48 protein-coding genes and 2 tRNA genes (1 of these 50 running past the window's edge) are annotated in these 57671 nt (G+C 66.2%); 13 read left to right on the forward strand and 37 right to left on the reverse strand.

All coding sequences use genetic code 11. From position 1 onward, the window contains the following. The first annotated feature begins 60 nt into the window (after positions 1–60). Entirely contained in the window at positions 61–1074 is a 1014-nt protein-coding gene (locus J8I34_RS16695) for an IS110 family RNA-guided transposase (protein ID WP_209806503.1), read from the forward strand. A gap of 657 nt (positions 1075–1731) precedes the next feature. On the opposite strand, the gene J8I34_RS16700 is transcribed toward J8I34_RS16695, so the two are convergent. From J8I34_RS16700 to J8I34_RS16720, 5 genes are all read right to left on the reverse strand, one after another. Continuing rightward, positions 1732–2412, reverse strand: coding sequence for a C40 family peptidase (locus tag J8I34_RS16700; RefSeq protein ID WP_209806480.1), 681 nt, complete (start codon positions 2410–2412; stop codon positions 1732–1734). A 398-nt stretch (positions 2413–2810) separates the two neighbouring features. Next, positions 2811–4478: an ABC transporter ATP-binding protein gene (locus J8I34_RS16705; protein ID WP_029046406.1), complete on the reverse strand. Its 1668-nt coding sequence runs from the start codon at positions 4476–4478 to the stop codon at positions 2811–2813. Continuing rightward, positions 4475–5611 carry an ABC transporter permease gene (locus J8I34_RS16710; protein ID WP_209775793.1) on the reverse strand — a complete coding sequence of 379 codons (1137 nt, stop codon included), beginning with the start codon at positions 5609–5611 and terminating at the stop codon, positions 4475–4477. The genes J8I34_RS16705 and J8I34_RS16710 overlap by 4 nt, the downstream gene beginning before the upstream one ends. Further along, complete coding sequence (locus J8I34_RS16715; RefSeq protein ID WP_029046404.1) at positions 5608–6657, reverse strand: microcin C ABC transporter permease YejB; 1050 nt, start codon at positions 6655–6657, stop codon at positions 5608–5610. The genes J8I34_RS16710 and J8I34_RS16715 overlap by 4 nt, the downstream gene beginning before the upstream one ends. 41 nt (positions 6658–6698) lie before the next feature. Beyond that, positions 6699–8588: an extracellular solute-binding protein gene (locus J8I34_RS16720; RefSeq protein WP_209775794.1), complete on the reverse strand. Its 1890-nt coding sequence runs from the start codon at positions 8586–8588 to the stop codon at positions 6699–6701. Positions 8589–8799: 211 nt separating this feature from the next. Here J8I34_RS16720 and fabI point away from each other — a divergent pair, with 211 nt between their 5' ends. Continuing rightward, positions 8800–9585, forward strand: coding sequence for an enoyl-ACP reductase FabI (gene fabI, locus J8I34_RS16725; protein WP_029046402.1), 786 nt, complete (start codon positions 8800–8802; stop codon positions 9583–9585). Between the two features lie 98 nt (positions 9586–9683). Here the strand turns inward: fabI and J8I34_RS16730 are convergent, their stop codons facing one another. After that, entirely contained in the window at positions 9684–10325 is a 642-nt protein-coding gene (locus tag J8I34_RS16730) for a TetR/AcrR family transcriptional regulator (protein WP_051320405.1), read from the reverse strand. Between the two features lie 245 nt (positions 10326–10570). Between J8I34_RS16730 and J8I34_RS16735 the strand changes: the two genes are divergently transcribed. Genes J8I34_RS16735 through J8I34_RS16755 form a run of 5 tightly spaced genes read left to right on the forward strand, consistent with a single transcriptional unit; the run spans position 10571 to position 17246 of the window. Beyond that, on the forward strand, positions 10571–10741 hold the full coding sequence (locus J8I34_RS16735) for a hypothetical protein (RefSeq protein WP_156914338.1): 171 nt from the start codon (positions 10571–10573) through the stop codon (positions 10739–10741). After that, complete coding sequence (locus tag J8I34_RS16740) at positions 10741–12249, forward strand: efflux transporter outer membrane subunit (RefSeq protein WP_209806481.1); 1509 nt, start codon at positions 10741–10743, stop codon at positions 12247–12249. Before J8I34_RS16735 ends, J8I34_RS16740 begins: the two co-directional genes overlap by 1 nt. Then, a complete protein-coding gene (locus J8I34_RS16745) occupies positions 12246–13316 on the forward strand; it encodes an HlyD family secretion protein (RefSeq protein WP_209806482.1) in 1071 nt (356 codons plus the stop codon). The genes J8I34_RS16740 and J8I34_RS16745 overlap by 4 nt, the downstream gene beginning before the upstream one ends. Positions 13317–13318: 2 nt before the next feature. Next, positions 13319–16102, forward strand: a complete 2784-nt coding sequence (rbbA, locus tag J8I34_RS16750; RefSeq protein ID WP_209806483.1) for a ribosome-associated ATPase/putative transporter RbbA — start codon at positions 13319–13321, stop codon at positions 16100–16102. A gap of 1 nt (position 16103) precedes the next feature. Beyond that, on the forward strand, positions 16104–17246 hold the full coding sequence (locus J8I34_RS16755) for an ABC transporter permease (protein WP_029046398.1): 1143 nt from the start codon (positions 16104–16106) through the stop codon (positions 17244–17246). A 15-nt stretch (positions 17247–17261) separates the two neighbouring features. Here the strand turns inward: J8I34_RS16755 and J8I34_RS16760 are convergent, their stop codons facing one another. From J8I34_RS16760 to J8I34_RS16775, 4 genes are all read right to left on the reverse strand, one after another. Next, positions 17262–18512, reverse strand: a complete 1251-nt coding sequence (locus tag J8I34_RS16760; protein ID WP_209806484.1) for an MFS transporter — start codon at positions 18510–18512, stop codon at positions 17262–17264. Between the two features lie 192 nt (positions 18513–18704). Further along, positions 18705–19172, reverse strand: a complete 468-nt coding sequence (locus J8I34_RS16765; RefSeq protein ID WP_209806485.1) for a nucleoside deaminase — start codon at positions 19170–19172, stop codon at positions 18705–18707. A 472-nt stretch (positions 19173–19644) separates the two neighbouring features. Further along, a tRNA-Arg gene (locus J8I34_RS16770) sits at positions 19645–19721 on the reverse strand. Positions 19722–19772: 51 nt separating this feature from the next. Then, positions 19773–20957, reverse strand: a complete 1185-nt coding sequence (locus J8I34_RS16775) for a GGDEF domain-containing protein (RefSeq protein ID WP_209806504.1) — start codon at positions 20955–20957, stop codon at positions 19773–19775. Positions 20958–21360: 403 nt separating this feature from the next. On the opposite strand from J8I34_RS16775, the gene J8I34_RS16780 reads away from it, so the two are divergent. Further along, a tRNA-Pro gene (locus tag J8I34_RS16780) sits at positions 21361–21437 on the forward strand. A 94-nt stretch (positions 21438–21531) separates the two neighbouring features. Here the strand turns inward: J8I34_RS16780 and J8I34_RS16785 are convergent. Both J8I34_RS16785 and J8I34_RS16790 read right to left on the reverse strand, forming a co-directional pair. Further along, the gene (locus J8I34_RS16785; protein WP_029046395.1) at positions 21532–22290 is read right to left on the reverse strand and encodes an exonuclease domain-containing protein; all 759 of its coding nucleotides are present in this window, start codon (positions 22288–22290) and stop codon (positions 21532–21534) included. Between the two features lie 163 nt (positions 22291–22453). After that, positions 22454–22975: a hypothetical protein gene (locus J8I34_RS16790; protein ID WP_209806486.1), complete on the reverse strand. Its 522-nt coding sequence runs from the start codon at positions 22973–22975 to the stop codon at positions 22454–22456. Positions 22976–23624: 649 nt separating this feature from the next. Between J8I34_RS16790 and infA the strand changes: the two genes are divergently transcribed. The 3 genes from infA to J8I34_RS16805 all read left to right on the forward strand — a co-directional run bounded on the left by infA (position 23625) and on the right by J8I34_RS16805 (position 25827). Continuing rightward, a complete protein-coding gene (infA, locus tag J8I34_RS16795) occupies positions 23625–23846 on the forward strand; it encodes a translation initiation factor IF-1 (RefSeq protein ID WP_008641674.1) in 222 nt (73 codons plus the stop codon). A gap of 239 nt (positions 23847–24085) precedes the next feature. Next, on the forward strand, positions 24086–24562 hold the full coding sequence (locus J8I34_RS16800; RefSeq protein WP_029046393.1) for a SixA phosphatase family protein: 477 nt from the start codon (positions 24086–24088) through the stop codon (positions 24560–24562). 425 nt (positions 24563–24987) lie between these two features. Then, complete coding sequence (locus J8I34_RS16805) at positions 24988–25827, forward strand: GNAT family N-acetyltransferase (RefSeq protein WP_029046392.1); 840 nt, start codon at positions 24988–24990, stop codon at positions 25825–25827. A 63-nt stretch (positions 25828–25890) separates the two neighbouring features. Here J8I34_RS16805 and ppx read toward each other — a convergent pair whose 3' ends face one another. Then, the gene (gene ppx / locus J8I34_RS16810; RefSeq protein WP_029046391.1) at positions 25891–27423 is read right to left on the reverse strand and encodes an exopolyphosphatase; all 1533 of its coding nucleotides are present in this window, start codon (positions 27421–27423) and stop codon (positions 25891–25893) included. A 149-nt stretch (positions 27424–27572) separates the two neighbouring features. On the opposite strand from ppx, the gene ppk1 reads away from it, so the two are divergent. Then, positions 27573–29699, forward strand: a complete 2127-nt coding sequence (ppk1, locus tag J8I34_RS16815; RefSeq protein WP_209775803.1) for a polyphosphate kinase 1 — start codon at positions 27573–27575, stop codon at positions 29697–29699. 73 nt (positions 29700–29772) lie between these two features. On the opposite strand, the gene phoR is transcribed toward ppk1, so the two are convergent. The 11 genes from phoR to J8I34_RS16870 form a co-directional block, all read right to left on the reverse strand. Next, positions 29773–31137, reverse strand: a complete 1365-nt coding sequence (phoR, locus tag J8I34_RS16820; protein WP_209806487.1) for a phosphate regulon sensor histidine kinase PhoR — start codon at positions 31135–31137, stop codon at positions 29773–29775. 135 nt (positions 31138–31272) lie between these two features. Further along, the gene (gene phoB / locus J8I34_RS16825; RefSeq protein ID WP_029046388.1) at positions 31273–31980 is read right to left on the reverse strand and encodes a phosphate regulon transcriptional regulator PhoB; all 708 of its coding nucleotides are present in this window, start codon (positions 31978–31980) and stop codon (positions 31273–31275) included. Positions 31981–32007: 27 nt separating this feature from the next. Beyond that, on the reverse strand, positions 32008–32712 hold the full coding sequence (phoU, locus tag J8I34_RS16830; protein ID WP_029046387.1) for a phosphate signaling complex protein PhoU: 705 nt from the start codon (positions 32710–32712) through the stop codon (positions 32008–32010). 55 nt (positions 32713–32767) lie between these two features. Then, on the reverse strand, positions 32768–33556 hold the full coding sequence (pstB, locus tag J8I34_RS16835) for a phosphate ABC transporter ATP-binding protein PstB (RefSeq protein ID WP_029046386.1): 789 nt from the start codon (positions 33554–33556) through the stop codon (positions 32768–32770). 66 nt (positions 33557–33622) lie between these two features. Continuing rightward, complete coding sequence (gene pstA, locus J8I34_RS16840; protein ID WP_209775822.1) at positions 33623–34528, reverse strand: phosphate ABC transporter permease PstA; 906 nt, start codon at positions 34526–34528, stop codon at positions 33623–33625. Between the two features lie 5 nt (positions 34529–34533). Next, entirely contained in the window at positions 34534–35502 is a 969-nt protein-coding gene (pstC, locus tag J8I34_RS16845; RefSeq protein ID WP_029046384.1) for a phosphate ABC transporter permease PstC, read from the reverse strand. A gap of 118 nt (positions 35503–35620) precedes the next feature. Next, on the reverse strand, positions 35621–36652 hold the full coding sequence (gene pstS, locus J8I34_RS16850; RefSeq protein WP_029046383.1) for a phosphate ABC transporter substrate-binding protein PstS: 1032 nt from the start codon (positions 36650–36652) through the stop codon (positions 35621–35623). A gap of 232 nt (positions 36653–36884) precedes the next feature. Beyond that, positions 36885–38228, reverse strand: coding sequence for a phosphoglucosamine mutase (gene glmM / locus J8I34_RS16855; protein WP_029046382.1), 1344 nt, complete (start codon positions 38226–38228; stop codon positions 36885–36887). Between the two features lie 77 nt (positions 38229–38305). Next, positions 38306–39181: a dihydropteroate synthase gene (folP, locus tag J8I34_RS16860; protein ID WP_209806488.1), complete on the reverse strand. Its 876-nt coding sequence runs from the start codon at positions 39179–39181 to the stop codon at positions 38306–38308. A 134-nt stretch (positions 39182–39315) separates the two neighbouring features. Next, on the reverse strand, positions 39316–41199 hold the full coding sequence (gene ftsH / locus J8I34_RS16865; RefSeq protein ID WP_029046380.1) for an ATP-dependent zinc metalloprotease FtsH: 1884 nt from the start codon (positions 41197–41199) through the stop codon (positions 39316–39318). Between the two features lie 149 nt (positions 41200–41348). After that, the gene (locus J8I34_RS16870; protein ID WP_029046379.1) at positions 41349–42014 is read right to left on the reverse strand and encodes an RlmE family RNA methyltransferase; all 666 of its coding nucleotides are present in this window, start codon (positions 42012–42014) and stop codon (positions 41349–41351) included. Positions 42015–42212: 198 nt separating this feature from the next. Between J8I34_RS16870 and J8I34_RS16875 the strand changes: the two genes are divergently transcribed. Next, positions 42213–42716 carry a YhbY family RNA-binding protein gene (locus tag J8I34_RS16875; protein WP_209806489.1) on the forward strand — a complete coding sequence of 168 codons (504 nt, stop codon included), beginning with the start codon at positions 42213–42215 and terminating at the stop codon, positions 42714–42716. A gap of 44 nt (positions 42717–42760) precedes the next feature. On the opposite strand, the gene J8I34_RS16880 is transcribed toward J8I34_RS16875, so the two are convergent. The 13 genes from J8I34_RS16880 to J8I34_RS16940 form a co-directional block, all read right to left on the reverse strand. Beyond that, positions 42761–43264: a DUF4149 domain-containing protein gene (locus J8I34_RS16880; protein ID WP_029046377.1), complete on the reverse strand. Its 504-nt coding sequence runs from the start codon at positions 43262–43264 to the stop codon at positions 42761–42763. A gap of 6 nt (positions 43265–43270) precedes the next feature. Beyond that, positions 43271–43747, reverse strand: coding sequence for a transcription elongation factor GreA (gene greA / locus J8I34_RS16885; RefSeq protein ID WP_209775806.1), 477 nt, complete (start codon positions 43745–43747; stop codon positions 43271–43273). 262 nt (positions 43748–44009) lie between these two features. Continuing rightward, positions 44010–47258 (reverse strand): carbamoyl-phosphate synthase large subunit, encoded by a 3249-nt coding sequence (gene carB, locus J8I34_RS16890; RefSeq protein WP_209775807.1) that lies wholly within the window; start codon positions 47256–47258, stop codon positions 44010–44012. A gap of 110 nt (positions 47259–47368) precedes the next feature. Then, entirely contained in the window at positions 47369–48058 is a 690-nt protein-coding gene (leuE, locus tag J8I34_RS16895) for a leucine efflux protein LeuE (RefSeq protein WP_029046374.1), read from the reverse strand. A gap of 47 nt (positions 48059–48105) precedes the next feature. Further along, complete coding sequence (gene carA, locus J8I34_RS16900; protein WP_029046373.1) at positions 48106–49242, reverse strand: glutamine-hydrolyzing carbamoyl-phosphate synthase small subunit; 1137 nt, start codon at positions 49240–49242, stop codon at positions 48106–48108. 346 nt (positions 49243–49588) lie between these two features. After that, complete coding sequence (locus J8I34_RS16905; protein ID WP_029046372.1) at positions 49589–49999, reverse strand: RidA family protein; 411 nt, start codon at positions 49997–49999, stop codon at positions 49589–49591. A 68-nt stretch (positions 50000–50067) separates the two neighbouring features. After that, positions 50068–50493, reverse strand: coding sequence for an acyl-CoA thioesterase (locus J8I34_RS16910; protein WP_029046371.1), 426 nt, complete (start codon positions 50491–50493; stop codon positions 50068–50070). Then, positions 50493–52175 carry an AMP-binding protein gene (locus J8I34_RS16915; RefSeq protein ID WP_029046370.1) on the reverse strand — a complete coding sequence of 561 codons (1683 nt, stop codon included), beginning with the start codon at positions 52173–52175 and terminating at the stop codon, positions 50493–50495. Before J8I34_RS16915 ends, J8I34_RS16910 begins: the two co-directional genes overlap by 1 nt. A 50-nt stretch (positions 52176–52225) precedes the next feature. Further along, positions 52226–53395: an acyl-CoA dehydrogenase family protein gene (locus J8I34_RS16920; RefSeq protein ID WP_209806490.1), complete on the reverse strand. Its 1170-nt coding sequence runs from the start codon at positions 53393–53395 to the stop codon at positions 52226–52228. Positions 53396–53409: 14 nt separating this feature from the next. Further along, positions 53410–54261, reverse strand: coding sequence for an enoyl-CoA hydratase family protein (locus tag J8I34_RS16925; RefSeq protein WP_029046368.1), 852 nt, complete (start codon positions 54259–54261; stop codon positions 53410–53412). Positions 54262–54286: 25 nt separating this feature from the next. Next, positions 54287–55099: an SDR family NAD(P)-dependent oxidoreductase gene (locus J8I34_RS16930; protein ID WP_209806491.1), complete on the reverse strand. Its 813-nt coding sequence runs from the start codon at positions 55097–55099 to the stop codon at positions 54287–54289. After that, positions 55096–57450 carry a bifunctional salicylyl-CoA 5-hydroxylase/oxidoreductase gene (locus tag J8I34_RS16935; protein ID WP_209806492.1) on the reverse strand — a complete coding sequence of 785 codons (2355 nt, stop codon included), beginning with the start codon at positions 57448–57450 and terminating at the stop codon, positions 55096–55098. The genes J8I34_RS16930 and J8I34_RS16935 overlap by 4 nt, the downstream gene beginning before the upstream one ends. A 168-nt stretch (positions 57451–57618) precedes the next feature. Continuing rightward, positions 57619–57671: the 3' end of a propionate--CoA ligase gene (locus J8I34_RS16940; protein ID WP_371748087.1), read on the reverse strand. Its footprint extends 1873 nt past the window's final position; 53 of the gene's 1926 nt are visible here — the last part of the coding sequence; its start codon lies off the right edge, out of view; the stop codon is at positions 57619–57621.

Raw genomic sequence — 57671 nt, forward strand, 5'->3', positions numbered from 1 at the left:
CCGGATGCGGGGTGACTCGCACGTCCGGTTCTTAGGGGGCGGTGGCGCAGCAATGCGCTACTGCTACCCGACCAGGTTCATGGCATCAACGGACATGGCAAGACCGTATTGAAGAAGCAGCTCAAGCGAGACCAAGTGCTTACCTTCTTCGCCAATTTGCCTGCGTGCCTGATTGGGATGGAAGCCTGTGGCGGCGCCCACCACTGGGCGCGCAAGCTGCAGGCACTTGGTCACACTGTCAGGCTGATGGCGCCACAGTTCGTCAAGCCCTACGTCAAGACCAACAAGAACGACGCGGCCGATGCCGAGGCGATCTGCGAAGCGGTCGCGCGGCCCAACATGCGCTTCGTGCCTCTTAAGAACGTCGAGCAGCAGGCCGTGCTGGCGATGCATCGGGTGCGCCAGGGCTTCGTCGGTGCACGCACCGCCCAGGCCAACCAAATCCGCGGACTCTTGGCCGAGTTCGGTCTCGTCGTGCCGCAGGGCCTGACCCACGTTTTCGGCCGTGTGCGCGAACTTATCGAAGACGCCAGCAATGAGCTGCCTGGCAGTTTTCGGCTGGTGATCGAGCGCCTGCTCGATCACCTCAAAGAACTTGATATCCAAGTCGCCGAGCTCGAGGCCCAGATCAAGGCATCGCATCGCAACAGCGAAGCAAGTCGCAAGCTCGAGAAGATTCCTGGCATCGGCCCGATTACCGCGAGCGCGCTCGTGGCTACGGTCGGGGACGCTAAGAACTTTAAGAACGGCCGGCAACTCGCGGCCTGGATGGGCCTCGTACCCGCCCAGTCGTCCAGCGGCGGCAAGACGACCTTACTCGGCATCAGCAAGCGTGGCGACACCTATCTGAGAACCTTGCTCATCCACGGGGCACGATCCGCCGTCAGGGCGTTTCAGAGCAAGCCGGATCAGCGCAGTAATCCATGGCTGCACAAGCTCCTGGGAAGACGGAACCTCAACATCGCTGCCGTCGCTCTGGCGAACAAGAACGCACGAATCGTCTGGGCACTGCTTGCATGCGACCGGGAGTACGAATCAGGCTTCTCGCCAGCCACGGCCGGCACAGCCGCGTAGCGACGGCAGACAAATAACGCATTCAACCAATCCGACCCTGGAGAACTCCCCCCAAAGATTGCTCAGGCAGATACGCAGATTGATGGCAGGATAGGTCAGACCGTGGCCGGCACAACCCGCAGGAAGTCAGGGCACCTCGAGTGCGCTCTGCTGATAGAGGAGCCGGCCAGCGGATTCCATCAGGGACCAGCGAGCATGTGCCCGACTAAGTCCGGATACATGGCTGCAATCCCCTTCTCACCGTCGACGACGCGCGAAGCTTGGCAAACCGGGGGCGTCCATACATGACTTCTCGCTCCGGCTCGACGCCGTTGCCCTTTCAGGCATGAGGCGAGATCTCCCCAGGTAAGAACGCACTCCTTCGCTGCGCAGCCGCCGGATTTACGCCGCCTCCCCTTGATCACGAGAACTTCGCGGCTTTTTGCCCGCTCGTCCTGGTCGGCACCGCCTTCTATCCGGTTCGTGTCCCTCGGCTCGCAGCTTCGCTTCACGCTTCCTCCCCACGATCGGTCGCCCTTTCGCAGTTGCGCTTCGCTTCGTTCGCTGTGATCAACTTACGGTGGGACTTGCACCCACAAGAGTGCGCCCATGCTGGGCGCACAAAACAGAAAGGACTGCCGCGGCAGTCCTTTCTCATGGGTAGCGTCGCCGTGAAGCTCAGCCGCCGTACATGGTGGCGCGTACGGCCTTGGGGTCGTAGCGCTTGAGCGTCTCGACCATGTCGCCGAGGGTTTCGCTGCGGCTATTGCCATCGTCCTCGATACGGCGCGCGCCGTTGTAGCGCGTGACCCAGTACGCGGCGCGCATGTCGTCGACACGGATCTTGCTGCCCGTGGACGGGGCATGCACGAACTTGTTGTCGCCGATATAGATGCCAACGTGCGAGAAGGTCTGGCGCATGGTGTTGAAGAACACCAGGTCGCCCGGACGCAGGTCGCTTGTCGCCACGTTGGTGCCGACACGGCTGATTTCGACAGAGCGGCGCGGCAGCATGAAGCCGAAGGTGTCATGGAACACGTAGCGAACGAAGCCGCTGCAGTCCAGGCCGGATTCGGGGCTGTTGCCGCCGAAGCGGTAACGCACGCCGATCAGGCCCAGCGCGTTCATGACCAGGTCGCCAGCCTTGCTGGCAACGTTGCTGGTGGAATTCACCACCGACGACAGCAAGCCACGCTTGCCTTCCGCATGCGAGTCCGCGGCCGGGGCCGTGGCATCGATACGGGCGTCGGTGTCCTTGAACACCGTGTCCGCCAGCACTCCATTCGACACAGTCGCACCGCAGGCAATGGCAATTCCGACGGCGGCGCGCGCCAGGGAATGAAGTACCGATCGCTGCATTGGTTCTCCCGTTGATCGTTTCCAAAGCAAGCCCCGGCACAAGGTCCGGGGCTGCTGGGTATCTGCGTACGGCGTGTGCACCACGCCGGCACTACGGGGAGGACATAACGCAACATCCGCGCCAGGCAGAAAGGACGCTTTTGCGTCACGCTCCGCCCGGCAATGGCACCGTCAACGTGCAGTGCACGATTCAATGCGCCGGAGACACCACCCCCAAAAGTAGTACTCGCGGGATGGTAAAGGGTTGTCATTCACATGTCAAAGTTCGTTACAAATTCGCCGGATTTGACTTGTGAATCAACGATATAGGCCGAATTTTGCATCCTGTTTATCGGATTGCGCATATCAAAACGCCGCCAGTCCGGCGGCGTGAAAAGCGATGCTGCCAGGCGCGCCGGTCAGGCCGCGCCAACCTGCGCCGCGGCCATCAGCTTGCGGGTATATGGATGCTGCGGCGCACCGAGCACCGCCTCGGTTTCCCCGGTTTCGACCACCTCCCCTGCCTTCATCACGATCACCCGGTGGGCCATGGCGCGGATCACCGCCAGATCGTGGCTGATAAAGAGGTAACTGAGGTTGTACTTGTGCTGCAGCTGGGACAGCAGCGCCAGCACCTGCTGCTGGATCGAGACGTCCAGTGCCGAGGTCGGCTCGTCCAGCACCAGCACCTGGGGCTTGAGGATCAGTACCCGCGCAATCGCGATGCGCTGGCGCTGCCCGCCGGAGAACTCGTGCGGATAGCGCCCCAGCGCGGTGCGGTCGAGCCCGACTTCACGCAGGGCGTCGATCACGCGCTCGCGCGTGGCCTCGCGCGACAAGCCAGGCTGGTGCAGCGCCAACCCCTCGCCGACGATCTGCTCGATGGTCATGCGCGGCGACAGCGAACCGAACGGGTCCTGGAACACCACCTGCATGCGCGAGCGCAGCTGGCAGCGATCCTTGCGCGTGGCGTCGTCAAAGCTGCGCCCAAGGAAATGGATAGTGCCGGCGCCCTTGCGTTGCAGCGCCAGCACGGTATGCGCCAGCGTGGTCTTGCCCGAGCCGGATTCGCCGACGATGCCGATGGTCTCGCCCTCGCGCAGCTGGAAATCGACATCCTTGACCGCCGCGAACTGGTCCTTGCCGAACCAGCCGGCCAGGCCGCGGCGCTTGCGCGCGTAGTTGACGCTCAGGTTGCGCGCCTCCAGCAGCACCGGTGCCAGCGGCACCAGCGGCAGCACCTCGCGCTTCGGGCGGCTGTCGATCAGCTTGCGCGTATACGGGTGCTGGGGCGCGGCGAATACCTGGGCGGTCTCGCCGGTCTCGACCAGCACACCCTTCTCCATCACGCCCACGCGCTGGGCAAAAGAGCGCACCAGGTTCAGGTCGTGGGTGATCAGCATCACCGCCATGCCGAATTCGGCCTGCAGGTCGCGCAGCAGGTCCATGATCTGGGCGCGGATGGTCACGTCCAGCGCCGTGGTGGGCTCGTCGGCCAGCAACAGCTTGGGCCGGCACGCCAGCGCCATGGCGATCATGGCGCGCTGGCGCTGGCCCCCGGACAGCTGGTGCGGGAAGCTGTCGAAACGGTGGGCGGCGTCGCTGATGCCTGTGCGCTCCAGCAGCGCGATGGCACGCTCGCGCGCGGCGCGGCGGTCCAGGCCTTCGTGCAGCGCCAGCGTTTCGACGATCTGGTTGCCGATGGTGTACAGCGGGTTCAGCGCCGTCATCGGTTCCTGGAAGATCATTGCGATCTCGGCGCCGCGGATTGCCCGCATCTCGCGGTCGGAAACTTCAAGCAGGTTCTTGCCTTCAAAGCGGATCGCGCCGTCGTAGTAGGCATCTTCCACCAGGCGCAGCATGGCCAACGCGGTCACAGTCTTGCCCGAGCCGGATTCGCCGACCAGCGCGTAGCGCTCGCCGGCGCGCAGGTCGAAGCTGACCTCGCGCACCGCGCGGGTGGCATGTTCGCCATGGCCGAAGGTGACGGACAGCTTGTCGACGCACATCAGCGTGGAGCCCGGGGCCGGAACGACGGCGGGCGCGAGGCCGGTCGCGGCCTGCAGCAGCGGCGACACTGCGCTCATGACGTGACTCCCGGCGCCGGCGCCGCCGGCGCGCCGGCGGGAACCTTGGGTTCGACCCGCCCACGCAGCGCGGCCAGGCCCAGGCGGGTGTCGAAGGCATCGCGCAGCGCATCGCCCATAAAGGTCAGCAGCATCAGCGTCACCACCAGCACGGTAAAGGTCGACAGCGAAATCCACCAGGCATCGAGGTTGCCCTTGCCTTGCGCCAGCAATTCGCCCAGGCTGGGCGTGGTCGGCGGCACGCCCAGGCCAAGGAAGTCCAGGCTGGTCAGCGCCAGGATCGCCGCGCTCATGCGGAACGGCAGGAACGTGATCACCGGGGTCAGGCTGTTGGGCAGGATATGGCGCCACATGATCTGCCCATTGGACAAGCCCAGCGCCCGCGCCGCCTTGACGTAGTCCAGCGAGCGGTTGCGGTAGAACTCGGCGCGCACGTAGTCGGACAGCCCCATCCAGCCGAACAGCGACAGCAGGATGATCAGCAGCGCCAGGCTGGGCTCGAAGATCGAGGCGAAGATGATCAGCAGGTACAGCTCGGGCATCGAACTCCAGATCTCGATGGCACGCTGCGAGAACAGGTCGAAGCGGCCGCCGAAGAAGCCCATCAGCGCCCCGGTCAGCGTGCCGATCACCACGCCGATCACGGTCAGCGCCAGGCTGAACAGCACCGACACGCGGAAGCCGTACAGCAGCCGCGCCAGGATGTCGCGGCCGCGGTCGTCGGTGCCGAGCCAGTTCTCCGCCGAGGGCGGCGCCGGGTTGGGCTCCTTGGCGAAGTAGTTCAGCGAGTCATACGAATACCGGTTCAGCGGGAAGACCGCAAAGTTGTCGTCAGAGGTGATGCGGTCGCGGATAAACGGATCGAGATAATCGGCCGGCGTCGGGAAGTCGCCGCCGAAGGTCGTCTCCGGATAGGTCTTGACGATCGGGAAGTAGTAGTCGCCCTTGTAGCGCACCACCAGCGGGCGATTGCTCGACAGCATCTCCGCGCCCAGGCTCAGCACGAAGATGGCGACGAAGATCACCAGGCTCCAGTAGCCGCGGCGGTTGCGCCGGAAGCGCTGCCAGGCGCGCTGGCGCGGCGAGGGCGAGTGCGGCAGGCCGTTGGGCACCGCGTGCGAGAAGGGTTTCATCGGTGCAGGCCCTCGAAATGGATGCGGGGATCGACCAGCACGTAGCAGACGTCGGAAATCAGGCGCGTGACCAGCCCGATCAGCGTGAACAGGTAGAGCGTGCCGAGCACCACGGGGTAATCGCGCCGCAGCACGGCCTCATATGACAGCAGGCCAAGCCCGTCGAGCGAGAACAGCGTCTCGATCAGCAGCGAGCCGGTGAAGAAAGCGCCGATAAAGGCGGCCGGGAAGCCGGTCACCAGCGGGATCAGCGCGTTGCGGAACACATGCTTCCACAGCACGCGGCGCTCGCCCAGGCCCTTGGCGCGCGCGGTCAGCACGTACTGCTTGCGGATTTCCTCAAGGAAGGCGTTCTTGGTCAGCATGGTCACCACGGCGAAGCTGCCCACCACCGAGGCGGTGATCGGCAGGACCAGGTGCCACAGGTAGTCCATCACCTTGCCCATCAGCGACAGCTGTTCCCAGTTGTCCGAGGTAAGCCCGCGCAGCGGAAACCACTGCACGAAGGTGCCGCCGCCGAACAGCACCAGCAGCAGCACGCCGAGCACGAAGCCGGGAATCGCATAGCCGACCAGCACGACGATGCTGGTGACCACGTCGAAACGGCTGCCCGCCCGGATCGCCTTGGAGATGCCGAGCGGCACCGATATCAGGTAGGTCAGGAAGAACGTCCACAAACCCAGGCTGATCGACACCGGCAGCTTGGACTTGACCAGCTCCCACACGCTGCGGTGCTGGAAATAGCTCTGGCCCAGGTCGAACTGGGCAAAGCGCTTGAGCATCAGGAAGTAGCGCTCCAGCGGCGGCTTGTCGAAGCCGTACAGGGCCTGGATCTCCTTGATCTTCTCCGGGTCGACGCCGCGGCGCCCGCGGTATTCGGCGCCGCCGCCGCTGGCTTCGCCGGCGCCGCCCCGCCCTTTCAGCTCCATCATCATCTGCTCGACCGGGCCGCCCGGGACGAACTGGATGACGACAAAGGTCAGTGTGATGACGCCGATCAGCGTCGGGATCATCAGCAGGATGCGCTTGAGCAGGTAGGCAAGCATCGGCCGGTCCTTGTTCCTTTAGCTAATCTGCACTGAACGCGTCAGCGCGCTTGCGGCTGGACGTCCTTGCGCCACCACTGGCTCAGGATCCAGCCTTCGGCCGTATAGAAATAGGGCAGCCGCTCCGGATACGCCAGCTCCTTGCGGTACGACACACGGTGTGACGCACTGTACCAGTTGGGCACGATGTAGTAGCCGTGCATCAGCACCCGGTCGAGCGCGCGCCCGGCGGTGATCAGCTCCTGGCGGGTATGGGCATGCAGCAGGTTGTCGACCAGCTTGTCGACGACCGGCGACTTCAGCCCGAACAGGTTGTCCGAGCCGGGCGTAGTCGCGGCCTCGCTGGCAAAACGGTCGCGCAGTTCGTTGCCCGGGCTCTGCGAATCGGGGAAGCGGATCGACACCATGTCGAAATCGAAGTCTTCCAGCCGCTTCTGGTACAGCGCAAAGTCGGTGGTGCGCTGGTGCACCTGGATGCCGAGCTTCTCCAGGTTGCGCACATAGGTGGTGATGACCCGGCTCATGGCACCGCCATCGTCCAGGAACTCGAATACCAACGGGTCGCCCTTGGCATTGCGCAGCGCGCCGTCGGTGTAGGTCCAGCCGGCCTGTGCCAGCAGGCGCCGGGCCAGGCGCAGGTTGTCTCGCAGCGACCGGGGCGGAGCGGTGCTGGGCTGTACCACGTCGGGGCCGAAAACCTCGGGCGGCAGTTCGGCGCGCAGCGGCTCCAGCAGCGCCATCTCGCCGGGGCCGGGCCGGCCGTCGAAGGTGGCGCTGGCGGCCAGCTCGCTGTTGGAGAACCAGCTGTCCAGCCGCTTGTAGGCGCCGTAGAACAGTTGCCGGTTCAGCCATTCAAAATCCAACGCCAGGATCAGCGCCTGGCGCACGCGCACGTCCTGGAATACCGGCTTGCGCATGTTCATCACGAAGCCCTGCATGCCGGCGCCATTGCGGTGCGGGAATTCGGTCTTGATCAGCTCGCCGTTGCGGAAGCGCGTGCCCTGGTAGCTCTTGGCCCAGTTCTTGGCGCGGTACTCGACGATGGCATCGAACTCGCCGGCCTTGTAGGCCTCCAGCTTGGCGGTCTCGTCCTTGTACAGGCGGTAGACCACGCGCGCGAAATTGAAGGTGCCGCGACGCACCGCCAGGTCCTTGCCCCAGTAGTTGGGATCGCGCTTGAAGATGATGCCGCGGCCGGCGTCGTAGCGCTCGATCAGGTAGGGGCCGCTGGTGATGGGCGGCTCGAAGGTCAGCTTCTCGAACGGCACCTTGGCGGTCCACTTCTTCGAGAACACCGGCAGCGCGCCGACGATCAGCGGCAGTTCGCGGTTGCGCTGCTTGAAGTCGTAGCGCAGCGTGCGCTCGCCGGTCACCACCACCGCCTTCACGTCGGTGCACATGCTGCGGTAGCCGGGGCTCGACGCCTTGCTCATCAGCATGTCATAAGAATGTTTGACATCCGATGCGAGCACCGGGTCGCCGTTGGCGAAGCGCGCCTGCGGGCGGATGCGGAACGTGACCGACAGCTCGTCCGGCGCGACCGTGACGTCCTCGGCCAGCAGGCCGTAGGCACTGGCGGTCTCGTCGGCGCTGCTGACCAGCAGCGACTCGAACATCAGCGCATTGAGCCCGGGCGCGGAGGTGCCCTTCAGCGTGAACGGGTTGAACTTGTCGAAGCTGGTGCGCCGGTCCGGATTGGCGAGCGTGAGCGTGCCGCCAGCCGGCGCGTTGGGGTTGACATAGTCGAAATGCGGAAAGCTCTCCGCATACTTCAGGTCCCCGTGCAACGCGAACCCATGCGCCGCCATGGCCGGGGAAGGGACCAGGGTAACCCCCGCCGCCAGCATGGCCGCCAGCCCGAACCGCAGTACCGCATCCCGCCGGAAGCACTGCCATGCCGCCTGAAGCGGCCAACGTGCTTGAATAGGCATCCCGTTGGATTCCTCCACTATGACCTCTGGGGTCCCGGCGTTCTGCGGCCGGGCCAAGTATGAGACAATTTTACATGCGTCCGGGGTGGCGCCAGCCATCCGGACATTCCCTCTGCGCGGCGCAATAAAACGGCCGCAGAACATCCAGGGCACGCGCACGGCCGCACGGCGGACGCAGGAAGCGTGCCTGATACACCACCTTGGAGAACTTATGGGATTTCTGGCAGGTAAGCGGATCCTTATCACGGGCTTGCTCTCGAACCGCTCGATCGCCTATGGCATTGCCTCCGCGTGCAAGCGCGAAGGCGCCGAACTCGCCTTCACCTATGTCGGCGAACGGTTCAAGGACCGGATCAGCGAGTTTGCCAAGGAATTCGGTACGGACATGGTGTTCGAGTGCGACGTCGGCAGCGACGAGCAGATCGCCGCGACCTTCGCCGCGCTGGGCCAGCGCTGGGAGAAGTTCGACGGGCTGGTGCACTCGATCGGCTTCGCACCGCGCGAAGCCATCGCCGGCGATTTCCTCGAGGGCCTGTCGCGCGAAGGCTTCCGCATCGCCCAAGACATTTCCGCCTACAGCTTCCCGGCGCTGGCCAAGGCCGCGCTGCCGCTGCTGTCGGACAAGGCCTCGCTGCTGACGCTGACCTACCTGGGCGCCGAGCGCGTGGTCCCCAACTACAACACCATGGGCCTGGCCAAGGCCGCGCTGGAAGCCAGCGTGCGCTACCTGGCGTCGTCGGTCGGCCCGCGCGGCATCCGCGCCAACGGCATCTCGGCCGGCCCGATCAAGACGCTGGCCGCCTCGGGCATCAAGGATTTCGGCAAGCTGCTGGGCCACTTCGAGCAGGCCGCCCCGCTGCGCCGCAACGTGACCATCGAAGAAGTCGGCAACGTGGCCGCCTTCCTGCTGTCCGACCTGGCGAGCGGCGTGACCGGTGAGATCACCTACGTCGACGGCGGTTTCAATATCGTCGGCGCGAGCGTCGCGGACGCCTGACGGCAGAACTGCCGGCCGCAGCGCCGGAATCGACAGGGGCGCCAGGGATGGCGCCTTTTTTTTGGCAGATTTTCCATTCTCGCGCGCGTCAGCCGGCCTTAGGCCAGCAGTTCGCGCACCAGGGCAACATGCTCTCGCCGCCGCAATCGCAGCGTGGCGGCATCGGCCTTGCCGAACACCAGCTGCCACAGCACCTGGTAGGCCACCGGCGCCAGCAGCAGCCACGGGTGGCGCGTGGCGACACCTGCGCGGCAGCTTCCCTCCGCCACGCCACGCGCCAGCACGCGCCCAAGCTGTGCCACCAGTGCCTCGACCGTATCGTGCTGCCATTGCGCGGTCAGGTGCGGAATGCGCGTACCTTCCGCCACCAGCAGGCGTTGCACCGCCAATGCCTCCGGCCGCATCAGGTCGTCGTAGATGCGGTTGACGAAAGCCTGGGCAAAGTGGCGCATGTCGGGCGATGCGGCCCACAGCGCGGCAAGGTCGAGGTCTGACGGGCTGAGCGCGCGACGCAACAACGCTTCGAAGATTTTGTCCTTGCTGCGGAAGTGGGCGTAAAGGCCACCTTTGGAGAGACCTGCGCAGGCGGCGATGTCGTCCATCCGTGCTGCCTCGAAGCCGCGCTCGGAAAACACCGCCAGCGCGGCGTCGAGGATCTGGCGGTTGCGCACGTCGGCGGGCAGGCGCTGACGCGCCGCTCGCGTAGCGGCGGCAGGATCTTGAGGGAGCGGGTTCGGCATGGCGGCAACCTTGATGCAATGGATTTGGCCTGGCCATGCCGGGGGCAACCGCTTCCAAGCAGTCCGGCCGCGGCCGGGTGCAGGAGAAGCGCCATGGCAGACATCGCTTTCGACTCTACACCGCCGGTTTGCGCCAAACCAGCGGGTAACTACCGACTGGCCGGTCGGTAGTTGATTTCGATTAAGCTCCCGGCGCGTCCTGGTCGATTACAGTGTTCCCTGTACGCAATTGCAGGGAAAAGACAATGACCACCATGGAACTTGTTCCGCTGCTGGGTGACCTGACGGCGTATGCGCTGGCGCCCGCCGCGCTCGGCAGCCTTACGCTGGTCGCTGTGATCCGTCGCCGCCGCGGCGCACGCCGGCCGGTGCCGGTCCGCAGCCAACGACTTGCGGAACGCCGCAGGACGGAGTAATGGGCACTCCCCTGCGTTCACCTCTCCACTCAGCGCCCTGGCGCCGCCGGCATCCGGCCTCTCCCCTCCTTGCTCTTGCCGCCGTCGCGCTGGCCGGATGCGTCTCGATGGCACCTCCGCTGGAGCGGCCCGCCGCACCCGTGCCGGCCACTTTTGCGCAGGCCGGCAGGATCGACACCCAGGCCACTGCCAGCGCCGCCACCGGCTGGCGCGAGTACTTCACCGATCCCACACTGCAAGCGCTGATCGAGCAGGCGCTGGATAACAGCCGCGACCTGCGCGCCGCCGTGCTGCGCGTGGAGGAAGCGCAGGCGCTCTACGGCATCCGCCGCGCCGACCAGTTTCCGACGATCGGCCTCGACGCCGCCGCCACGCGCTCGCGCACCCCGCGCGACTTCAGCCTGGCCGGCAAGCCGATAACGGCGAACGACTTCCAGGTCGGGCTCGGCATGACTGCATGGGAACTCGATTTCTGGGGCCGCGTGCGCAGCCTGAAGGACGCCGCGCTGCAGAACTACCTGGCCACCGACGCCGCGCGCCAGGCCGCCGCGACCAGCCTGGTGGGCCAGGTCGCCAACAGCTACCTGGTGCTGCGCGAGCTCGACGAGCGCATCGCGCTGACCGATGAAACCATCGCCACGCGCGCCGAATCGCTGCGCATCTTCAGCCGGCGCTACGAGCTGGGATCCACCTCCAAGTTCGACCTGACGCAGGTCGAGGCACTGTGGCGGCAAGCGCGCACGCTGGGCGCGCAGCTGGAGCAGGAACGCACCGCGCAGGCCAATGCGCTCGCATTGCTGGTCGGCGCGCCAGTGGATCTGCCGCCAGCGGGGCACCGGTTCGATGACGACCACGTTGTGCGCGACGTGCGGCCCGGCCTGCCTTCCGACCTGCTGGCCAACCGTCCCGACATCGTCGCCGCGGAGTACCAGCTCGCGGCGGCCAACGCCAATATCGGCGCGGCCCGCGCGGCATTCTTTCCGCGCATCGCACTGACCGGCTCGATCGGCACGGCCAGCCTCGAACTGGACAACCTCTTCACCGGCCCCAACCGCGCCTGGAGCTTCGGCCCGACGCTTTCACTGCCGATCTTCGACGGCGGCCGCAACCGCAGCAACCTGCAGCTCGCAGAAGTACGGCGCGACCAGGCCGTGGCGCAGTACGAGAAGGCGATCCAGTCGGCCTTCCGCGATGTCTCCGATGCGCTCAATGCGCGCGCCCAGCTGGCCCGGCAAGTCACTGACCTGCAAGCCACGCTGGACCTGCAGGCCGAGCGCGCGCGGCTGGCCAAGCTGCGCTACGACAATGGCGCCACGCCCTATCTCGAAGTCCTCGATGCGCAGCGCGACCTGCTCGCCGCGCAGCAACTTCTGGTGCAAACGCGCCGCGCGCTGCTGTCGAGCCGTGTCGCCCTCTACACCGCGCTCGGCGGCGGCGCAGCCGACTTCGCCGGGCCGGCGGCAGCCGGTGCTTCCGTTCCAACCTCTTCCGAGAGGCCCTCATCATGAAGGTCCAGGCCAAGAAACTCCTCCCCTTGCTCGCCGTCGCAGCGGCCATCGCCTCCGGCGTCTACGGCTGGCGCGCGATGCGCGACGACGGCCCCGGTCCCGGCTTTGCCAGCGGCAATGGCCGCATCGAAGCCACGCAGATCGACGTGGCCACCAAGCTGGCCGGCCGCGTCGACAGCATCCTCGTCAACGAAGGCGATTTCGTCTCCGCGGGGGCGCCGCTGGCGCGCATGCAGATCCAGACACTGGAAGCGCAGCGCGACGAAGCGCGGGCGCAACAGCAGCAGGCCATCAATACCGCGACCAGCGCCGAAGCGCAGGTCGCGGTGCGCCAGAGCGACAAGCTCGCGGCGCAGGCATTGGTGGCACAGCGCGAAAGCGAACTCGACGCGGCGCAGCGGCGCCTGGCGCGTTCTAGCACGCTGTCGCGCGAAGGCGCCTCGTCGATCCAGGAACTGGACGACGACCGTGCGCGCGTGCGCAGCGCGCAGGCCGCGCTGGCCGCGGCGAAGGCCCAGGTCGCCGCGGCACAGGCCGCCGTGGAAGCGGCCAAGGCCCAACTGATCGGCGCGCGCTCGGCAATCACGGCCGCCGAAGCTACCGTCGCGCGCATCCAGGCCGATATCGCCGACAGCCAGCTGACCTCGCCGCGCGACGCGCGCGTGCAGTACCGCATCGCCCAGCCCGGCGAAGTGCTGGGCGCCGGCGGCAAAGTGCTCAACCTGGTTGACCTGTCCGACGTCTACATGACCTTCTTCCTGCCGGCCACGGTCGCGGGGCGGGTGCCGCTGGGCGCGGAAGCGCGCATCATTCTCGACGCCGCGCCCGGCTATGTGATCCCGGCCAGGGTGTCGTTCGTCGCCAGCACCGCGCAGTTCACGCCCAAGACCGTCGAGACCGCCAGCGAACGCGAAAAACTGATGTTCCGCATCAAGGCGCAGATCGACCGCGACCTGCTCCAGAAGCACCTGAAGCAGGTCAAGACCGGCGTGCCGGGCGTGGCGTGGGTCAAGCTCGATCCCAACACGCCGTGGCCTGACAACCTCAGCGTCAGGGTGCCGCAGTGACCATGCCTGCAACCGGCCTCCCTGCCCCCGCCGCGGTCGCGCACCTGGCTGGCGTCAGCCTTCGGTACGGCGACACCGTGGCGCTGGATGGCATTGACCTGGAAGTGCCGGCGGGCCGCATGATCGGCCTGATCGGGCCCGACGGCGTGGGCAAGTCCAGCCTGCTGTCGCTGGTGGCCGGCGCGCGCGCGGTGCAGGTGGGCGCGGTGCAGGCGTTCGGTGGCGACATGCGTTCGCCGCGCCACCGCGACGCGGTGTGCCCGCGCATCGCCTACATGCCGCAGGGGCTTGGCAAGAACCTCTATCCGACACTGTCGGTGGAAGAAAACCTGCAGTTCTTCGCCCGCCTGTTCGGCCACGGCGCCGGCGAGCGCCGCCGCCGCATCGACGACCTGACGCGCAGCACCGGCCTGCACCCGTTCCTGGCGCGCCCCGCGGGCAAGTTGTCCGGCGGCATGAAGCAGAAGCTGGGCCTGTGCTGCGCGCTGATCCATGACCCCGACCTGCTGATCCTCGATGAACCGACTACCGGCGTCGACCCGCTTGCGCGGGCGCAGTTCTGGGACCTGATTGCGCGCATCCGCGGCACCCGTCCCGGCATGAGCGTGATCGTGGCCACGGCGTACATGGACGAGGCGCAGCGCTTCGACTGGCTGGTGGCCATGGATGCCGGCAAGATCCTGGCCACCGGCACGCCCGCCGGACTGCTGGCGCGCACCGGCACCGACTCGCTCGAGGCCGCCTTCATCGCCCTGCTGCCGGAAGCGCGGCGGCGTGGACACCGCCCGGTATCGATCACGCCGCTGGTCGCCGATGAGAACGCCGCGGTCGCCATCGAAGCGCAGGACCTCACCATGCGCTTCGGCGACTTCGTCGCGGTCGATCACGTCAGCTTCCGCATCCGCCGCGGCGAGATCTTCGGCTTCCTCGGTTCCAACGGCTGCGGCAAATCCACCACCATGAAGATGCTGACCGGCCTGTTGCCGGCCAGCGAAGGCAAGGCCTGGCTGTTCGGCCGCGAGATCGACCCGGACGACATCGATACGCGCAAGCGCGTGGGCTATATGTCGCAGGCATTCTCGCTGTACGACGAACTGACCGTACGGCAGAACCTGGAGCTGCACGCGCGGCTGTTCGCGGTGCCGGCCGGCGAGATTCCGCGGCGCGTGGACGAGATGGTGGCCCGCTTCGGCCTGGAAGATGTGCTCGACACCCTGCCCGCCAACCTGCCGCTGGGCATGCGCCAGCGGCTGTCGCTGGCGGTGGCGATGGTGCACAAGCCCGAGCTGCTGATCCTTGACGAGCCGACCTCCGGCGTCGACCCCGTGGCGCGCGACGGCTTCTGGCGGCTGCTGATCGAGCTGTCGCGGCGCGACCGCGTGACCATCTTTATCTCCACCCACTTCATGAATGAGGCCGAGCGCTGCGACCGCATCTCGCTGATGCATGCGGGACGGGTGCTGGTCAGCGATACGCCGGCGGCACTGGTGCGCGACAGCTGCGCGGCCTCGTTGGAGGCGGCCTTCATCGGCTACCTGGAGCAGGCCAGCGGCGACGGCCCGGCGGACGAGGCCGCGCCGGCCCAGGCACCGGCCCAGGCACCGGCCCAGGCACCGGACCACCCGCCGGCCGCGCCCGAGCCAGCCCCGGCCCGCCGCCCCCGCTTCAGCCTGCGCCGCGCCCTGACCTACATGTGGCGCGAGGCGCTGGAACTGCGCCGCGACCCGGTGCGCGGCACGCTGGCGCTGGTGGGTTCGGTGATCCTGCTGTTCGCGATGGGCTATGGCGTCGGCATGGACGTGGAAGACCTGCGCTTCGCCGTGCTCGATCACGACCAGACCGTGACCAGCCAGGAATATGCGCTGAACCTGTCGGGCTCTCGCTATTTCATCGAGCAACCGCCGCTGTCGGGCTATGGCGACCTCGACCGCCGCATGCGCAGCGGCGAGCTGGCGCTGGCGGTGGAAATCCCCGCCGGCTTCGCGCGCGACGTGCAGCGTGGCGCTGGCGCGCAGGTCGGCATATGGATCGACGGCTCGATGCCCTCGCGCGCGGAAACCGTGCGGGGCTACGTGCAGGGCATGCACCAGGGCTGGCTGCTCGACCAGATGCGCCACCGTTACGGCCAGAACGCCGTCAGTGCCGCCACGCTGGAAACGCGCTTCCGCTACAACCCCGACGTGCGCAGCCTGCCGGCGATGGTGCCGGCCGTGATCCCGCTGCTGCTGATGATGCTGCCGGCAATGCTGACCGCGCTGGCGGTGGTGCGCGAAAAGGAAATGGGCTCGATCACCAACCTGTACGTGACGCCGGTCACGCGCACGGAATTCCTGCTCGGCAAGCAGCTGCCCTACGTCGGGCTGGCGATGTTCAATTTCCTGCTGATGTCGCTGCTGGCGGTGACGGTGTTCGGCGTGCCGGTCAAGGGCAGCTTCGCCACGCTGACGCTGGCGGCATTGCTGTACGCCCTCTGCGCCACCGGCATCGGCATGCTGGCGTCCACTTTCACACGCAGCCAGATCGCCGCGATGTTCTTCGCCATGATCGGCACGCTGATCCCGGCGGTGCAGTTCAGCGGGCTGCTGGTGCCGGTGTCGTCTCTGGAGGGCCCGGCGCGGCTGGCCGGCGAGATCTATCCGGCGACCCACATGCTGACGATCAGCCGCGGCGTGTTCAACAAGGCGCTGGGCCTGCATGACCTTGCCGGCGCGTTCTGGGCGCTGCTCGCGGCGGTGCCGGTGATTTTCGGCGCCACCGCCACGCTGCTGAAGAAGCAGGAGACCTGAGATGCGCCAGCGCGGATTCGTTACCCAGCTCGCGCATATCTACCGGCTCGGGATCAAGGAGCTGTGGAGCCTGCTGCGCGACCCCACCCTGCTGGTGCTGATCGTCTACGTGTTCACGGTGTCGGTCTACACCGGCGCCACCGCCACGCCCGAGACGCTGCACATGGCACCGATCGCGGTGGTCAACGAGGATTCATCGCCGCTGGCCGAGCGCATCGTGTCGGCCTTCTATCCGCCGCAGTTCGCCGCCCCGAAGATGATCTCGCCCGACCAGATGGACCGGGGCATGGACGCCGGCGACTTTACCTTTGCACTCAACATCCCGCCCGGCTTCCAGCGCGACGTGCTGGCCGGACGCGCGCCGCAGGTGCAGCTGAACGTCGACGCCACACGCATGACCCAGGCGTTCAGCGGCAGCGGCTATATCCAGCGCATGTTCACAGATGAAGTGACCGAGTTCGTGCAGCGCTACCGGGACACACCGTCGCTGCCGGTCGACCTGGCGCTGCGCGCGCGCTTCAACCCCAACCTGACGCAATCGTGGTTCGGCGGGCTCACGCAGATCATCAACAACGTGACCATGCTGTCCATCATCCTGACCGGCGCCGCGCTGATCCGCGAGCGTGAGCACGGCACGATCGAGCATTTGCTGGTAATGCCGGTCACGCCGACCGAAATCATGCTGGCCAAGGTGTGGTCGATGGGGCTGGTGGTGATGCTCGCCGCCATGCTGTCGCTGGTACTGGTGGTACGTGGCGCGCTGCACGTGCCGATCGAGGGCTCGGTCGCGCTGTTCATGTGCGGCGTGTTGCTGCACCTGTTCGCCACGACGTCGATGGGCATTTTCCTGGCCACGCTGGCGCGCAATATGCCGCAGTTCGGCATGCTGATGGTGCTGATCCTGCTGCCGCTGCAGATGCTTTCCGGCGGCACCACGCCGCGCGAAAGCATGCCGCAGCTGGTACAGGACATCATGCTGGCCGCGCCCACCACACATTTCGTCGCGCTGGGCCAGGCCATCCTGTTCCGCGGCGCAGGGCTCGACGTGGTGTGGAAGCCGTTCCTGGCGCTGCTGGGCATCGGCGCGGTGCTGTTCGGCCTGTCGCTGAACCGCTTCCGCAAGACCATCAGCCAGATGGCTTAGCGCCGAAAGCAGCGATCAAGCCGCAGCAGTGGCGCCGCGGCGGTCCATGTCGAGCACCGACCAGGCATAAATCGCCAGGCCGCCCAGCGCCAGCAGCAGGCCGACCCAGCCGGTCGAGGTCCAGCCATAGCCGGCGGCGATGGTCACGCCGCCCAGCCACGCGCCGAGCGCATTGGCGAGGTTGAACGCCGAGTGGTTGAGCGCGGCCGCCAGTGCCTGCGCATCGCCGGCCACGTCCATCAGCCGGATCTGCAGCGCCGGCCCCAGTGCCACCACGGTGCCGACCAGCAGCACATTGGCCGCGGCCAGCCACGCATGCGGCGCGGTGAAGGTGAAGGCGCCCAGCACCAGCGCGGTCCATGCCAGCACGCCGCCGATGGTCGGCATCAGCGCCTTGTCGGCCAGTCGCGCGCCGGCGAGATTGCCCGCCACCATGCCGACGCCGAACAGCGCCAGCACCACGGGGATGCCCGCGGCCGGCATATCCGCCAGTTCGAGCATGGTCGGCTTGATGTAGCTGAACACGGAGAACATGCCGCCAAACCCGATCGCGCCGATGCCCAGCGTCAGCCACACCTGCTTGCGCCTGAGCGCCGACAGCTCGCGCAGCGGACTGGCATGCCGGTCAGCCGGCACGAACGGCACGCAGCGCCACACCAGCAGCGCCGTCAGCGCGCCGAGCGCGCCCACGATCACGAAGGCCGATCGCCAGCCGAGCCAGGTGCCGACCGTGGCGGCTATCGGCACGCCGACCAGGGTCGCGATGGTCAGGCCCAGCATCACCAGCCCTACCGCCTGCGCGCGCCGCTCGCGCGGTACCAGACCGGCAGCGACCAGCGCCGCCACGCCAAAGTAGGTGCCGTGCGGAAAGCCGGTCAGCAGGCGCGCCACCAGCATCGACAGGTAGGCAGGCGCCATCGCGCTGGCGAGATTGCCAGCCGCGAACACCGCCATCAGCGCCACCAGCAGGTTGCGCCGCGGCCAGCGCGCGCCAAGCACCGCCAGCAGCGGCGCGCCGATGACCACGCCCAGCGCATAGGCGCTGATCAGGTGGCCGGCTTCGGGGATGGAGATGGCGAGATCGCGCGCGGCATCGGGCAGCAGGCCCATGATGACGAACTCGCCGGTGCCGATGGCAAAGCTGCCGACACCAAGCGCCAGCAGCGCAAGACGGCCGGAGCGTGCCGGCGGTTCAGCGGACGTGGGGAGGGGAGCGTCAGGCGCGCGGACAGCGTCCGCGGCGGCGTGTGCATGTGGGGCGGCCATGTACAGGATTGCAGAGGGTTCTACGAAATGCCGCCCGCTGCCGGGCGGGTCGATGACCCCGCCTCTGGTGATCCAGCGTGCTCCTGTGCGGCGCGCAAGGCCGTATTGTGCGGCAAAACGCCGAAACGTGCCGGACGCACCGGCACCTTCCCCTCCGAGCTCAGGCCCGCAGCGGTGCGGCCTCCCTTCGCCCTAGCATTCCTGCCGTTCGCGCCACGCCTCATAGAGGTCGGGGCCTTCGTCGCGCGCAGGCAGGTAGACCAGCTTCATCTCGCGCTGTTCGCTCGGCCGCGCAAGCTCGACATAGCCGCGTTCCGCGGACAGGTCATAGGGCGCGCCGTCGTCGTTGGAATACGCGTAGTAGACCGCCCCGACGCCGGCAAGGTACATCGCAGTCAGGCACATCGGGCAGGGGTAGCCGCTGGCGTAGACCGTGCAGCCGCTCAGGTCGGGCTTGCCCAGTGCCCGGCTCGCGGCGCGCACTGCCTGCATTTCAGCGTGCGCGCTGGGGTCGCAGGTAGCTTCCACCTCATTGACCGCGCGCGCCAGCACCTTGCCATCTTTGACCACCACGGCGCCGAAAGGCCAGGTGTTGCGCTCCCGTACGTTATCCATGGCAAGGCGGATGGAATCGATCAGATAGGTTTCCGTGGTCGACACGCGTTATCTCCTATGAGGGCCCGGTCCCGGGCGGACCGATGCGGTGGCTGGCCGACAAACTATAGGCCAGCGTGCGTGCGCCGCGTGCGGCAAGTTGTTATACGGCGTATTTGAAGCCAGCCCTGCCATCGGCCCTGGCAGTGCCTGCGATATCGGCATCGAATCGCCTTCGACACTACGGTGCCCGTTTCAGGGACACCGTTCCGGGCACCGCATATTCCGGCAACCCGGGGAAAGAAATAACCGCTTCCCCCAGGCCCTGGACGACTCCGAGGCAGAAGTGCGCACGCCATCCAGATGGTCGTAGGCACGCTTACCCTGCTGACCGATCCGGGGTCTTTGCGTTTTGACGAAGATCTGATCGAACCCAGGCTGACGGCGCTGACGCAGCGGTTCTTGCTCTTGCCCTGATTTTCGGGGTGCGCATGGGCCGGGGGAACTGGGAATGGTTCGGCAGATGTGCCGTGGACAGTGGCGCGTCCTAGAGGACTCGAACCTCTGACCGCTCGCTTAGAAGGCGAGTGCTCTATCCAACTGAGCTAAGGACGCGAAGGCGTGCATTCTACCGCAGCGCCGGCCCGCAGTGCGGATCCGCGGCGTTCAGGATGCCAGGCGCTCGCTCCCGCGGGTGACGTAGCGGCCCGCCGCCGGCGTATGGTTGTCGGCAACCGGGTGCATCGACACGCCGTTGCGGCCTTTGAGCTTGGCGTCATACAAGGCGCGGTCGGCGCGGCGCATCAGCGCGTCGGCGCCCTCCCCGGGGTTGCGCGTGGCCAGGCCGATGCTGACGGTGTAGGCGATCGCATCGGGCTCGGAAGGACAGGGGTTCGCGCGCACGGCGGTCGCCAGCCGCATGCAGGCCAGCCGGCCATTCTCCATTCCGGTATCCGGCATGACGATGGCAAACTCTTCGCCGCCCAGTCGCCCGATCACGTCCTGCGGGCCGCTGGTACGCCGCAGCAGCCCGGCGAAGTGCCGCAGCACGCTGTCGCCGGCCAGGTGCCCGTAGACATCGTTGATCGCCTTGAAGTGGTCCAGATCCACAAAGGCCACGGTCAACGGCTTGCGCTGGCGCTCGGCCTGCAGGCAGGCTTGTTCGAGCGATTCCCAGAAGGCCCCGCGCAGCAGCACGTCGGTCAGGTCGTCATGGCACGCGCGCCGCTCCAGCATGCGCCGCAGCCGGTCGTGCGCCATCAGCGCAATGCTGACCGAGAGACCAACCAGCGCGAAGACGTTGAGCATGGCCAGCTCGCCGTCCCACGGCAATGGCCGCGGCCAGGCGCCGTCCTGCACCAGCGCGGCAACGGGCAATGCCATGGTCCATGCATTGGTCGCGGCCACGGCAATGGCGATCAGCACCAGCGATGCGGCCGCCAGGCGCCCGATGCCGCGCGCGGTGCGCAACGATGGGCCGATGCTGCGGGTCACGTCGAGCAGCAGGCCGATATGGCATGCCGTCAACAGCGGCGCCATCTGCAGCCATGGCAGCGGCGCATCGGGAATGCCGGGCGCCCCTATCTGCCATGCCACGCCGACCGCGGCAGCCAGGCAGGTTCCCAGCAGCAACCCGGTCCTGCCGGAGCGACCGGCAAAATGACGCGCCCCGATCGCCATCAAGGCGAGCGCAGCCAGCACCGCGGCGATCGCCGCGGCGACATCGCCCAGCGCCCATGACGTCAGGCCACTGCGACCCATGCCCGCGGACCGACGCAATACGACGCAAACCACCGCCATCTGCAAGGCAAACAGCCCCGCGATGAGCACCACAATATGCGACTGAAACATCTTCATCCCGTCCAAGGCGACAAGCGGCGCCCCGCCAGGCCCGCCTTTCCCTTTCTTATGCCGGTCCTGTTCCGGACCGTTGCCATCGATTGCCGCATAGCCTGAAGCAGGCCGCCGAGGCGATGCCAGCGGCAATGCCAACGCGCCGAGGCGCTCGCCAGGACAGGGAGCGCCGTTCTTGTTATGGTGATCAGGTCAGTCCGTAAGAAATCTGCAAGCCAGCATTCCCAACATCACGCCGGCCGGACCAGAGCGGTGTGCGGATTATCGCAGCGCGCAAACCCAAGTCAAGCCAAAGTGCCCCCGCCAAGAGGAGCGCGCCCGCGGACCAGCCCGCGTCCGACCATGTGCCGGGTACGCCAGATTGACCGACCCTGCCAGTGCGCGCTACAATCGCGGGCTTCGGGGCGTAGCGCAGCCTGGTAGCGCATCTGATTTGGGATCAGAGGGTCGCATGTTCGAATCATGTCGCCCCGACCAGTTTTTGATTTGGCTTCAAGGAACACGGCCTGGACAGCGATGTCCAGGCCGTTTTTCTTTTCTGCCCGCCCCTGCGCAACAGCGTCGGCCCCGCTCACCACCGCGGCATCATGTCCGGCCAGATCAGCGCGGCCGCGGTCAGCAGCAGTAACACGGCCACCAGCACGAGCCCGCGGCTGGCACCGTCGTGTTGTTTGTCGACCTGCGGCAGCCAGCCAGCCCTCCCGTCCCCTTGTGGCGGCACGGGAGTTGGCGGCGCCACATTGGCCGGGGAAGCCGCCGCACCTTGCACGACAATCCGCGGCAAATAGTCCGGCTGCGCCAGCAGGAAGCCCATCGGCGTGGCCTGGCCCACCGCTCCCATCTGCTGGAACAGGAGCTTGGACAGCGCCAGGCAGTCGTCCAGCGCGATTTGCGGCCGCGGCCGGAAGATGCGCAGGTGATCACACAGCGTATCCAGCTTGTGGTTGGGCGCATGGAAGTACTGGGACCAGCGCACCTGGCGCACCGAGCAGCGCCAGCGCTTGCGCTGTATATCGGGCAGCACTTTCTCCAGCATGCGGACATTGAATTCGGCGCCGTGGGCGACCAGCACGTCGGCATCTTCGACGATGGCGCGGATCGCACCGACATCGAAGCGCTGCCCGCGCAGCATTTCGGCGGTCAGGCCGTGCATGCCGGTGGCGGCCTCGCTGATCGGCCTGGTGGGCTCCTGCGAACCGTAATAGTCAGTGATTTCGCGCACGAGACTGCCCGCCCTCGGCGCCACTTCGACAAGCAGCAGGCCGATGCTGACAGGCTCGTCCGCTGGCGTGAGCCCGGTTGTCTCGGTACTGACGATTGCGACCCGCATGGGCACTCCGGTGTGGCCGTCCGCAAGCCGGTTGGCGGCGGCCGCTATGGTCGTTTGCCTCTAGCGTAGTGCGGGGGTGCCAAACGTCATATCAACCAGATGGGCTAGCCGAGGGCGCCAGCTGGTTGGATACAGCCGGCGCGCCAGCACAAGGCTCACCATTTCAGCCCGGCTGCGGGCCGGCGGTGTCACTGCGGCGCCGCTCGAGATTGGCGTACACATCCGCCGCGACCAGTCCGAACAGTGCGTGGGCGAACAGACTTTCCCACCCGCGCGCCTCGTCGAACCAGTTGAAATAGCGGCTGAACACATAGAAATTGACCAGGTAGACCACGATGCCGAACACGATGCCAACCAGCGACGCCAGCCCCATGCTGGAATCGAGCCGGAATGACGACAGGATCATCGCCAGCACTGCCGAAAGTATGATGGACAGCGCGAAATGAACCGTGCCGGCCGAAAGCACCACGGTCCAGTTGAAGGCATCGGCGGAAAGCGCCTCGCGGCCGAGGATAATGGCCGCCACCATTTTCACCGTACCCCAGGCGCCCTGGTACATCAGGAAGCGCGCCGTCAACAGCTCAAGCACCATGTAGACCGCGCCGGCGATCAGCCCGGCCACCACGGCGGCCCGCCAGTCCGGCGTGCATCGGACGTAGCGGTGCGAGTCCAGATGGAGTTCCATGGCAGTCTCCTTGCGAGATTCCGGCCGCGCTGACTCCCCGCCGGCCGTACGAGTTAGTTCTAGCTCATATGGGGCAAATACCAAGGCATGCCGGATATGCCAGGTGCCCCATGCACCACTGCGATCCGCATGGATCGTGCGTTGCACAAGGCGCCACCGTCCCACTGCTGGCTCGTGTTCACGGGGCAATGCTGCAACTGCGTACGTGATACAATGCAAGAGCAAGTAGCCCCGGGGTGTCCGAGCATCCCTGTAACCGGGCGTTCTCACCAGCGCGCTCTCGCGAGCGCTCAGCAGCAGCCGGCGCGGCCATCCGCGGCGACATCAGAACTGGCGAACCACCGGGTACACCTGCCCGCCCTGCTCCGCGTAGCGAACGGCCGCCCAGGCCGTCACCGGCAGTGTCCACGCCAGGCAATCCGCGCCCGCCTGGCCGGGGCGCGACCGGCATGGATCGAGTATCTGGCGCCACGCGTGGCGCCGCGCGGGACCATCCGCGTGCGCCTGCCCCGAACGACTTCAATGGCGCGGTTCGCCGCATGGCGAATGTGCGCTGGTTCGCGCCGTGCCCTCGAGCCGGACGAACCGGACCGGAATTTTTGATAACGCAACCATGCAGCCTTCGCGGGCTGCCGAAAAGGAAAGCAGATTGGCTAAGGAAGAACTCATTGAATTTGGCGGCGTGGTGTCGGAAGCCCTGCCTGACAACCGCTATCGTGTCACGCTGGAAAACGGCGTGGAAATCTGGGCATACGCTTCGGGCAAGATGCAGAAGCACCGTATCCGCATCCTGGCCGGCGACCGCGTGACCCTGGAAATGTCGCCTTACGACCTGACCAAGGGCCGCATCAACTTCCGCCACAAGTCCTGAGTCTTCGCACGGCGGAGCCCGCCGCTCCCGCCGTCACAAGTCGATTCCGGGGCGCTGTCGACGCGCTGTCATGTAACTGACACCGCGCCCGGACACACTTGCGGGCTGCCCAACGGGCAGCCCGGTTTCGTTTACGGTCATCCACGGGCCATCAACGGCGCCGGCCCATCCACTTGAGCCCGCTTGCGCCGGCCGGGCAGCTTCACCATACTCGAAGCATCCCTATCGCCTCGCCCAACATGAACCTGATCCTCTGGCGCCACGCCGAAGCCGAAGACCTCCCCGACGCCCTCAGCCTGAGCCGCCACGCCGACCTGCAGCGCCCCCTGACGCGCCGCGGCCGCAAGCAGGCGGAGGCGTCCGCCAAATGGCTGCGTGCCCATCTGCCAGCGGATACGCGCGTGCTGTGCAGCCCGTCCGTACGCACCCGCGAGACCGCCGCGGCGCTGACGGGCGACGCGCAGATCGTCGAAGCGCTGGGCCCCGGCGCCGACGTCAGCGCGGTCCTTGCCGCGATCCAATGGCCCGAACGCACCGAGCACGTGGTGGTGGTCGGGCACCAGCCATGGATAGGACGCGTCGCCAGCCTGCTTCTGGCCGGCAACGAGATGGACTGGAGCGTGCGCAAGGCAGGCATCTGGTGGCTGACCGGACGGACCCGCGAAAGCGAATCGCAAACCGTGCTGCGCGCGGTCGTCAACCCCGAATTCCTCTGACGCGGTTCAGATATTTCCGACTTCGCCATTGCAGCCGGCCCGCACGAGCCGGCTGCAGCCTACGGCTTTGCCGGCATCGTCGTGCGCTGCAAAATCTGAAATAGCTGATGGCAGCCGCAATCCCCGCTCCCTAGAGTCGCTACGGCGCCGCCTCCTGGCCGCGCCGCCCTAGCCATGCCAGGCATGGGCATCGATCGCAGGTGTCACGGAGATTTCCCATGGATTGCCCGTCGGACCCCCATCGCCCCCGCCAACGCGCCAGCGCGCCCGCAGACCCCTCCCCCGAAGCCGCCTGGCCGCGCGACAGCGCCACCGGCACCGGCAGCCCGCCCGACGTCACGGAAGCGTCATCGCCAGGTCACGGCACTGTCACCGCGGCTCACTACATTGCATCGCAACAGTTTCGTCACCAAAAGGACATACTGATGCGAGACCTCCCCACGCCGACCCAGCCGCTCTTCGACTCTTTGCCCAATGGCCTTGGCGGCCAGACGGCGCGGAGCCGTCTTCATCGCCAATCGGATAAGGCAAGTGAGTCGCCTGCTCTCAGCGTGGCGTGGGCGCGCCACCAGGACGAAGTAGTCGAAGCGCAGCGCCTGCGCTACAAGGTGTTCGCCGAAGAGATGGGCGCACGCCTGACATCTTCGGTGCCAGAGCTGGACATCGACATGTTCGATGGCTACTGCGACCACCTGATCGTGCGCGACATGGCCACGCTGCGCGTGGTCGGCACTTACCGCGTGCTGCCGCCGCACCAGGCCAAGCGCCTGGGTTGCCTGTACGCGGAATCGGAATTCGACCTGGTGCGCCTTGCCCACCTGCGCCCCAAGATGCTGGAGCTGGGCCGCTCCTGCGTGCACCGCGACTATCGCTCGGGCAGCGTCATCATGGCGCTGTGGGGCGGACTGGGCGAGTACCTGCAACGCTGGGGCATCGAGTCGATGCTGGGCTGCGCCAGCGTGCCGATGAGCGACGGCGGCCACTATGCGGCCAGCCTGCACCGCTTGTTCAGCGAGCGCTACCTGGCACCGATCGAATACCATGCCTTCCCGCGCCTGCCGCTGCCGGTCGAGGACCTGAACCAGCAGCTCGAGGTCGAGCCGCCCGCGCTGATCAAGGGCTACCTGCGCCTGGGGGCGAAGATCTGCGGCCAGCCGGCCTGGGATCCGGATTTCAACGTGGCCGACTTCCTGACGCTGCTGCGCGTGAACGACATGAACCCGCGCTACGCCCGCCACTTCCTCGGCCTGAACCAGGCCGTATGACCCAGGCCATAGGATCCGGGCCGCCTGAACGGCGGCCCCCTTCCTCCAGGGCTCAGCCGTTCGTCAGTCGTAGACGACCTTGTAGCGCTTGCCGATCCGCTGCCATTCGTCGGCCTCTTGCGCGAGGCTGTATTCGATCAGCGGGTTGGCTTCGATCCACGTCTTGGGCAGGCGCACCTCGAAACCTTCGTCGAGCGCCTCGGCCAGCTGGCTGACGCGGATGTCGGGCAAGCCGACGTCCGAACGGCGCCGGCACAGCACAAAGGCCAGGCGCAGGCTGAACAGCATGCGCCAGTCGACGAACTTGCCGCTGCCCGACAGCTTGCCAAGCTTGCCCGCATGCCCCAGCAGCAGCGTGGCCAGGCGCGCCTGGTCGGTCTTGGAGAAGCCCGGCATGTCCGCATGCGTGGCGATATACGCCGAATGCTTGTGGTAGCCGCTGTGCGAGATCGACATGCCGATTTCATGCAAACTCGCGGCCCAGCCCAGCAGCGCCAGGTTATCTTCGCGCCGTTCGTTGGCGGGATCCGGGAACTGTGCCAGCAGCGCCTGCGAGGTGCCGCGCACGCGCCCTGACTGGGCACGGTCGACGCCGTAGCGGCGCATGAACTGGTCGACCGTGACGGTACGCATGTCCTCATGGTGGCTGCGCCCCAGCAGGTCGTAGAGCACGCCCAGGCGCAACGCGCCGTCGGTGACGTCCATGCGGTCGATGTCGAGTTCGGCGAACACGCCCAGCATGATCGACAACCCGCCCGGCAGCACCGGGATGCGGTCCGCCTTCAGCCCGGTCAGCTTCACGCGGTTGGTGTTCTCGGCCTTGATCAGCGCGCGCTTCAGGCGCTCCAGCCCTTCGCGCGTGATGCCGTGGTCGGCCGGGTTGTCGTTCATGCCGTTGAGCTCGATCAGCTCGGCCAGCGCGCGCGCCGTGCCCGACGAACCGACCGCCTGCTCCCAGCCGGCGGCGCGGTACTGGCGCACCAGCACCTGGATCTCGCGGCGCGCGGCCAGTTCGGCCTGCTTCATCGCATATTCGTCGACGTTGCCGCTGGGGAAGAAGGTCCGGCTATGCGATACGCAACCGATGTACAGGCTCTCCATCAGCTTGGACTGGTAGCCGCTGCCGATGATGAATTCCGTCGAGCCGCCGCCGATATCCACCACCAGCCGGTTGCCCTGGCAGGCGGGCGCATCGTGCGAGGCGCCCAGGTAGATCAGCCGCGCTTCTTCGCGCCCGGCGATGACTTCGATCGGGAAGCCGAGCGCATTCTCGGCCTCGATCAGGAACTCGGATGCATTCTTGGCGACGCGCAGCGTATTGGTGGCGACCGCGCGCACCTGGTCCGGCGCGAAGTCGCGCAGGCGGTCGCCGAAGCGCCGCAGCGCATCGATGCCACGCCGGCGCGCGGGCTGGTCCAGGTATTTGTCTGGCGTCAGGCCAGCCGCCAGCCGTACGGGCTCACGCAGGGCGTCGACCTGGAAGATCTGGCTCGCGGTGCCGTTGGCCGTGGTGGTCTCGTCCACCCGCCCGATCATCAGGCGGAAGCTGTTCGAGCCCATGTCGACGGCGGCGAGCAAGCGTGGAGTGTTGTTCATCGTGTGCTAGGAGGGCTGGTTCGCGTTCGTGTTGCGTGGCTCGGCGCGGAACCGGTGTCCCGCGGCCGGCGCTCGCGCCCCGGAAAATTATGTCCTCGTCATGTCCGCCTCATGACAAAATGAAACCGTCATAAAAGTGACACGATTTTATGAAAAAGTCGCCACATTACCAAAAGAAGGTCATGACCATGTCGACGACGCCGTCCAGCACGCTGCTCAATCGCGAGCTGGGCATCCTGGAATTCAATGCCCGCGTGCTGGCGCAAGCCGCGGATCCTAAAGTACCGCTGCTGGAGAGGCTGAAGTTTATCTGCATCGTATCCAGCAATCTGGACGAGTTCTTTGAAATCCGCATGGCGGGCCTGAAGGAACAGATGCGCGACAACGCTTCTGGGCTGACGCCGGACGGCCTGTCCTTCCAGCAGACTTACCAGCTTGTCACCGAGCGCACGCAGCGGCTTGTTGCTTCGCAGTATGACATGCTGCAGGACACCATTTTTCCACTTCTTGAAAAAGAAGGTGTCTTTTTCCACCTGACAACGACCTGGACCGACGCGCAGCGCGAATGGGCCCGCGAGTTCTTCCAGCGCGAGCTGGCGCCGGTGCTGACGCCGATCGCGCTGGACCCCGCCCACCCTTTCCCGCGCGTGCTCAACAAGAGCCTGAACTTCGTGGTCGAACTGTCCGGCAAGGATGCCTTCGGCCGCGAAGCGGACCTCGCCATCGTGCAGGCGCCGCGCGCGCTGCCGCGCGTGGTGAAGATGCCGGAAAAGCTGTCGGGCTACCCGTTCGGCTTCGTGATGCTGTCATCGTTCATGCAGGGCTTCGTGCACGAGCTGTTCCCGGCGATCGCGGTGCACGGATGCTACCAGTTTCGCGTCACGCGCAATTCCGACCTGTTCGTTTCCGAGGACGAGATCACCGACCTGCGCGAAGCGCTGCAGGGCGAACTGCCGACGCGTCATTTCGGCGACACGGTGCGGCTGGAGGTCTCCTCCGACACGCCGGCTCCGCTGGCGCGCCGGCTGCTGCTGGAATCGGGCCTGAGCGAGCAGGACCTGTACCGTGTCTCCGGCCCGGTGAACCTGGTGCGGCTGATGCAGATCCCCGACATGGTCGATCGTCCCGCCCTCAAGTACCCGCCCTATGTGCCGGCGCCGGTGAAGGCGTTTGCCGGGGGAGCCTCGATGTTCGACGTGATGCGCCAGCAGGACGTGCTGCTGCACCACCCATACGAGAGCTTCAGCTCGGTGCTCGACCTGCTGCAGCTGGCCGCCGCCGATCCCAACGTGGTCGCGATCAAGCAGACGGTGTACCGCACCGGCAACGAGTCGCTGGTGATGGAAGCACTGATGACCGCCGCGCGCAACGGCAAGGAAGTCACCGTGGTGGTGGAACTGCTCGCACGCTTCGACGAAGAGACCAATATCAACTGGGCCGAGCGGCTGGAATCGGCCGGTGCACACGTGATCTATGGCGTGGTCGGCCACAAGTGCCACGCCAAGATGCTGCTGATCGTGCGCCGCGAGCCAACCGGCCCCAAGGCCAAGCAGGTCAAGCTGCGCCGCTATGCCCACCTGGGCACGGGCAACTACCATCCGCGCACCGCGCGTCTCTACACCGACTTCGGATTGCTGACCGCCGATGAGGCGATCTGCGAGGACGTGCACCACGTGTTCCAGCTGCTGACCGGCACTGCCGGCACGATCCGGCTGAACCACCTGTGGCAGTCGCCGTTCACCATGCATACCAACCTGGTCGAGCATATCCGCGCCGAGGCCCGCCACGCGCGCGCCGGCAAGCCGGCCCGGATCATCGCCAAGATGAATGCGCTGCTGGAACCGTCGATCATCGACGAGCTGTACAAGGCCTCGCGCGCGGGGGTGAAGATCGACCTGATCGTGCGCGGCGTCTGCGCGCTGATGCCGGGCGTGCCGGGCATGTCCGAGAACATCTCGGTGCGGTCGATCGTCGGGCGGTTCCTGGAACACCATCGCGTCTATTATTTCCGCGCGGACGGCGCAGAGGTGCTGTACTTGTCCAGCGCCGACTGGATGGATCGCAACCTGTTCCGCCGCGTCGAGGTGGCGTTCCCCGTGCTGGACAAGGCGCTGAAGGCGCGCGTGATCAAGGAAAGCCTGCAGGTACACCTGCGCGACAATGCTTCCGCATGGATCATGCAGCCGGACGGCAACTACGTGCGCAAGCAGACACGCTCGAGGCATCCGCGTGTCAGCCAGAACGACATGCTGGCGATGTTCGGCGGCAATACGTAACTGCCTGTCCGAAAAGCAGCAAGCCCCGCCGCGGCGGGGCTTGCTGCTTTGGTGGACCGCCAAGGCGAACCGCTCAGGCGGCCCGGCGCGGCGAATCCGGTGCCTGCGGCGATGCCGGCACGGCGACGGCCGCGTCGCTCAGGCCGCGTACGCTGCGCTCCAGCGGGAAGATGATGCGGAACACACTGCCGCGCCCTACCTCGCTGGTCACGCGCAGGTCGGCATGGTGGCGCGACAGCACGTGCTTGACGATGGCCAGGCCCAGCCCGGTGCCGCCGGTATCGCGCGAACGGCTGCGGTCGACGCGGTAGAAGCGCTCGGTCAGCCGCGGGATATGCTCGGCGGCAATGCCAAGCCCGGTATCGGCCACCGAGAACACGGCATGGCCCTCTTCCCAGCCCAGCCGCAACGCGATGCGCCCGCCCTCCGGCGTGTATCGCACTGCGTTGGACACCAGGTTGCCCAGTGCCGACAGCAGCTCGGTCTCGGCACCGCGGAATCCCACCGTGGGGTCGATCTCGGCCACAATCTTGTGCCGGCCTTGCGACAGCGCCTCGGCATCATCAATCAGGTGCGCGACCATCGCCTGCACGGCCACCATGTCGTTGCCCGGCGGCTGCGCATCGCTCTCCAGCCTGGCCAGCGCCAGCAGGTCATCGACGATGCTTTGCATGCGCACCGACTGCACCAGCATCATGTCGACATAGCGGCGGCGATCGTCTTCCGACACCGGCAGGTCGCGCACGGTTTCCAGGAAGCCGGTCAGCACCGTGAGCGGCGTCTTCAGTTCATGCGAGACGTTGGCAACGAAGTCGCGGCGCATCGCTTCGGTGTTTTCCAGCTTGGTGATGTCCTGCGTGATCACCAGCTTGCGGTTGTCGCCGTAGGGCAGGATCTGCACCGCGATCACGCTGTGCTTGTGTTCGCCCATGTCGCGCATCACCAGCGGATCGTCGAAGCGCTGCCGCGTCAGGTAGTGGACAAACTCGGGCCGGCGGATCAGGTGCGTGATGCGCTGGCGCACGTCGCGGCGCGCGTTCAGGCCGAAGTGCTGCTCGGCCACGTCGTTGCACCATTCGATCTGGTCGGCATCGTCCAGCATCAGCACGCCATTGGGCGAGGCCTGGATGGCCTGGATAAAGCGGGTGTGCTGCTGCTCGACCTGCAGCACCTGCGAGCGCCAGCGCTTGACCAGCCGGTGCAGCCGGTAATACACCTCGCCCCACAGGCCCACGGCGCTCGGGATCTCGCCGTAGACGGGCGCGTCGAGCACTTTCCACAGGCGGTTGATCTGGTACAGGTAGAAGCAAAGCAGCCCGAACAGCGCCGCACATGCCAGTGCCAGCGCGGCGACCGTGCCAAAGGCCAGGTAGACGCCGGCGGATACCACCACCAGGCTGATCAGGATGGCCGCGGAACGGGCCCAGATGACATTCATGCGCAGGGTTCAGGCTAGCGGCCGGCAGTGGCCGCATGGGTTGCGACGGAGTGTGCCACGATTTCGCCGCGCCCTTCCAGCAGCGTGGGGAGTTGCGCGGGGCGAAATGGCGCCGCCCCGCGCCAGCCGGGCCCCTCAGGCGCCGGGAACGCGCGCGAGGCGGTAGCCGCTGCCGCGCACGGTTTCGATCATGTTGCTGTAGCCACCGGGGGTAAGCGCTGCGCGCAGGCGCTTGATGTGCACGTCGACGGTCCGCTCTTCGACAAAGACGTGGTCTCCCCAGACCTGGTCGAGCAGCTGTGAACGGCTGTGCACGCGCTCCGGATGGGTCATCAGGAAGTGCAGCAAACGGAACTCGGTCGGGCCCAGGTCCAACTTGATCGGGCCGCTGTCGTCCTCGCCGGTGACGCGATGCGTGGCCGGATCCAGCCGCAGGCCATTGATCGCCACCACGTCGTCGGTCAGCTGCGGTGCGCGCCGGCGCAGCACGGCCTTGATGCGGGCCAGCAACTCCTTGGGCGAAAACGGCTTGGTGACGTAGTCGTCGGCACCGGCTTCCAGGCCCATCACCTTGTCCTGCTCCTCGCCGCGGGCGGTCAGCATGATGATCGGGATCTGGCGGGTGCGGTCGTTGGCCCGCAACTCCTTGGCGAAGATCGCACCCGACTTGCCCGGCAGCATCCAGTCCAGCAGCACTAGGTCGGGCAGCACATCGCTCATCAGCGACAGTGCCTGCTCGGCGTTATAGGCCCGAATCGGATAGTGCCCCGCGTGCTGCAGGTTGACGGCGATCAGCTCGGCGATCGCCGGTTCGTCTTCGACAACGAGAATACTGCTCGGCATGTGTATCGTTCTCCGCAATCAGGCGGCTCAGCTCAGGGCTTCCCGCTCCATGTCCTCGCGCGAGACATGGCGGACGTCCGTTCCCTTGACAATGTAAATGATAAATTCCGCGATGTTCTTGGCGTGGTCGCCGATGCGCTCCACCGCCTTGGCAATAAAGAGGAAATCCAGCGCGACCGAGATCGTACGCGGGTCTTCCATCATGTACGTGATGAGCTTGCGCACGAAGCCGCGGAATTCCTCGTCGATCGCCTTGTCGTCCTTGACGATGCGCGCCGCCGCCACGGTATCCAGACGGGCGAAGGCGTCCAGCGCCTGGCGCAGCAGCGAGATCGCCATCTCGCCCGAAAGCTTCACCTCGGCGTAGTTGATGCTGTGCGCCGACGCGTCTTCCATGATGTGCTTGGTGCGCTTGGCGATCTTCTCTGCCTCGTCGCCGGCGCGTTCCAGGTTGGTGATGGTCTTGGAAATGGCCATCACCAGGCGCAGGTCGCGCGCGGTCGGCTGGCGCCGGGCGATGATGTTGCCGCAATCGGCATCGATCTCGACCTCCAGCGCGTTGAGCTGCTGCTCGCGTGCAATGACCTGGTCGGCCAGGTCGGCGTCGAAGTCGGCCAGCGCGCGCATGGCGACTTCGATCTGCGACTCGACCAGCCCGCCCATCTGCAGCAGCTTGGTGTTGATCGCGTTGAGGTCGGCGTCGAACTGGGTCGACAGGTGCTTGTCTGGCATGGGTTTCTCCTGTCCGCTGTTGGTATGCTACGCCCTGCGGTGACAATCGGCCGAATCAACCGAAGCGGCCGGTAATGTAGTCTTCCGTTTCCTTGCGGTGCGGCTTGATGAAGATCTTCTCGGTCTCGCCGAACTCGATCAGCTCGCCCAGGTACATGTAGGCGGTGTAGTCCGAGCAGCGCGCGGCCTGCTGCATGTTGTGGGTCACGATCACCACGGTGTACTCGTCCTTCAGCTCGGCGATCAGCTCTTCAATGCGGCCGGTGGAGATCGGGTCCAGCGCCGAGCACGGCTCGTCGAGCAGCAGCACTTCCGGGCGGATGGCGATGCCGCGTGCGATGCACAGGCGCTGCTGCTGGCCGCCGGACAGGCCGTAGCCCGACTGGTTCAGCTTGTCCTTGGCTTCGTTCCACAGCGCGGCCTTGGTCAGTGCCCATTCCACGCGGTCATCCATCTCCGAGCGCGACAGCTTCTCGAACAGGCGCACGCCGAAGGCGATGTTGTCGTAGATCGACATCGGGAACGGCGTAGGCTTCTGGAACACCATGCCGACCTTGGCGCGCAGCAGGGCGATGTCCTGCTTGGCAGTCAGCAGGTTGTCGCCGTCCATGTTGATCTCGCCCTCGGCACGCTGCTCGGGATAGAGCGCATACATCTTGTTGAACGTGCGCAGCAGCGTCGACTTGCCGCAGCCCGAGGGGCCGATGAAAGCCGTGACCTTGCGGTCGGGGATCGACATGTTGATGTTCTTCAGCGCATGGAACTGGCCGTAGTAGAAGTTCAGGTTGCGCACATCGATCTTGGCGCGTACCGAATCAGGAATGTCGATGACGGTGGAGGTCATTGCGTTCTCTCGCTTGCAGTCAGCTTGCAGTCTTCAGGGCGAAACGTGGGATGGTCGTGCCGCCGCTTATTTTTTCTGGAACAGGATGCGCGCCAGGATGTTCAGGGCCAGCACGCCGATCGTAATCAGGAACACGCCCGCCCAGGCCAGTTGCTGCCATTCGGTGAACGGGCTCATGGCGAAGCGGAAGATGGTCACCGGCAGGTTGGCCATCGGCTTGTTCAGGTCGGAAGTCCAGAACTGGTTGGACAGCGCGGTGAACAGCAGCGGCGCGGTTTCGCCGGCAATACGCGCCACCGCGAGCAATACGCCCGTCACAATGCCGGCATACGATGACTTCACCGTGATCGACAGCACCATCTTCCACTTGGGCGTGCCCAGGGCGAAGGCGGCCTCGCGCAGTGCGTTGGGCACCAGGTTCAGCATGTTCTCGGTAGTGCGCACCACGATCGGAACCTGCAGCAGCGCCAGCGCGCAGATGCCGGCCCAGCCCGAGAAGTGGCCCATGCGGGTCACCACCAGCGCATAGACAAAGAGGCCGATCACGATCGACGGGGCCGACAACAGGATGTCGTTGATGAAGCGGATCAAGCTGGCCAGCGGCGAGCGCTGGCCATACTCGGCCAGGTAGATACCGGCCAGGATGCCCAGCGGCGTGCCGAACAGCGTGGCCATGCCCACCATCACGAAGCTGCCGAAGATGGCGTTGGCCAGGCCGCCGCCGGCGGTGTTGGGTGCCGGCGTCATCTGCGTGAACAGGTCCAGCGACAGGCCGCCGACGCCCAGCGTGATGGTGGTCCACAGGATCCACGCCAGCCAGAACAGGCCAAAGCCCATCGCCACCAGCGAAGCAGTCAGCGCGTACAGGTTGACGCGGCGGCGGCGGCCCTGCAGGCGCGCGCGCACGGCATCGGCATCGGGACGGACGGCGGGGATCGATACGGAAGACACAGCCTGGCTCGCTTGGGTCATTTGGCTCATTTGGCGCCCTCATTCTTGGCGAGTCGCAGCAGCAACAGCTTGGACAGCGCCAGCACCACGAACGTAATGAAGAACAGGATCAGGCCCAGCTCCATCAGCGCGGCCGTATGCAGGCCGGCGCCGGCTTCGGCGAACTCGTTGGCGAGCGCCGAGGTGATGCTGTTGCCCGGCGAGAACAGCGATGCGCTGTCCAGCAGGTTCGTATTGCCAATCACGAAGGTGACGGCCATGGTCTCGCCCAGCGCGCGGCCGAGGCCCAGCATCACGCCGCCGATGACGCCGGCGCGGGTGTAGGGCAGCACCACGTTCCACATCACTTCCCAAGTGGTGCAGCCCACGCCGTAGGCGGACTCCTTGAGCAGGACGGGGGTGACTTCGAACACGTCGCGCATCACCGAGGCGATGTACGGAATGATCATGATCGCCAGGATCACGCCCGCGCACAGCAGGCCGATGCCCAGCGGCGCGCCCTGGAACAGCTTGCCGATCACAGGCAGCTGGCCCACCGTGGCGGCAAGGGGCTTCTGGAAATACTCGCCGAAGATCGGCGCGAACACGAGCAGGCCCCACATGCCGTACACGATCGACGGCACCGCGGCGAGCAGCTCGATGGCGGTGCCGAGCGGGCGGCGCAGCCAGGCGGGCGACAGCTCGGTCAGGAACAGGGCGATGCCGAAGCTCACCGGCACCGCGATGATCAGCGCGATCAGCGAGGTCACGATGGTGCCGTAGATGGGCACCAGCGCGCCGTAGACATCGGCGGGAGGATCCCACTCCGCGGACCACAGGAAGCGCGCGCCAAAGGCCTCGATCGACGGCCAGGCGCTGATCGCCAGCGAGACGATGATGCCGCCCAGCAGCAGCAGCGTCACGATGGCGGCGCCGCGTGTCAGGCCGCCGAACAAAACGTCGCCGAGCCGGCTGGGTGGCTGGACGCCGCGGGTATCGGAGGGGATAGTCGCCATGTCGGAGAATTCAGGGTGGATCGCCACTCCCGCCCGGGCGGGAGCGCGGTGTCCGGGCGGGAATCAGGCTGCCCGGACACCGGCCCCGCGCTTGCGCGGAGCCGGCGATGCCGTCAGATCAGTACAGCGCCTTGCCCGAGGCGTCCTTCACGCTGGTCTTCCAGGTCGAGCGGATCTGGTTGACCACGCTTTCCGGCAGCGGTACGTAGTCCAGGTCGGCGGCCATGTTGGCGCCGCTCTTGTAGGCCCAGTCGAAGAACTTCAGCACTTCCGCACCCTGCGCCGGCTTTTCCTGGTTCTTGTGCACCAGGATGAAGGTGGCGCCTGCGATCGGCCATGCATCCTTGCCCGGCTGGTTGGTCAGGATCTGGTAGTAGCTCTTGCTCCAGTCCGCGCCGGCGGCGGCGGCCTTGAAGGCATCGTCGCCCGGCTTGACCACGGCACCCGACGAGTTCTTCATGTTCAGGTGGGTCATCTTGTTCTGCTTGGCGTACGCGTACTCGACGTAGCCGATGGCGCCGTTCAGGCGCTGCACGAAGGCGGCCACGCCCTCGTTGCCCTTGCCCCCGGTGCCGCCGCCCGGCCAGTTGACCGTGGTGCCCTCGCCCACCGAGCCCTTCCAGTCAGCGCTGACCTTGGACAGGTAGTTGGTGAAAATGAAGGTGGTGCCCGAACCGTCAGCGCGGCGCACCGGCAGGATGTCCTGGCTCGGCAGCTTGGCTTGCGGGTTCAGCGCCTTGATGGCAGGGTCGTCCCACTTCTTGATCTTGCCCAGGTAGATATTGGCCAGTACCTCGCCGGTGATGGTCAGCTCGCCCGGCTTCACGCCTTGCAGGTTGATCACCGGCACCACGCCGCCAATCACAGTCGGAAACTGGACCAGGCCCTGCTTGCTCAGGTCCTCGTCCTTCAGCGGCGCGTCCGAGGCGCCGAAATCGACCGTCTTGGCGCCAATCTGCTTGATGCCGCCCGATGAGCCGATGGATTGATAGTTGACCTTGTTGCCCGTTGCTTTGTTATATGCGTCGGCCCACTTGGAATACACGGGCGCCGGAAAGGAAGCGCCTGCACCGGTAATTTCCGCCGCGAACGCAGTACCCGCTACGACAATCGAAACGATGCCTGCCACGGCAGTCTTGACCAGCTTCATATGTCCTCCAGAGAACATTGGTTGGGAATGACAAATTTTTGACAAGGCGAACTGTATGCTCCCTATATGACAATTCCGTGACATCTTTAAATCTTCTTGAAAGCCGCCGCCAGCTTGGGTTTCCAGCCGCCATCGAGCTGTCATGCGGGTGCAATGTGACGGCGGTTAATTGCAAAATTGCACAAAAAAACGCCGGGGACCAGCCCGGCGTTGGCGTCACAAGCGCGTCGGATCAGGTGCCCAGCGCGTCGGCCAGCGTCTTCGCGGCGCGCTCGGCCATTTCGGCCTGTTCAGCCTCCACCATCACCCGCACCACCGGCTCGGTGCCGGAGGCACGGATCAGCACCCGGCCACGACCCTCAAGTGCCGGCTCGACCGCGGCGCGCGCGGCTTGCAGGCCAGCATGCGACTGCCAGTCGAAGCCCTTCCGCACGCGCACGTTGATCAGGGTCTGCGGGAACAGCGAAACGCCCTCCAGCAACCGGGCCAGCGTCTTGCCGCTACGGCGCAGTGCCGCCAGCACTTGCAGCGCCGAGACGATGCCGTCGCCGGTGCTGTGGCGATCGAGGCACAGCAGGTGGCCGGAGCCCTCCCCACCCAACGTCCAGTTGCGCTTGTTCAGTTCTTCCAGCACATAGCGATCGCCAACCTTGGCGCGCACGAATTCCACGCCCTGGCGCTGCAGCGCCAGTTCCACCGCCATATTGGTCATCAGTGTGCCCACCGCGCCCGGCACCACCTGTCCGTTGGCCTGGCGGTCGCGCACGATCAGGTACAGCAGCTCGTCGCCGTTATAAAGACGGCCATCGGCGTCCACCACCTGCAGCCGGTCGGCGTCGCCGTCGAAGGCCAGGCCCAGGTCGGCGCCATTGGCCTTGACCGCCTCGATCAGCCTGGCGGGCGCGGTGGCGCCATAGCCTGCGTTGATATTGCGGCCGTCCGGCTGGTTGCCGATCGAAACCACGTCGGCGCCAAGTTCATGGAACACGTGCGGAGCGATGTGATAGGCGGCGCCATGGGCGCAATCGACCACCAGCTTCAGGCCGTGCAGGTCCTGCTCATGCGGGAAGGTGCTCTTGCAGAACTCGATGTAGCGGCCCGGGGCGTCGTTGATGCGGCGGGCGCGGCCCAGATCGTCGGAAGGCGCGCACAGCATCGGCTCGTCGATGGCGGCCTCGATCTCGGCCTCCACCGCGTCTGGCAGTTTGTCGCCGTCGGCGGAGAAGAACTTGATGCCGTTGTCGTAGTACGGGTTGTGGCTGGCCGAGATCACCACGCCGGCCGACAGGCGCAGTGCGCGCGTCAGGTAGGCAATGCCCGGCGTCGGCAGCGGCCCCGTCAGCAGCACGTGAACGCCGGCCGACGTGAAGCCGGCTTCCAGCGCAGCTTCGAGCATATAGCCCGAAATGCGGGTGTCCTTGCCGATCAGCACGGTCGGGCGGCCCTGCCCGGTCTTGGCGCCGTGCGCCAGCACCTTGCCGGCGGCATGGCCCAGTCGCATCACGAAGTCAGGGGTAATCGGCGCCTCGCCAACGCGCCCCCGGATGCCATCAGTCCCGAAATACTTGCGTGTCATTCGCAGTTCCCTTTCTGTTCTGTCTTGCGTTGCACTGCCTGCGCTCTGTGGCGCCTGCCCTGGATTGACGGGATGGTTCAGGCAGCCGTGACGGACTCATTGCGCACGGCCCACCAGGTCTTGACCGCGTCCACGGTCTGCTCCACATCATGCACCCGTACGATAAACGCACCGCGCTCTACCGCACACACCGCGGCAGCAATGCTGGCGGCAATTCGTTGCTGTGGCGGGCGGCCGCCCAGGATCGCGCCCAGTGTGGACTTGCGCGAGATCCCCGCCAGCACCGGCAGCCCTTCCAGCGCCATCCGCGGCAACTGGCCGAGCAGGCGCAGATTATGATCCGGCGTCTTGCCAAAGCCAAACCCCGGATCAAGCGATAGGCGCGCGTCGTCGATGCCGGCGGCGCGCAGCACGGCAATGCGTTCGGCCAGGAAGTCCGCCACTTCGCCGACCACATCGTCGTAGTGCGGGTCCTCTTGCATGGTCTGCGGATCGCGCTGCATATGCATCACACACAGCCCGGCCTGTCCCGCTTCCGGCGCCGCCATTGCCTCCACCGCGCCCGGCATGCGGAAGCCCCAGATATCGTTGATAAGATCCGCGCCGGCCGCAAGCGCGGCGCGCATGACCTCGGGCTTGTAGGTGTCGATCGACAGCGGCTTGCCGCAGCCGCGCAGCGCCTCGACCACCGGGATCACGCGCGCCAGCTCATCCTCGAGCGGCAGCGCGGCCGAGCCCGGCCGGCTGGATTCGCCGCCGATATCGATGATATCCACGCCCTCCGCGATCATCTGCTCGGCATGGCGCACGGCGGCATCGCGGCTGGCGTGCCGGCCGCCGTCCGAGAAGGAGTCGGGTGTCACGTTGAGGATGCCCATCACGAGCGGGCGCTGGTCGAGCGCAAAGCGGAAACGTCCGCACTGGAAATACCGGGTCTGTGGAGTCTGCTGCAAGGTCGGAATACTCAATAAAGCGATGCGCGAGCCCGGCCGCGCAAAAGGAAAAGCCGGTGCACCAGGCACCGGCTTCAGGGTCATGCATTACACAGCCAGCATGCAGGCGTCGTCGGGCCGACGAGCTGATGCAATCAGGCCGTGGCAGGCGCGTTGGTCGGCGCCACCGGCGAGCCGCCCGAAGGCGTGCTGCCGCCGCCGTTCGGACCCGACGCACTGCGCGGCGGGCGCGGCGGCTTGCCGGCCATGATGTCATTGACCTGGTCGGCGTCGATGGTTTCCCACTCCATCAGCGCGTTGGTCATGGCCTCGACCTTGTCGCGGTTATCTTCGAGCAGGCGCTTGGCCAGCGCGTATTGCTCGTCGATGATGCGGCGGATCTCGGCGTCGACCTTCTGCTGCGTGGCTTCCGACACGGTCTTCGACGACAGCTTGCCGAACATGCCGTCCTGCTCGGTATCCACGTAGACCATGGCGCCGAGCGAATCGCTCATGCCGAAGCGGGTCACCATGTCGCGGGCAATCTTGGTGGCGCGCTCGAAGTCGTTGGAGGCGCCGGTGCTCATGGCATTGAGGAAGACCTCTTCCGCCGCCCGGCCGCCGAAGAGGATGGCGACCTCTTCCAGCATGCTGTCCTTGTACTTCGAATACTTGTCATGCTCGGGCAGCTGCCAGGTCACGCCCAGCGCCCAGCCACGCGGCATGATGGTGACCTTGTGCACCGGGTCGGCCTTGGGCAGCAGCTTGGCAACCACCGCATGGCCCGACTCGTGGTAAGCCGTGGCACGGCGCTCTTCCTCGCGCATGACCGTCGACTTGCGCTCCGGACCCATGTAGATCTTGTCCTTGGCATCCTCGAAGTCCTGCATGTCGACCACGCGCTTGTTGCGGCGGGCGGCAAACAGGGCGGCTTCGTTGACCAGGTTGGCCAGGTCGGCGCCCGAGAAGCCCGGGGTACCACGCGCGATCACCGAGGCGTCGACGTCGTTGCCGATCGGCACCTTGCGCATATGGACCTTCAGGATCTGCTCGCGGCCGCGGATATCCGGCAGGCCCACGTAGACCTGGCGGTCGAAACGGCCCGGACGCAGCAGGGCCTTGTCCAGCACGTCGGCACGGTTGGTCGCGGCGATCACGATCACGCCGGAATTGGCCTCGAAGCCGTCCATCTCGACCAGCATCTGGTTCAGGGTCTGCTCGCGCTCGTCGTTGCCGCCGCCCATGCCGGCGCCACGATGGCGGCCGACCGCGTCGATTTCATCGATGAACACGATGCAGGGGGCCTGCTTCTTGGCGTTCTCGAACATGTCGCGGACACGCGCCGCGCCCACGCCGACGAACATTTCAACGAAGTCGGAACCCGAGATGCTGAAGAACGGCACCTTGGCCTCGCCGGCGATGGCACGCGCCAGCAGCGTCTTGCCGGTACCCGGAGGGCCGACCAGCAGCACGCCGCGCGGAATGCGGCCGCCCAGCTTCTGGAATTTCTGCGGATCCTTCAGGAAGTCGACCAGCTCGACCACTTCTTCCTTGGACTCGTCGCAGCCGGCCACGTCCTGGAACGTGACGGCGTTCTGGTTCTCATCGATCAGGCGCGCACGCGACTTGCCGAATGAGAATGCGCCGCCTTTCCCGCCACCTTGCATCTGGCGCATCATGTAGAACCAGAACACGATGATCAGCAGGGTCGGCCCGAGGTAATACAGGGCCTGGACGAGCACGTTGGGTTCGTCATCCGCCTTGCCGGTCACCTGGACGCCGTACTTCATCAGGTCGCCGACCATCCAGATGTCGCCCGGCGAGATGATGGTGTACTTGGCGCCTTCCTTGGGCGAGACCACCAGGTTGCGGCCCTGCACGTCGACACGCGACACCTTGCCGTTCTTGGCGTCATCCATGAACTGCGAATAGGTGACGCTGTCCTGCGCACGGGGCTTGTCGAACTGCTTGAAGACGGTAAACAACACCAGCGCGATCACGAGCCAGATTGCCGCCTTTTGAAACAGGTTGTTATTCAAGGCCGAACTCCTTTGCAATTGCCTTGCCAACGGATAGCTGCATTGTAATGCAGCGCCCGCCCTCGGGGGGAAACAGCGAAACTATGACGCCGATAGATGCGGGTGGGGCACTTTCGCCCTCTTGTTTTCCCTGGCCTCGATCGGATCAGTTAATCCACCGCCTTCAGGTAGCGCCCAAGGATAAAGGTTTCGGAAGATTTGTCGCGTGACGCCTTGGGCTTGCGCTTCGCGACCACTTTGAACTGCCGTTTGAATTTCTCCACGATCTGGCTGTAGCCGCTCCCGTGGAAACACTTTACCAGCAATGCGCCTTCCGGCTTCAGGTGGGCCTGCGCAAACTCAAGAGCGAGGTCGCACAAGTACTCGATCCGGGCCGAATCGGCGGAGGCCACACCCGACAAATTGGGGGCCATGTCGGAGATAACAAGGTCGATCTTGTCGCCGCCCGATGCTTCCAGCACCAGGCTTTCGAGTTGCCGGAAGACCTCTTCCTCACGGAAATCCCCCTGAATAAAAGTGACGTCCGCGACAGGTTCCATCGGCAGGATATCGATCGCCACCACCGCGCCGTCGATCTTGCCATCCTTTGCCCGGTTGGACGCGGCCAGCTTGTTGCGCGCGTACTGGCTCCAGCTGCCCGGGGCGGCGCCCAGGTCGACGATGACCTGGCCCGGCTGGATCAGCTTGTCCTGCTCGTCGATTTCCTTGAGCTTGTAGGCAGCGCGGGCACGATAGCCCTCCCGTTGCGCCATTTTCACGTACGGGTCGTTGATGTGGTCGTGCAGCCACGAATGGTTGAACTTGTTCTTTGCCATGCCAGATCCAGCCTGTTGCCTGCCCCGGCACGCGGCGTGCGCCGCATGCTCAAGGTTTTTCTACTGTTTTGATGATTTTGCCGCCCGACAGTGCCGGATTGACGGATAATACGCGCCAATTCGCGCTCCGCCCGCCTGCCGAACCGGCATCTGCCGGGCCCGCCGCGCACCAAACTCCAGCGCCACCGGCGCCAACCTATGCCTGCACTACAACTGATTCCTGCCCAGCGCTCCGAACTGCGCTCCCGTGCCCATGCCCTGAACCCGGTCGTCATGGTCGGCGCCGAGGGCCTTACCCGCCCTGTACTGGCCGAAATCGATCGCAGCCTGGCTGCGCACGACCTGATCAAGATCCGCGTATTCGGCGATGACCGCGACGCGCGCATTGCCATCTACGAAGAAATCTGCGACGCGCTGCACGCCGCGCCGATCCAGCATATCGGCAAGCTGCTGGTAGTCTGGCGTCCGGGCGAGGCGCGACTGAAGGAAAACCAGCCGGATAGCCTGGGCCGGCTTGCCCCAGCCCGCCGTGGCGACGCCGCGCCGCGCACGGTGACGGTCAAGAAGCCCAGCGCCGCACCGAACCGGCGCCCGACCCGCAAGGAAGTGACCGTACTCGGCAACGAGCGCGTCACGGCGGGCGGCAACGTCAAGCGAGCGCGCTCGCGGCCGACCAGCCAGAAGAAGAAAGCCCTGGGCTGACCGCCCGCAGCATCGAGGCGGCCACTGCCCGATGGCCGCAGCACTCACTCCCCGGCCGAACGCGGCGCCGAAGCGCGCCACACCAGCACCAGCGCGAGCAGGCTTTGCAGCAGGTAGAAAGCGCTCGACACGCCGTGCAGCATGCCGAACTGCGCCTGGTAAGGCGATTCCGAAACCCCCAGCCCCAGCGCTTGCGCCTTTTCCTTCAGGCTGCCCATGAATGGCTGGATGCCGAAGTAGCCGACCAGCACACAGCACAGCATGCCAAGCACCACCCAGCGCAGGCTCCGATAGCGGTTTGCACCGCGCCGGATCATCACATTGCACAGCACCAGTTGCAGCACGCCGATGGTGACGCCGATGATGGCTTCGGTATGGAACAGGTGACCGGCGATCATGCCGGCCATCTCGCGGCTGGGCAGCACCGAGAACAGCGTCGGCGCCACCATGTAGCCAACCGTCCACAAGCTGCCCGCCCACACCACCGTCAGCAGCAGGAATAGCCGGTGCGGCAGCGGCGGCAGGCTGTTATAGGAGGAAGAGAACAAGCGGCCTCAGATATAGCGGACAGTAATGACTTCGTACTCGCGCTCGCCGCCAGGGGCCAGCACGGTGGCGACGTCGCCCTCGAACTTGCCGATCAGCGCACGCGCGATCGGCGAGCTGACCGAGATCTTGCCGGTATCGAGGTCAGCCTCGTCGTCGCCCACGATCTGGTAGCTGACCGGCTTGCCGGACTCCAGGTCTTCCAGGTCAACAGTCGCGCCAAAGACGATGCGGCCATCGGTGTCGAGCTGGGTCGGATCGATGATCTGGGCCGTGGACAGCTTCGACTCCACTTCGATGATGCGGCCTTCGATAAAGGCCTGCTTTTCCTTGGCCGCGTCGTATTCGGCGTTTTCAGAAAGGTCGCCCTGCGCACGCGCTTCGGAAATGGCATTGATCACCGCCGGACGCTCGACAGCCTTGAGGCGCTGCAGCTCTTCCTTGAGCAGCTCTGCGCCACGCTTGGTAATCGGAATGGTGCTCATGTCTTTGTTCAACAAAAAAATGAGCCGCAGCGGAGCTGGAGCCATCCTGGCAATATCCGCCAGGCACTTCCGCTCAACCGCGGCTTTCAGACAGGACCGAAGGGCCGCACAGTGCTTACGCTGGTGCCAGGCCAATTCGATCGACGAATTTGACGTAGTTTAGGCCAAGAAGCCCGCCGGCATCAACACCGGCGGGCTTCCGGGCGCTGCCGCCCCTTGACCGGACGCAAGCGCCCGGCGGGATGGCAATGTGCAGCGTAGCTTACGCCAGAGTGCGGTGCAGGCCTTGCAGGTCATAGACCTCCAGGCTCTGCATGTGCTTCAGGCCCTCCACCGCGGCGCTGGCGCCGGCGATGGTGGTGTAGTAAGGCACGCGGTTGGCCAGCGCCGAGGTACGGATCGAACGCGAATCCGCGATCGCGCCGCGGGTTTCGTCGACGGTGGTGAACACCAGCGCCAGTTCGCCGTTCTTGATCATGTCGACGATGTGCGGACGGCCGTCCTTGACCTTGTTCACCACCTTGACCGGGATGCCGGCGGCTTCGATGGCCGAGGCGGTGCCGCGGGTGGCGACGATCGGGTAGCCCAGGTCGTGCAGCATGCGGGCCACGGCAACCGCGCGCGGCTTGTCGCTGTCCTTCACGGTGATCAGCACGGTGCCCTTTTCCGGCAGGCGCGAACCCGCCGCCAGCTGGCTCTTGAACAGTGCCTCGCCGAAGGTCTTGCCCACGCCCATCACTTCGCCGGTGGAGCGCATTTCAGGTCCGAGGACCGGATCGACGCCCGGGAACTTGTTGAACGGGAACACGGCTTCCTTGACGCTGTAGTACGGCGGCACCACCTCGTCGGTAATGCCCTGCTCGTCCAGCGACTGGCCGGCCATGCAGCGCGCGGCGATCTTGGCCAGCTGCATGCCGGTAGCCTTCGACACGTATGGCACGGTACGCGAGGCGCGCGGGTTCACTTCCAGCACGTAGACGGTGTCGACGCCGTTGTTCTGCTGGATGGCAAACTGCACGTTCATCAGGCCGACCACGTTCAGCGCCTCGGCCATGGCGGCGGTCTGCCGCTTCAGTTCGGCGACGGTCTCGGCCGAGAGCGAGTACGGTGGCAGCGAGCAGGCGGAGTCGCCCGAGTGCACGCCGGCCTGCTCGATGTGCTCCATCACGCCGCCGATGTACACGCGCTTGCCGTCGCTCAGGGCGTCGACATCGCACTCGATGGCGTCATTCAGGAAGCGGTCCAGCAGCACCGGGGAGTCGTTCGACACCTTGACGGCCTCGCGCATGTAGCGCTCGAGGTCGCGCGGCTCGTGCACGATTTCCATCGCGCGGCCGCCCAGCACGTACGACGGACGCACCACCAGCGGATAGCCGATTTCCTCGGCCAGGCGCAGCGCTTCATCCTCGGCACGCGCGGTGCGGTTGGGCGGCTGGCGCAGGCCCAGGTCCTGCAGCAGCTTCTGGAAGCGCTCGCGGTCTTCGGCGGCGTCGATCATGTCCGGGCTGGTGCCGATGATGGGCACGCCGTTGGCTTCCAGGTCCAGCGCCAGCTTCAGCGGGGTCTGGCCGCCGTACTGTACGATCACGCCGACCGGTTTCTCGATCGCGACGATCTCCAGCACGTCTTCCAGCGTCACCGGCTCGAAGTACAGGCGGTCCGAGGTGTCATAGTCGGTCGACACGGTTTCCGGGTTGCAGTTGACCATGATGGTCTCGTACCCGTCTTCGCGCAGCGCCAGCGCGGCGTGCACGCAGCAGTAGTCGAACTCGATGCCCTGGCCGATCCGGTTCGGGCCGCCGCCCAGCACCATGATCTTCTTCTTGTCGGTCGGGTTGGCCTCGCACTCGCCATGCTCGGCCTCGTAGGTCGAGTACATGTAGGCGGTGTTGGTGGCGAACTCGGCCGCGCAGGTGTCCACGCGCTTGTAGACCGGGCGCACCTTGTTGGCGATGCGCGCTTCGCGCACGGCCATGGCGTCGGTCTTCAGGAGCCTGGCCAGGCGGCGGTCGGAGAAGCCCTTCTGCTTCAGGTAGCGCAGCTCGGCAGCCGACAGGCTCTCCAGCGTGCGTGCCTTGATCAGCGCCTCGGTCTTGACGATGTCCTCGATCTGCGCCAGGAACCAAGGATCGATAGCGGTCTCGGCGTACACCTCTTCCAGCGACATGCCCAGGCGGAACGCGTCGCCCACGTACCAGATGCGGTCCGGGCCCGCCTCGCCGATCTCCTCGACGATCTCGTCGCGGTCGGTCGATTTCTCGTCGAGGCCGTCCACGCCGACTTCCAGCCCGCGCAGCGCCTTCTGGAACGATTCCTGGAAGGTGCGGCCCATCGCCATCACCTCGCCCACCGACTTCATCTGCGTGGTCAGGTGGCTGTCCGCCTGCGGGAATTTCTCGAAGGCGAAACGCGGCACCTTGGTGACCACGTAGTCGATCGACGGCTCGAACGACGCCGGGGTCGCGCCGCCGGTGATTTCGTTCTTCAGCTCGTCCAGGGTGTAGCCGACGGCCAGCTTGGCCGCGACCTTGGCGATGGGGAAGCCGGTGGCCTTGGAGGCCAGCGCCGACGAACGCGACACGCGCGGGTTCATCTCGATGACGATCATGCGACCGTCCTTCGGATTGATCGAGAACTGCACGTTGGAACCACCGGTGTCGACGCCGATCTCGCGCAGCACGGCCAGCGAGGCGTTGCGCAGGATCTGGTATTCCTTGTCGGTCAGGGTCTGCGCCGGGGCCACGGTGATCGAGTCGCCGGTATGGATGCCCATCGGGTCCAGGTTCTCGATCGAGCAGATGATGATGCAGTTGTCCTTCTTGTCGCGGACCACTTCCATCTCATACTCTTTCCAGCCCAGCAGCGATTCTTCGATCAGCAGCTCGCGCGTCGGCGACAGGTCCAGGCCGCGCTTGCAGATCTCTTCGAATTCCTCGCGGTTGTAGGCGATGCCGCCGCCCGTGCCGCCCAACGTGAACGACGGGCGGATCACGATCGGGTAGCCGCTGGTGCCGGTTTCCTGCGCGATCTTGGTTTGCACCGCGATGGCTTCGTCCATCGAGTGCGCGATGCCGGACTTGGCCGAACCCAGGCCGATCCTGGTCATCGCTTCCTTGAACTTCTGGCGGTCCTCGGCCTTATCGATGGCCTCGGGCGAGGCGCCGATCAGCTCAACCTTGTACTTGTCCAGCACGCCGTGGCGGTGCAGGTCCAGCGCGCAGTTCAGCGCGGTCTGGCCGCCCATGGTCGGCAGGATCGCGTCCGGACGCTCCTTCTCGATGATGCGCTCGACCACTTCCCAGGTGATCGGCTCGATATAGGTCACGTCGGCCGTGGCCGGGTCGGTCATGATGGTCGCCGGGTTCGAGTTGACCAGGATGACCTTGAAGCCTTCTTCACGCAGGGCCTTGCAGGCCTGGGCGCCGGAGTAGTCGAACTCGCACGCCTGGCCGATGATGATGGGGCCGGCGCCGATGATCAGGATGCTCTTGATGTCTGTGCGTTTTGGCATTGCACGCTCTCTTTATGGGCCGGCCCGCTTGCATGCGGGCCGCGCCGGTAATCAGGGAATCCGTTCAGGATTCGAATAATGTCGGCTGCAGCTGTCGCAACCGCACCGCGTCAGTTCATGGTCGCCGTAGCCAGCTTGGCGCCGAAGCCGATAAACATCGCCCCGACCCCGCTCGCCATTCCGGCCGAAAGCCGCCGCCGGCGCCGGAACGCGTCGGCCAGCTTCGCGCCCACGAAGATGATCGTGGTCAGGTAGGCGAAGCTGCACAGCTGGCACACCACACCCAGCACGGCGAAAGACAGCACCGGGTAGGCAAAGGCCGGATCCACGAACTGGATGAAGAACGAGATGAAGAACAGGATGGCCTTCGGGTTCAGCAGGCTGATCAGCAGCGCCTTGCGGAACGGGTCGGACTGGTCGGCCACGCTGGCCGGCACCGCCTTGCCCGCCGTATTGTCCACTGCGGCCGAGCCCCGCGAGGCCCAGCTGCGCATCGCGCCGCGCAGCATGTTGAAGCCGATCCACGCCAGGTAGGCCGCGCCGATGTACTTCACCACGTAGAACAGCGCCGGGCTCGCCTTCAGCAGCGAGGCCACGCCCGCCGCCGACAGCACCATCAGCACCTGGTCGCCCAGGAACACCCCGCACGCGCCCTTGTAGCCGGCGCGCACGCCGCGCTGCGCCGCCACCGACAGCACGTACATCGAGTTCGGCCCCGGCAGCAGCACGATAAAGATCGTGCCGAGCAGGTAGGTCCAGAAATCGGTGATGCCGAAGGCGGTTTGCATAAAGGCGTTCATGGGATGTCCCGTGGTCCAGTGCTGTCCGGTCGCGCTAATTTGCGTGCTTACTTGCGCGCGTCGGTCATGTGCTGGATGAAGCGGTCGAACAGGTAAGCCACGTCGTTCGGGCCAGGCGACGCTTCCGGGTGGCCCTGGAAGCAGAACGCCGGCTTGTCGGTCAGCGCGAAGCCCTGCAGCGTGCCGTCGAACAGCGACACATGGGTCACGCGCGCGTTGGCGGGCAGCGTGTCGGCGTCGACCGCGAAACCGTGGTTCTGCGACGTGATCATCACGCGGCCGTCCTCCAGGTCCTTGACCGGGTGGTTGGCGCCGTGGTGGCCGGCCTTCATCTTCAGCGTCTTGGCGCCGACGGCGAGGGCCATGATCTGGTGGCCCAGGCAGATGCCGAAGGTCGGGATGCCGCGCTCGATGAACTCGCGGGTGGCGGCGATGGCGTAGTCGCACGGCTCGGGGTCGCCGGGGCCGTTGGACAGGAACACGCCGTCCGGATTCAGCGCCAGCGCGTCGGCGGCGCTCGCCTGGGCCGGCAGCACCGTCACCTTGCAGCCGCGCTCGGCCAGCATGCGCAGGATATTGAACTTGACGCCGTAGTCATAGGCAACCACGTGGAACTGCGGCTTGTCCTGCTTGCCGTAGCCCTTGCCCAGTTCCCATTCGGACTGGGTCCACTCGTAGGGTTCCTTGACCGAGACCACCTTGGCCAGGTCCATGCCGGCCAGGCCGGGGAAGGAGCGGGCCAGGTCGATGGCCTTCTGAACGTTGTCCTCGCCAGCCAGGATGCAGCCGTTCTGGGCGCCCTTCTCGCGCAGGATGCGGGTCAGCTTGCGGGTATCGATGCCGGCGATCGCCACCACCTTTTCCTGCTTCAGGTAGTGCGCGAGGGTGTGTTCCTTGCGGAAATTGGAGGCCAGGATCGGCAGATCCTTGATGATCAGGCCGGCGGCATGGACTTTCGTGGCTTCGACATCCTCAGGATTGACACCGTAGTTGCCGATATGCGGATACGTCAGCGTGACGATCTGCCGCGAATAGCTCGGGTCGGTGAGGATTTCCTGGTAACCGGTGATGGCGGTGTTGAACACCACTTCACCGATGGTATGGCCGGAAGCGCCAATGGAATAGCCACGAAAGACCGTGCCGTCTGCTAGCGCGAGAATGGCGGACGGAAAAGACGGTAACACGGGTAGGCTCCTGCTGGACTCACCCCGTGACCGACCAATCGACGCCTCGTGCCTCCCAGGCTGGATCCGTGACGGCGGCAGCGGCATTGCGCCGATGCGGTCGGATCCGGTCGCGGCATGCTCCTTGCATCACATCGAGTGCGAACGGCAAAGGCGGCGCGTATGGGGGCGGCGGAAGGTGGAAAGCGGTTGGCGCTAGGGTGAAGGGTTCTGAAAGCGAAACTTTCGAATTATATCCCGCGCCACCCAATTTCTCAAGTTTTCAAGGACTTGCATCACGCCGGCGCCGCCGCGGACACCCGGCATGCCGGTGCCCGCGCATTGGTCCGGCGGTGTGCGGATCCCGTTATGCGTCAGGCGGGACGACCGCCGTCACTTCGATTTCCACCTTGGCGCGCGGCTCGACGAGGTCGGCCACTTCGACCGCCGTCATCGCCGGAAAGTGACGGCCAATGATGGCGCGGTAGTGCTGGCCGATCGACCCGTAGGCACCGACATACTCCGCCTTGTCCTTCACATACCAGGTCATGCGCGCGATATGTTCCGGCCTGGCACCGCCCGCGGCCAGCACGTCGACCACATTGCGCAGCGCCTGCGCCACCTGCAGGCCGAAATCGTCGGTCTCGAACTCGCACTTGCCGTTCCAGCCGATCTGGCCGCTGACAAAGAGCAGGCGGCTGCCGGCCTGGATCTCGGCCATCATGCCGTTGGCGTAGCCACGCGGAGGCGCCCAGTCGGGCGGCTGCAGAATCTTCATGGTGGATGTCCTGTTGCTTTCTGATTGATGGATTGGGGAATTCAATTGCGAATGCAGTACCAGGCCGGTCAGGCCGTCGCCACGAGATAGGCCGCCATGGCCTCGCGCACGGCCTCCGGCAACGGCTGCGGCGCGATCGAGCCGGTGTCGACGCAGACCAGCCGCTGCGTCACTTCCATGCGGGTATCGTCGTGCGGCCCCGCGAAGCGGATCGCCAGCGTGAAACTGGACTGTCCGAGCTTGAGCACGCGCAGCTCGCGCGTGAGCACTTCGCCCAGCCGGCTCGGCGCCAGGAAGCGGCATTCCAGCTCGGCGGTCGGTACGCCGGCCCGGCCCTCGCCGTGCATGACGTCGAAGGGCCAGCCCAGCGCTTCGCCGAACCAGTCTTCGATGAAGTCGTTGAGCATCTCGAAGTAGCGCGGGTAGAACACGATCCCGGCCGCGTCGCAGTGCTTGAAGCGCACCAGCACGGTGCTGCGGAAGACCGGGCTCATCATTTGCTCCTTCCGCTGTCAGCGCCATTGCCCTGCTCCGCCATCTGGCGCAGCCGGAATCGCTGCAGCTTGCCGGTCTCGGTGCGCGGCAGCGCCGGCACGAACTCGATGCGGCGGGGATATTTGTACGGCGCGATCTGGCGCTTCACGTAGTCCTGTAGCGCGGTGCGCGTGGCGTCGTCCGCGGGCACGCCTTCGCGCAGCACCACGTAGGCCATGACCACCTGCCCCCGCCCGTCGTCTGGCGCGCCGACCACGCCGCACTCAGCCACCGACTCATGCTGCATCAGCGTGCTCTCCACCTCGGGGCCGGCGATGTTGTAGCCGGCCGAGATGATCATGTCGTCGGAGCGCGCCTGGTAGAAGTAGTAGCCATCTGCGTCGACCGTGAAGGTATCGCCGGGCAGGTTCCACCCTGCCTTCACGTAGTTGGCCTGGCGCGGATCGTCCAGGTAGCGGCAGCCGGTCGGGCCCTGCACCGCCAGCTTGCCGACCTGGCCCGGCGGCAGCGGCCGCATCTCGTCGTCGACGATCTGCGCCACGTAGCCGGGCACCACTTTCCCGATCGCACCCGGCCTGACCTCGGCGCCGGCACTCGAGATAAAGATATGCATCATCTCGGTGCCGCCGATGCCGTCGGTCATCTCGATGCCGGTGGCGGCTTTCCAGCTCTGGCGCGTGGCGTCGGGCAGCGCCTCGCCGGCCGACACGCTGTGCCTCAGGCTGGAGATATCGAAGCGCGGCGCCAGCGTTGCCATCTGACGGTAGAAGGTGGGGGCGGTGAAGACGATGGTGGCGCGGAAGTCGTGGATCAGTTCCAGCAGCGCTTCGGGCGTCAGCCTCTCCGCCAGCACCGTGCTGGCGCCGATGCGCAACGGGAAGCACAGCATGCCGCCCAGCCCGAAGGTGAACGCGATCGGCGGCGTGCCGCAGAAGACATCGTCCGGCACGGAGCGCAGCACATGGCGCGGGAACAGGTCGCACATGGCCAGCACGTCGCGGTGGAAATGCACCGTCCCCTTGGGCTGTCCGGTGGTGCCGCTGGTGAAGGCGATCAGGCAGATATCGTCGCTGGCGGTGTCGCAGGCATCGAAGCTGTCTGGCTTGCCCGCCATCGCGGCTTCCAGCGAACCCTCGCCGGTGCCGTTAAAGTACAGCACGCGCGCCAGGGTCGGGCAATGGAATTCCCCGCCGGCCCGCTGGTTGGCGTCGAGGTCCTCGCGCAGCCGCGCATCGCACAGCGCCGCGGTGACCTGCGCCTTGTCGACGATCTGCTTCAGTTCCCTCGCGCGCAGCAATGGCATGGTCGGCACGGCAATCAGGCCGGCCTTGATGGTGGCGAGCCAGCTTGCCGCCATCATCAGGTTGTTGGGGCCGCGCAGCAGCACGCGGTTCCCGGGCACCAGCGCCATGTCCTCGACCAGCACATGGGCGATGCGGTTGACCAGCGCCGCCAGTTGAGCGTAGGTGACCGTCTCGATCTGCCCCGCCTGGCCAGTGGGGCGATGGCGGATGGCGATGCGCTCGCCGCGGCCTTCGCGCACGTGGCGGTCGACCAGCTCTACCGCGCAGTTCATCCGCGCCGGGTAGTCGGTATCGGCGTTGAAGCGGAACACCGGCCACTGCTCGGGCGGCGGCAGGCGGTCGCGGGCGAAGGTATCGAGGTGGGCGGTGGTCGCCATGGCTTGTCTCCTGTCTGCTCTGTCGGTACGGCAGTTGCGGGGCGGATGGCTCAGGCCTTCCTGCCGGCCAGTGTTTCGCGGGCGATGATCAGCTTCTGCACTTCGGTGGCGCCTTCGTAGATGCGCAGCGAGCGGATCTCGCGGTACAGGCTTTCCACGCGCGTGCCGACCTTGACGCCGAGGCCGCCGAACATCTGCACCGCGCGGTCGATGACCTGCTGTGCGTTCTCGGTCGCGACCATCTTGGCCATCGCCGCTTCGCGCGTGGTGCGCTGGCCCTTCACATCGCGCAGCCAGGCGGCGCGATAGGTCAGCAGCGCCGCCGCGTCGATGGCAGTCGCCATATCGCCGATGGCCGCCTGCGTCAGCTGCAGGTCGGCCAGCACGCCGCCGAACATCGGCCGCTCGCACGCGCGCGCCAGCGCGTCGTCCAGCGCCGCACGCCCGAAGCCCAGGGCCGCCGCCGCGACCGAGGCGCGGAAGATGTCGAGTGTCATCATCGCCACCTTGAAGCCCTGCCCCGCCTCGCCCAGCCGGTTGCCGACCGGCACGCGGCAGCTGTCGAAGCGCAGCGTGGCCAGCGGGTGCGGCGCGATCACGTCGATGCGCTCGGCGATGGTCAGGCCCGGCGTATCAGCGTCGACCACGAAGGCCGAGATGCCGCGCGCGCCGGGCGCTTCGCCGGTGCGCACGAACACGCAATAGAAGTCCGCGATGCCACCATTGGAGATCCAGGTCTTGGCGCCGTCGATCACATAGTGCTTGCCGTCTTCGGACAACCGCGCGCTGCATTGCATCGCCGCGACATCGGAGCCGGCCTCGGGCTCCGACAGCGCAAAGGCAGCTATTGCCTCGCCGCGCGCCACGCGTGGCAGGTATTGCGCGCGCAGCGCTTCGCTGCCGGCAATCGAGATCGCACCCGAGCCGAGCCCCTGCATCGCGAAGGCAAAGTCGGCAAGGCCATCGTGGCGCGCCAGCGTTTCGCGCAGCAGGCACAGCGAGCGTGAATCGAGCGCGGGCAGCGCGCCACCGTGCGCGGCCGGCACGCAATAGCGCAGCCAGCCCGCTTCGCCGAGCTGGCGCACCAGCGCGCGGCAGGCGGCATCGGCGTCGCCGTGGTCGACATGCAGGTGTTGCGCGCACCAGGCGTCCAGTTCGCGTTCCAGCGTGCGGTGCGCGTCGTCGAACAGCGGCAGGTCGAGATAGGTCTTGTCTGACATCGCGGCTCCCTGGCTCAGTCGCCTTCGAACACCGGCTTCGATTTGGCCACGAAGGCCTCGTAGGCGCGGCGGAAATCGCGCGTCTGCATGCAGATGGCCTGGGCCTCGGCTTCGGCTTCGATGGCCTCGTCCAGCCCCATGTTCCATTCCTGGTGCAGCAGCTTCTTGGTCACGCCGTGCGCGAAGGTCGGCCCGGCGGCGAGCTGCGCGGCCAGCGCCTGCGCCTGTGCCAGCACGGCCTCGGACGGATGCAGCGCGTTGAAGAAGCCCCACTGCAGGCCCTCCTCCGCGTTCATGGCGCGGCCGGTATAGAGCAGCTCGCTGGCGCGCCCCTGCCCGATCACGCGCGGCAGCAGCGAGCACGCGCCCATGTCGGCACCGGCCAGTCCCACGCGCACGAACAGGAACGCGGTCTTCGCCTGCGCCGTGCCCAGCCGCATGTCGGAGGCCAGCGCCATCATCGCGCCCGCGCCGGCGCAGATGCCGTCGACCGCGCTGATCACCGGCTGCGGGCACGCGCGCATCGCCTTGACCAGGTCGCCGGTCATGCGCGTGAAGTCGAGCAGTTCGGGCATGGTCATCTGCGTCAGCGGCCCGATGATCTCGTGCACATCGCCACCCGAGCAGAAGTTGCCGCCGGCGCCGGTGACCACCACCGCCTTGATGTCGCTGGCGTAGCACAGCGCGCGGAACAGGTCGCGCAGTTCGGCATAGGAATCGAAGGTCAGCGGGTTCTTGCGCTCGGGGCGGTTCAGCGTGATGGTGCCGACCTTGCCGTCGTCGGACACCGACCACAGGAAGTGCCGCGGTTCATAGCCGGCAAAGCTGCGCTTGTGGTGGCGCATGTCGAGTGCGATTTCAGTCATGGTTCTCTCTCAGGTCCTTGTCTTGTCAGCCCGCCATCACTTCGCCGCCGGCCACCGGGATCGCCTGCCCGGTGATCGCGCCGGCGGACGGCTGGCACAGCCATGCCACGGCGTCGGCCACTTCCTCGGGCTGCACCAGGCGGCGCTGCGGATTGCGCGCGGCCAGTTCGGCGCGCGCCTGGTCTTCCGTACGACCGGTCTTGCCGACGATGTTGGCGACGGCGTCGCGCACGATATCGGTTTCGGTGTAGCCCGGGCAAACCGCGTTCACGGTCACGCCCCTGGCCGCGGTCTCCAGCGCCAGCGCGCGCGTCAGTCCGATCACGCCATGCTTGGCCGCGCAATAGGCGCTGACATAGCCGTAGCCGATCAGTCCGGCGGTGCTGGCCACGTTGACGATGCGGCCCCAACCCGCTTCGAGCATCGCGGGCAGCGCGGCCTGCGTGCACAGGAAGGTGCCGGTCAGGTTGACGTCGAGCATGCGCTGCCACAGCGCGGCATCGGTTTTCATGAAGGGCGCGCTGTGCGCCTGCCCGGCGTTGTTGACCAGCATCGATACCGGACCCGCCTGCTCCGTGGCCGCGGCAAAGGCGCGCGCTACGCTCTCGGCATCGGCGATATCGGCCGTGACGAACGAGACCGAGGAGGCCATAGCGCCCGCCGGTGCCTGCCCGCGCAGCGCCTGCACCGTCGCTTGCAGCGTGCCGGCATCGCGCCCCAGCAGCGTGACGCTGGCGCCGTCGGCCAGCAGCCGCCGCGCGATCGCCGCGCCGATGCCGCGCCCGCCTCCGGTGACCAGCGCGTGCCTGCCGGCCAGTGTTGCCATGCCGCCCGTCATGCCTGCTTCTCCTGCGCCGCGGCGCGTTCGAGATTGGTCTCCAGTTGCCGCTTGCCCGCCAGGTATTGCTTGGGCCAGGCGATGTCGCGGTAGCCGATGCGCGCGGCTTCCTGCAGCGTCCAGGCCGGGTTGGCCAGGTGCGGGCGCGCGATCGCGCACAGATCGGCGCGGCCGGCGGCGATGATCGAGTCGACGTGATCGGCCTCGAAGATCGCGCCCACCGCGATGGTGGCGATGCCGGCCTCGTTGCGGATGCGATCGGCGAACGGGGTCTGGTACATGCGGCCATACACCGGCGCCTGGTCGGGGCTGACCTGCCCCGACGAGCAGTCGATCATGTCGGCGCCGGCCGCCTTGAAGGCGCGGGCGATCTCGACGGCGTCGTCGGGCGTGATGCCGCCTTCGACCCAGTCGTGCGCCGAGATGCGCACCGACATCGGCTTGTCCTGCGGCCATACCGCGCGCACGGCTTCGAACACTTCCAGCGGATAGCGCAGCCGCGCCGCCAGCGAGCCGCCATATTCGTCGTTGCGCGTATTGGTCAGCGGCGAGATAAAGCTCGACAACAGGTAGCCGTGCGCGCAGTGCAGTTCGAGCCAGTCGAAACCCGCTTCGGCCGCGCGCCGGGCGCTGGCAACGAAGTCGTCGCGCACGCGGTCCATGTCGGCGCGCGTCATCTCGCGCGGGGTCTGCGACTCGCCAGGCAGGTACGGCAGTGGCGAGGCCGACATCACCGGCCAGTTGCCCTGCGGCAGCGGGTGGTCCATCGCTTCCCAGCCGAGCTGCGTCGACCCCTTGCGGCCGGAGTGTCCGATCTGCATGGCGATGCGGGCATCGCTGCTGGCATGCACGAAATCGACGATGCGCTTCCATGCGTCGCGCTGCTCATCGCTCCACAAGCCCGGGCAACCCGGCGTGATGCGCGCATCGGGCGACACGCAGGTCATTTCCGCCACCACCATGCCGGCGCCGCCCAGCGCGCGCGAACCGAGGTGCACCAGGTGGAAGTCGCCCGGCATGCCGTCGGTGCAGGAGTACATCGCCATCGGCGACACCACCACGCGGTTCTTCAGCGTGACGCCGCGCAGCCGGAACGGCGTGAACATCGGCGGCAGCGGCTCGTGCTCGCGCAGCTGCAGGCTCTGCTGCGGCACGCCGGCCTGTTGCGCCAGCCAGTGCTCGAATTGCGCCACATAATCGGCGTCGCGCACCCGCAGGTTCTCGTGCGAGATGCGCTGCGAACGCGTCAGCAGCGAATAGGCGAACTGCTCCGGCGGCAGGCTGCCGGCGTAGCGCTCGACGTTCTCGAACCACTCGGTCGAATTGCGCGCCGCGTTCTGGATCTTCAGCACTTCCACGCCGCGCGTGGCTTCGTAGCGCGCCAGCGCATCGGGCAGGCCGTCGTGGCCGCTGCCACGGATCTCTTCGGCCAGGTCGATCGCATCTTCCAGCGCCAGCTTGGTACCGGAACCGATCGAGAAATGCGCCGTGTGCGCGGCATCGCCCATCAGCACCACGGGCACGCGACGGCCGTCCGGCAGCGTATTCCAATGCACCCACTGGCGGCAGATCACGCGCGGGAAGCGGATCCAGATCGCCGAGCCGCGCAGGTGCGCCGCGTTGGTGATCAGCTTGTTGCCGTCGAGGTAGCGCGCGAACAGCTTCTCGCAGTACGCCACGCCCTCTTCCTGGCTCATCTCTTCGATGCCGGCGGCGCGCCAGACCGATTCCGGCGTTTCGACGATAAAGGTCGAGGTGTTGTCGTCGAAGCGGTAGGCATGCGCCTGGAACCAGCCGTGCTCGGTCTTTTCGAAAGCAAACGTGAAGGCGTCGAACAGTTTGTGCGTGCCCAGCCAGACAAAGCGGCACTGGCGCGTATCGATGTCGGGCTGGAAGGTCTCGGCGTAGCGGGTGCGGATGCGGCTGTTCAGGCCATCCGAGGCGATCACCAGGTCGGCCTGGTATTGCATCGCCAGCGCCTGGTCGTCGGTGACATCGTTCTCGAACACCAGCCTGACGCCGAGCGCTTCGCAGCGCGCCTGCAAGATATTGAGCAGGCGCTTGCGGCCGATGCCGATAAAGCCGTGGCCACCGGAGCGGATGGTGCGGCCGCCGATATGGATGTCGATATCGTCCCAGTGGTTGAAGGCGGCATTGATCTCGGCGGCGCTGTCCGGATCGGCTTCCTTCAGGTTGTCCATGGTGGCGTCGGAGAACACCACGCCCCAGCCGAAGGTGTCGTAAGGCCGGTTGCGCTCGACCACGATGACCTCGTTGGCCGGATCCTGCAACTTCATCAGCAGGCCGAAGTAAAGCCCGGCCGGTCCGCCACCAATACAAAGCACTCGCATCTGTTGCCTCCTGCTGGAGCCGCGCCCGACAATGCTGTCCGGCGGCATCACGATCTAGATCAGACCTAAATATTTTATGCTTCAAATATTAGACTGCATCACGGGCCGTGGCAAGCCCGCGGTTTGAAGTGTCCGGTTCGACACCTCGCACCGCCTGGCGTGACCGCGTCAGCCCTTCAGCGCGGCCTGGACCTGCTCCAGCGCCGCCGGATCCTCGATCG

The sequence above is a fragment of the Cupriavidus phytohabitans genome, from assembly GCF_017815025.1.
Lineage (GTDB): Bacteria > Pseudomonadota > Gammaproteobacteria > Burkholderiales > Burkholderiaceae > Cupriavidus.

Excerpts from the sequence above, each read along its gene's own strand:
- J8I34_RS16700 (WP_209806480.1), bottom strand. The coding sequence starts at position 2,412 with ATGCAGCGATCGGTACTTCATTCCCTGGCGCGCGCCGCCGTCGGAATT.
- J8I34_RS16705 (WP_029046406.1), bottom strand. The coding sequence starts at position 4,478 with ATGAGCGCAGTGTCGCCGCTGCTGCAGGCCGCGACCGGCCTCGCGCCC.
- J8I34_RS16710 (WP_209775793.1), bottom strand. The coding sequence starts at position 5,611 with ATGAAACCCTTCTCGCACGCGGTGCCCAACGGCCTGCCGCACTCGCCC.
- J8I34_RS16715 (WP_029046404.1), bottom strand. The coding sequence starts at position 6,657 with ATGCTTGCCTACCTGCTCAAGCGCATCCTGCTGATGATCCCGACGCTG.
- J8I34_RS16720 (WP_209775794.1), bottom strand. The coding sequence starts at position 8,588 with ATGCCTATTCAAGCACGTTGGCCGCTTCAGGCGGCATGGCAGTGCTTC.
- fabI (WP_029046402.1), top strand. The coding sequence starts at position 8,800 with ATGGGATTTCTGGCAGGTAAGCGGATCCTTATCACGGGCTTGCTCTCG.
- J8I34_RS16730 (WP_051320405.1), bottom strand. The coding sequence starts at position 10,325 with ATGCCGAACCCGCTCCCTCAAGATCCTGCCGCCGCTACGCGAGCGGCG.
- J8I34_RS16735 (WP_156914338.1), top strand. The coding sequence starts at position 10,571 with ATGACCACCATGGAACTTGTTCCGCTGCTGGGTGACCTGACGGCGTAT.
- J8I34_RS16740 (WP_209806481.1), top strand. The coding sequence starts at position 10,741 with ATGGGCACTCCCCTGCGTTCACCTCTCCACTCAGCGCCCTGGCGCCGC.
- J8I34_RS16745 (WP_209806482.1), top strand. The coding sequence starts at position 12,246 with ATGAAGGTCCAGGCCAAGAAACTCCTCCCCTTGCTCGCCGTCGCAGCG.
- rbbA (WP_209806483.1), top strand. The coding sequence starts at position 13,319 with ATGCCTGCAACCGGCCTCCCTGCCCCCGCCGCGGTCGCGCACCTGGCT.
- J8I34_RS16755 (WP_029046398.1), top strand. The coding sequence starts at position 16,104 with ATGCGCCAGCGCGGATTCGTTACCCAGCTCGCGCATATCTACCGGCTC.
- J8I34_RS16760 (WP_209806484.1), bottom strand. The coding sequence starts at position 18,512 with ATGGCCGCCCCACATGCACACGCCGCCGCGGACGCTGTCCGCGCGCCT.
- J8I34_RS16775 (WP_209806504.1), bottom strand. The coding sequence starts at position 20,957 with ATGTTTCAGTCGCATATTGTGGTGCTCATCGCGGGGCTGTTTGCCTTG.
- J8I34_RS16785 (WP_029046395.1), bottom strand. The coding sequence starts at position 22,290 with ATGCGGGTCGCAATCGTCAGTACCGAGACAACCGGGCTCACGCCAGCG.
- J8I34_RS16790 (WP_209806486.1), bottom strand. The coding sequence starts at position 22,975 with ATGGAACTCCATCTGGACTCGCACCGCTACGTCCGATGCACGCCGGAC.
- J8I34_RS16800 (WP_029046393.1), top strand. The coding sequence starts at position 24,086 with ATGAACCTGATCCTCTGGCGCCACGCCGAAGCCGAAGACCTCCCCGAC.
- J8I34_RS16805 (WP_029046392.1), top strand. The coding sequence starts at position 24,988 with ATGCGAGACCTCCCCACGCCGACCCAGCCGCTCTTCGACTCTTTGCCC.
- ppx (WP_029046391.1), bottom strand. The coding sequence starts at position 27,423 with ATGAACAACACTCCACGCTTGCTCGCCGCCGTCGACATGGGCTCGAAC.
- ppk1 (WP_209775803.1), top strand. The coding sequence starts at position 27,573 with ATGAAAAAGTCGCCACATTACCAAAAGAAGGTCATGACCATGTCGACG.
- phoR (WP_209806487.1), bottom strand. The coding sequence starts at position 31,137 with ATGAATGTCATCTGGGCCCGTTCCGCGGCCATCCTGATCAGCCTGGTG.
- phoB (WP_029046388.1), bottom strand. The coding sequence starts at position 31,980 with ATGCCGAGCAGTATTCTCGTTGTCGAAGACGAACCGGCGATCGCCGAG.
- phoU (WP_029046387.1), bottom strand. The coding sequence starts at position 32,712 with ATGCCAGACAAGCACCTGTCGACCCAGTTCGACGCCGACCTCAACGCG.
- pstB (WP_029046386.1), bottom strand. The coding sequence starts at position 33,556 with ATGACCTCCACCGTCATCGACATTCCTGATTCGGTACGCGCCAAGATC.
- pstA (WP_209775822.1), bottom strand. The coding sequence starts at position 34,528 with ATGACCCAAGCGAGCCAGGCTGTGTCTTCCGTATCGATCCCCGCCGTC.
- pstC (WP_029046384.1), bottom strand. The coding sequence starts at position 35,502 with ATGGCGACTATCCCCTCCGATACCCGCGGCGTCCAGCCACCCAGCCGG.
- pstS (WP_029046383.1), bottom strand. The coding sequence starts at position 36,652 with ATGAAGCTGGTCAAGACTGCCGTGGCAGGCATCGTTTCGATTGTCGTA.
- glmM (WP_029046382.1), bottom strand. The coding sequence starts at position 38,228 with ATGACACGCAAGTATTTCGGGACTGATGGCATCCGGGGGCGCGTTGGC.
- J8I34_RS16870 (WP_029046379.1), bottom strand. The coding sequence starts at position 42,014 with ATGGCAAAGAACAAGTTCAACCATTCGTGGCTGCACGACCACATCAAC.
- J8I34_RS16875 (WP_209806489.1), top strand. The coding sequence starts at position 42,213 with ATGCCTGCACTACAACTGATTCCTGCCCAGCGCTCCGAACTGCGCTCC.
- greA (WP_209775806.1), bottom strand. The coding sequence starts at position 43,747 with ATGAGCACCATTCCGATTACCAAGCGTGGCGCAGAGCTGCTCAAGGAA.
- carB (WP_209775807.1), bottom strand. The coding sequence starts at position 47,258 with ATGCCAAAACGCACAGACATCAAGAGCATCCTGATCATCGGCGCCGGC.
- leuE (WP_029046374.1), bottom strand. The coding sequence starts at position 48,058 with ATGAACGCCTTTATGCAAACCGCCTTCGGCATCACCGATTTCTGGACC.
- J8I34_RS16905 (WP_029046372.1), bottom strand. The coding sequence starts at position 49,999 with ATGAAGATTCTGCAGCCGCCCGACTGGGCGCCTCCGCGTGGCTACGCC.
- J8I34_RS16910 (WP_029046371.1), bottom strand. The coding sequence starts at position 50,493 with ATGAGCCCGGTCTTCCGCAGCACCGTGCTGGTGCGCTTCAAGCACTGC.
- J8I34_RS16915 (WP_029046370.1), bottom strand. The coding sequence starts at position 52,175 with ATGGCGACCACCGCCCACCTCGATACCTTCGCCCGCGACCGCCTGCCG.
- J8I34_RS16920 (WP_209806490.1), bottom strand. The coding sequence starts at position 53,395 with ATGTCAGACAAGACCTATCTCGACCTGCCGCTGTTCGACGACGCGCAC.
- J8I34_RS16925 (WP_029046368.1), bottom strand. The coding sequence starts at position 54,261 with ATGACTGAAATCGCACTCGACATGCGCCACCACAAGCGCAGCTTTGCC.
- J8I34_RS16930 (WP_209806491.1), bottom strand. The coding sequence starts at position 55,099 with ATGACGGGCGGCATGGCAACACTGGCCGGCAGGCACGCGCTGGTCACC.
- J8I34_RS16935 (WP_209806492.1), bottom strand. The coding sequence starts at position 57,450 with ATGCGAGTGCTTTGTATTGGTGGCGGACCGGCCGGGCTTTACTTCGGC.